General features: G+C 67.8%; 56 protein-coding genes, 1 tRNA gene and 1 pseudogene (2 of these 58 running past the window's edge). 22 read left to right on the plus strand and 36 right to left on the minus strand.

The features are described 5' to 3' along the window. On the plus strand, window positions 1-958 hold the 3' portion of the coding sequence (locus AB0N59_RS13200) for a polyprenyl synthetase family protein (protein ID WP_363483953.1). Its footprint begins 116 nt before the window's first position; 958 of the gene's 1,074 nt are visible here — the last part of the coding sequence; its start codon lies beyond the left edge, outside the window; the stop codon is at window positions 956-958. Window positions 959-978: 20 nt separating this feature from the next. Here AB0N59_RS13200 and AB0N59_RS13205 read toward each other — a convergent pair whose 3' ends face one another. Next, window positions 979-1,323, minus strand: coding sequence for an Rv2175c family DNA-binding protein (locus AB0N59_RS13205; protein WP_363483956.1), 345 nt, complete (start codon window positions 1,321-1,323; stop codon window positions 979-981). A gap of 136 nt (window positions 1,324-1,459) precedes the next feature. On the opposite strand from AB0N59_RS13205, the gene AB0N59_RS13210 reads away from it, so the two are divergent. Beyond that, window positions 1,460-2,638, plus strand: coding sequence for a LysM peptidoglycan-binding domain-containing protein (locus tag AB0N59_RS13210; protein ID WP_363483959.1), 1,179 nt, complete (start codon window positions 1,460-1,462; stop codon window positions 2,636-2,638). 82 nt (window positions 2,639-2,720) lie between these two features. Further along, the gene (pknB, locus tag AB0N59_RS13215) at window positions 2,721-4,670 is read left to right on the plus strand and encodes a Stk1 family PASTA domain-containing Ser/Thr kinase (RefSeq protein WP_363483962.1); all 1,950 of its coding nucleotides are present in this window, start codon (window positions 2,721-2,723) and stop codon (window positions 4,668-4,670) included. A gap of 111 nt (window positions 4,671-4,781) precedes the next feature. Here the strand turns inward: pknB and AB0N59_RS13220 are convergent, their stop codons facing one another. Next, entirely contained in the window at window positions 4,782-6,119 is a 1,338-nt protein-coding gene (locus tag AB0N59_RS13220; RefSeq protein WP_363483965.1) for a class II 3-deoxy-7-phosphoheptulonate synthase, read from the minus strand. A 75-nt stretch (window positions 6,120-6,194) separates the two neighbouring features. Then, entirely contained in the window at window positions 6,195-6,893 is a 699-nt protein-coding gene (locus AB0N59_RS13225) for a lysophospholipid acyltransferase family protein (protein WP_363483968.1), read from the minus strand. A gap of 116 nt (window positions 6,894-7,009) precedes the next feature. Between AB0N59_RS13225 and AB0N59_RS13230 the strand changes: the two genes are divergently transcribed. Beyond that, window positions 7,010-8,836, plus strand: a complete 1,827-nt coding sequence (locus tag AB0N59_RS13230) for a long-chain fatty acid--CoA ligase (RefSeq protein WP_363483971.1) — start codon at window positions 7,010-7,012, stop codon at window positions 8,834-8,836. 70 nt (window positions 8,837-8,906) lie between these two features. Here the strand turns inward: AB0N59_RS13230 and def are convergent, their stop codons facing one another. Beyond that, a complete protein-coding gene (gene def / locus AB0N59_RS13235; protein ID WP_363483974.1) occupies window positions 8,907-9,398 on the minus strand; it encodes a peptide deformylase in 492 nt (163 codons plus the stop codon). Then, window positions 9,398-11,605 carry a MinD/ParA family protein gene (locus tag AB0N59_RS13240; protein ID WP_363483977.1) on the minus strand — a complete coding sequence of 736 codons (2,208 nt, stop codon included), beginning with the start codon at window positions 11,603-11,605 and terminating at the stop codon, window positions 9,398-9,400. The genes def and AB0N59_RS13240 overlap by 1 nt, the downstream gene beginning before the upstream one ends. 143 nt (window positions 11,606-11,748) lie before the next feature. Between AB0N59_RS13240 and AB0N59_RS13245 the strand changes: the two genes are divergently transcribed. Next, window positions 11,749-12,561: a ParA family protein gene (locus AB0N59_RS13245; protein WP_363483980.1), complete on the plus strand. Its 813-nt coding sequence runs from the start codon at window positions 11,749-11,751 to the stop codon at window positions 12,559-12,561. 76 nt (window positions 12,562-12,637) lie between these two features. Here the strand turns inward: AB0N59_RS13245 and AB0N59_RS13250 are convergent, their stop codons facing one another. The 3 genes from AB0N59_RS13250 to AB0N59_RS13260 form a co-directional block, all read right to left on the minus strand. Then, entirely contained in the window at window positions 12,638-13,183 is a 546-nt protein-coding gene (locus tag AB0N59_RS13250) for a MerR family transcriptional regulator (protein ID WP_363483983.1), read from the minus strand. 101 nt (window positions 13,184-13,284) lie between these two features. Further along, window positions 13,285-13,974, minus strand: a complete 690-nt coding sequence (locus AB0N59_RS13255) for a MerR family transcriptional regulator (RefSeq protein WP_363483986.1) — start codon at window positions 13,972-13,974, stop codon at window positions 13,285-13,287. Beyond that, window positions 13,974-14,456, minus strand: coding sequence for an FHA domain-containing protein (locus AB0N59_RS13260; protein WP_363483989.1), 483 nt, complete (start codon window positions 14,454-14,456; stop codon window positions 13,974-13,976). Before AB0N59_RS13260 ends, AB0N59_RS13255 begins: the two co-directional genes overlap by 1 nt. 131 nt (window positions 14,457-14,587) lie before the next feature. Between AB0N59_RS13260 and lpdA the strand changes: the two genes are divergently transcribed. Beyond that, the gene (gene lpdA / locus AB0N59_RS13265; protein WP_363483992.1) at window positions 14,588-15,985 is read left to right on the plus strand and encodes a dihydrolipoyl dehydrogenase; all 1,398 of its coding nucleotides are present in this window, start codon (window positions 14,588-14,590) and stop codon (window positions 15,983-15,985) included. Window positions 15,986-16,045: 60 nt separating this feature from the next. On the opposite strand, the gene AB0N59_RS13270 is transcribed toward lpdA, so the two are convergent. From AB0N59_RS13270 to AB0N59_RS13295, 6 genes are all read right to left on the minus strand, one after another. Continuing rightward, window positions 16,046-16,783, minus strand: a complete 738-nt coding sequence (locus AB0N59_RS13270; RefSeq protein WP_363483995.1) for a methyltransferase domain-containing protein — start codon at window positions 16,781-16,783, stop codon at window positions 16,046-16,048. After that, on the minus strand, window positions 16,773-17,936 hold the full coding sequence (locus AB0N59_RS13275; protein WP_363483998.1) for a type III polyketide synthase: 1,164 nt from the start codon (window positions 17,934-17,936) through the stop codon (window positions 16,773-16,775). Before AB0N59_RS13275 ends, AB0N59_RS13270 begins: the two co-directional genes overlap by 11 nt. Window positions 17,937-18,012: 76 nt before the next feature. Beyond that, window positions 18,013-18,621: a CYTH domain-containing protein gene (locus AB0N59_RS13280; protein ID WP_363484001.1), complete on the minus strand. Its 609-nt coding sequence runs from the start codon at window positions 18,619-18,621 to the stop codon at window positions 18,013-18,015. A gap of 13 nt (window positions 18,622-18,634) precedes the next feature. Then, a complete protein-coding gene (locus tag AB0N59_RS13285) occupies window positions 18,635-18,850 on the minus strand; it encodes a response regulator (RefSeq protein WP_204974001.1) in 216 nt (71 codons plus the stop codon). 17 nt (window positions 18,851-18,867) lie between these two features. After that, complete coding sequence (locus AB0N59_RS13290) at window positions 18,868-19,353, minus strand: A24 family peptidase (RefSeq protein WP_363484260.1); 486 nt, start codon at window positions 19,351-19,353, stop codon at window positions 18,868-18,870. A 55-nt stretch (window positions 19,354-19,408) separates the two neighbouring features. Next, window positions 19,409-19,699, minus strand: coding sequence for a DUF1905 domain-containing protein (locus AB0N59_RS13295; RefSeq protein ID WP_363484005.1), 291 nt, complete (start codon window positions 19,697-19,699; stop codon window positions 19,409-19,411). 101 nt (window positions 19,700-19,800) lie between these two features. Here AB0N59_RS13295 and AB0N59_RS13300 point away from each other — a divergent pair, with 101 nt between their 5' ends. The 3 genes from AB0N59_RS13300 to AB0N59_RS13310 are packed head-to-tail and all read left to right on the plus strand — an operon-like array spanning window position 19,801 to window position 25,597. Beyond that, window positions 19,801-20,529, plus strand: coding sequence for a hypothetical protein (locus tag AB0N59_RS13300; RefSeq protein ID WP_363484008.1), 729 nt, complete (start codon window positions 19,801-19,803; stop codon window positions 20,527-20,529). Beyond that, window positions 20,526-22,097 carry a DNA polymerase Y family protein gene (locus tag AB0N59_RS13305; RefSeq protein WP_363484011.1) on the plus strand — a complete coding sequence of 524 codons (1,572 nt, stop codon included), beginning with the start codon at window positions 20,526-20,528 and terminating at the stop codon, window positions 22,095-22,097. Before AB0N59_RS13300 ends, AB0N59_RS13305 begins: the two co-directional genes overlap by 4 nt. Beyond that, the gene (locus AB0N59_RS13310) at window positions 22,097-25,597 is read left to right on the plus strand and encodes an error-prone DNA polymerase (RefSeq protein WP_363484263.1); all 3,501 of its coding nucleotides are present in this window, start codon (window positions 22,097-22,099) and stop codon (window positions 25,595-25,597) included. The genes AB0N59_RS13305 and AB0N59_RS13310 overlap by 1 nt, the downstream gene beginning before the upstream one ends. A gap of 15 nt (window positions 25,598-25,612) precedes the next feature. Here AB0N59_RS13310 and AB0N59_RS13315 read toward each other — a convergent pair whose 3' ends face one another. After that, window positions 25,613-25,969, minus strand: coding sequence for an ankyrin repeat domain-containing protein (locus AB0N59_RS13315; RefSeq protein WP_363484266.1), 357 nt, complete (start codon window positions 25,967-25,969; stop codon window positions 25,613-25,615). After that, window positions 25,956-26,321, minus strand: coding sequence for a hypothetical protein (locus tag AB0N59_RS13320; protein ID WP_363484014.1), 366 nt, complete (start codon window positions 26,319-26,321; stop codon window positions 25,956-25,958). Before AB0N59_RS13320 ends, AB0N59_RS13315 begins: the two co-directional genes overlap by 14 nt. Before the next feature lie 80 nt (window positions 26,322-26,401). Here AB0N59_RS13320 and AB0N59_RS13325 point away from each other — a divergent pair, with 80 nt between their 5' ends. The 5 genes from AB0N59_RS13325 to AB0N59_RS13345 all read left to right on the plus strand — a co-directional run bounded on the left by AB0N59_RS13325 (window position 26,402) and on the right by AB0N59_RS13345 (window position 30,662). Further along, entirely contained in the window at window positions 26,402-28,633 is a 2,232-nt protein-coding gene (locus AB0N59_RS13325) for an efflux RND transporter permease subunit (RefSeq protein ID WP_363484017.1), read from the plus strand. Continuing rightward, window positions 28,630-29,064 (plus strand): pyrimidine dimer DNA glycosylase/endonuclease V, encoded by a 435-nt coding sequence (locus AB0N59_RS13330; protein ID WP_363484020.1) that lies wholly within the window; start codon window positions 28,630-28,632, stop codon window positions 29,062-29,064. Before AB0N59_RS13325 ends, AB0N59_RS13330 begins: the two co-directional genes overlap by 4 nt. Window positions 29,065-29,119: 55 nt before the next feature. Next, window positions 29,120-29,545, plus strand: a complete 426-nt coding sequence (locus AB0N59_RS13335; RefSeq protein WP_363484023.1) for a pyridoxamine 5'-phosphate oxidase family protein — start codon at window positions 29,120-29,122, stop codon at window positions 29,543-29,545. Between the two features lie 113 nt (window positions 29,546-29,658). Then, window positions 29,659-29,919: a Rho termination factor N-terminal domain-containing protein gene (locus AB0N59_RS13340; protein ID WP_363484026.1), complete on the plus strand. Its 261-nt coding sequence runs from the start codon at window positions 29,659-29,661 to the stop codon at window positions 29,917-29,919. A gap of 44 nt (window positions 29,920-29,963) precedes the next feature. Next, complete coding sequence (locus AB0N59_RS13345) at window positions 29,964-30,662, plus strand: NAD(P)-binding domain-containing protein (RefSeq protein ID WP_363484029.1); 699 nt, start codon at window positions 29,964-29,966, stop codon at window positions 30,660-30,662. A 65-nt stretch (window positions 30,663-30,727) separates the two neighbouring features. On the opposite strand, the pseudogene AB0N59_RS13350 reads toward AB0N59_RS13345, so the two are convergent. Then, window positions 30,728-31,369, minus strand: a pseudogene (locus AB0N59_RS13350) (DUF998 domain-containing protein); the annotation flags it as partial. A 161-nt stretch (window positions 31,370-31,530) separates the two neighbouring features. Continuing rightward, window positions 31,531-32,067: a metallophosphoesterase gene (locus AB0N59_RS13355; RefSeq protein ID WP_363484032.1), complete on the minus strand. Its 537-nt coding sequence runs from the start codon at window positions 32,065-32,067 to the stop codon at window positions 31,531-31,533. Window positions 32,068-32,141: 74 nt separating this feature from the next. Here AB0N59_RS13355 and AB0N59_RS13360 point away from each other — a divergent pair, with 74 nt between their 5' ends. Further along, entirely contained in the window at window positions 32,142-32,543 is a 402-nt protein-coding gene (locus AB0N59_RS13360) for a VOC family protein (protein ID WP_363484035.1), read from the plus strand. Between the two features lie 33 nt (window positions 32,544-32,576). Here the strand turns inward: AB0N59_RS13360 and AB0N59_RS13365 are convergent, their stop codons facing one another. After that, on the minus strand, window positions 32,577-33,158 hold the full coding sequence (locus AB0N59_RS13365) for a hypothetical protein (protein ID WP_363484038.1): 582 nt from the start codon (window positions 33,156-33,158) through the stop codon (window positions 32,577-32,579). A gap of 392 nt (window positions 33,159-33,550) precedes the next feature. After that, window positions 33,551-34,084: a hypothetical protein gene (locus tag AB0N59_RS13370; RefSeq protein ID WP_363484041.1), complete on the minus strand. Its 534-nt coding sequence runs from the start codon at window positions 34,082-34,084 to the stop codon at window positions 33,551-33,553. A 457-nt stretch (window positions 34,085-34,541) separates the two neighbouring features. Here AB0N59_RS13370 and AB0N59_RS13375 point away from each other — a divergent pair, with 457 nt between their 5' ends. Beyond that, window positions 34,542-35,627 carry a hypothetical protein gene (locus AB0N59_RS13375; protein WP_363484044.1) on the plus strand — a complete coding sequence of 362 codons (1,086 nt, stop codon included), beginning with the start codon at window positions 34,542-34,544 and terminating at the stop codon, window positions 35,625-35,627. Between the two features lie 32 nt (window positions 35,628-35,659). Further along, window positions 35,660-35,863 (plus strand): hypothetical protein, encoded by a 204-nt coding sequence (locus AB0N59_RS13380; RefSeq protein ID WP_363484047.1) that lies wholly within the window; start codon window positions 35,660-35,662, stop codon window positions 35,861-35,863. Between the two features lie 17 nt (window positions 35,864-35,880). On the opposite strand, the gene AB0N59_RS13385 is transcribed toward AB0N59_RS13380, so the two are convergent. Together AB0N59_RS13385 and AB0N59_RS13390 are read right to left on the minus strand one after the other, a co-directional pair. After that, the gene (locus AB0N59_RS13385) at window positions 35,881-38,862 is read right to left on the minus strand and encodes a type III restriction-modification system endonuclease (RefSeq protein ID WP_363484050.1); all 2,982 of its coding nucleotides are present in this window, start codon (window positions 38,860-38,862) and stop codon (window positions 35,881-35,883) included. Window position 38,863: 1 nt separating this feature from the next. After that, the gene (locus tag AB0N59_RS13390) at window positions 38,864-40,753 is read right to left on the minus strand and encodes a DNA methyltransferase (protein WP_363484053.1); all 1,890 of its coding nucleotides are present in this window, start codon (window positions 40,751-40,753) and stop codon (window positions 38,864-38,866) included. Between the two features lie 277 nt (window positions 40,754-41,030). Here AB0N59_RS13390 and AB0N59_RS13395 point away from each other — a divergent pair, with 277 nt between their 5' ends. Further along, on the plus strand, window positions 41,031-41,603 hold the full coding sequence (locus tag AB0N59_RS13395) for a hypothetical protein (RefSeq protein WP_363484056.1): 573 nt from the start codon (window positions 41,031-41,033) through the stop codon (window positions 41,601-41,603). Window positions 41,604-41,651: 48 nt separating this feature from the next. Here the strand turns inward: AB0N59_RS13395 and AB0N59_RS13400 are convergent, their stop codons facing one another. From AB0N59_RS13400 to AB0N59_RS13415, 4 genes are all read right to left on the minus strand, one after another. Continuing rightward, entirely contained in the window at window positions 41,652-41,852 is a 201-nt protein-coding gene (locus AB0N59_RS13400; protein ID WP_363484059.1) for a hypothetical protein, read from the minus strand. Further along, a complete protein-coding gene (locus tag AB0N59_RS13405) occupies window positions 41,849-43,183 on the minus strand; it encodes a hypothetical protein (RefSeq protein ID WP_363484062.1) in 1,335 nt (444 codons plus the stop codon). Before AB0N59_RS13405 ends, AB0N59_RS13400 begins: the two co-directional genes overlap by 4 nt. 20 nt (window positions 43,184-43,203) lie before the next feature. Continuing rightward, window positions 43,204-43,422, minus strand: coding sequence for a hypothetical protein (locus AB0N59_RS13410; RefSeq protein WP_363484065.1), 219 nt, complete (start codon window positions 43,420-43,422; stop codon window positions 43,204-43,206). 242 nt (window positions 43,423-43,664) lie between these two features. Continuing rightward, window positions 43,665-43,741 (minus strand) — tRNA-Pro (locus tag AB0N59_RS13415). 144 nt (window positions 43,742-43,885) lie between these two features. Here AB0N59_RS13415 and AB0N59_RS13420 point away from each other — a divergent pair. The 4 genes from AB0N59_RS13420 to AB0N59_RS13435 are packed head-to-tail and all read left to right on the plus strand — an operon-like array spanning window position 43,886 to window position 46,020. After that, window positions 43,886-44,470, plus strand: a complete 585-nt coding sequence (locus AB0N59_RS13420; RefSeq protein ID WP_363484068.1) for a GNAT family N-acetyltransferase — start codon at window positions 43,886-43,888, stop codon at window positions 44,468-44,470. A 31-nt stretch (window positions 44,471-44,501) separates the two neighbouring features. Beyond that, window positions 44,502-44,954, plus strand: coding sequence for a hypothetical protein (locus AB0N59_RS13425; RefSeq protein WP_363484071.1), 453 nt, complete (start codon window positions 44,502-44,504; stop codon window positions 44,952-44,954). Window positions 44,955-44,974: 20 nt separating this feature from the next. Next, window positions 44,975-45,643 carry a lysoplasmalogenase gene (locus tag AB0N59_RS13430; RefSeq protein WP_363484074.1) on the plus strand — a complete coding sequence of 223 codons (669 nt, stop codon included), beginning with the start codon at window positions 44,975-44,977 and terminating at the stop codon, window positions 45,641-45,643. Continuing rightward, a complete protein-coding gene (locus tag AB0N59_RS13435) occupies window positions 45,640-46,020 on the plus strand; it encodes an RNA-binding S4 domain-containing protein (RefSeq protein WP_363484077.1) in 381 nt (126 codons plus the stop codon). Before AB0N59_RS13430 ends, AB0N59_RS13435 begins: the two co-directional genes overlap by 4 nt. A 46-nt stretch (window positions 46,021-46,066) precedes the next feature. Here the strand turns inward: AB0N59_RS13435 and AB0N59_RS13440 are convergent, their stop codons facing one another. The 10 genes from AB0N59_RS13440 to xerD all read right to left on the minus strand — a co-directional run. Continuing rightward, window positions 46,067-46,993, minus strand: a complete 927-nt coding sequence (locus AB0N59_RS13440) for an NUDIX domain-containing protein (RefSeq protein ID WP_363484080.1) — start codon at window positions 46,991-46,993, stop codon at window positions 46,067-46,069. 75 nt (window positions 46,994-47,068) lie between these two features. Continuing rightward, window positions 47,069-48,139 (minus strand): Glu/Leu/Phe/Val dehydrogenase dimerization domain-containing protein, encoded by a 1,071-nt coding sequence (locus tag AB0N59_RS13445; protein ID WP_363484083.1) that lies wholly within the window; start codon window positions 48,137-48,139, stop codon window positions 47,069-47,071. An 88-nt stretch (window positions 48,140-48,227) separates the two neighbouring features. Then, window positions 48,228-49,748: a ribosome biogenesis GTPase Der gene (gene der, locus AB0N59_RS13450; protein ID WP_363484086.1), complete on the minus strand. Its 1,521-nt coding sequence runs from the start codon at window positions 49,746-49,748 to the stop codon at window positions 48,228-48,230. Window positions 49,749-49,750: 2 nt separating this feature from the next. Beyond that, the gene (cmk, locus tag AB0N59_RS13455) at window positions 49,751-50,437 is read right to left on the minus strand and encodes a (d)CMP kinase (RefSeq protein ID WP_363484089.1); all 687 of its coding nucleotides are present in this window, start codon (window positions 50,435-50,437) and stop codon (window positions 49,751-49,753) included. After that, window positions 50,430-51,554 (minus strand): prephenate dehydrogenase, encoded by a 1,125-nt coding sequence (locus AB0N59_RS13460; RefSeq protein ID WP_363484092.1) that lies wholly within the window; start codon window positions 51,552-51,554, stop codon window positions 50,430-50,432. Before AB0N59_RS13460 ends, cmk begins: the two co-directional genes overlap by 8 nt. Then, window positions 51,551-52,369, minus strand: a complete 819-nt coding sequence (locus AB0N59_RS13465; RefSeq protein ID WP_363484095.1) for a pseudouridine synthase — start codon at window positions 52,367-52,369, stop codon at window positions 51,551-51,553. The genes AB0N59_RS13460 and AB0N59_RS13465 overlap by 4 nt, the downstream gene beginning before the upstream one ends. Continuing rightward, a complete protein-coding gene (scpB, locus tag AB0N59_RS13470) occupies window positions 52,366-52,995 on the minus strand; it encodes an SMC-Scp complex subunit ScpB (protein ID WP_363484269.1) in 630 nt (209 codons plus the stop codon). The genes AB0N59_RS13465 and scpB overlap by 4 nt, the downstream gene beginning before the upstream one ends. A gap of 28 nt (window positions 52,996-53,023) precedes the next feature. After that, on the minus strand, window positions 53,024-53,854 hold the full coding sequence (locus tag AB0N59_RS13475) for a ScpA family protein (RefSeq protein WP_363484098.1): 831 nt from the start codon (window positions 53,852-53,854) through the stop codon (window positions 53,024-53,026). Next, window positions 53,838-54,728 carry a ParA family protein gene (locus AB0N59_RS13480; protein WP_363484101.1) on the minus strand — a complete coding sequence of 297 codons (891 nt, stop codon included), beginning with the start codon at window positions 54,726-54,728 and terminating at the stop codon, window positions 53,838-53,840. The genes AB0N59_RS13475 and AB0N59_RS13480 overlap by 17 nt, the downstream gene beginning before the upstream one ends. 71 nt (window positions 54,729-54,799) lie before the next feature. Further along, window positions 54,800-55,339: the 3' portion of a site-specific tyrosine recombinase XerD gene (gene xerD, locus AB0N59_RS13485; protein WP_363484104.1), read on the minus strand. 363 nt of this gene lie beyond the right edge of the window; the window shows 540 of its 903 coding nt (coding positions 364-903); its start codon lies beyond the right edge, outside the window; the stop codon is at window positions 54,800-54,802.

Raw genomic sequence — 55,339 nt, forward strand, 5'->3', positions numbered from 1 at the left:
TGCATCGACCTTGAGAGGCGGGAAGCGCCTCCGGGCGCGCTTCGCCCATGCCGGCTGGCTCGCGGCATCCGGCGGCCGTGAGCCGGATACCGCACTATGGGGCCTCGGGGCAGCGCTCGAGATCTTCCAGTCGGCAGCCCTGGTGCACGACGACCTCATCGACAACTCCGACACCCGGCGTGGTCGGCCGGCCTCGCACCGTGCGCTCGAGGCCGCGCATCGAGAGGCCGGCTGGCACGGCGATGCGGAGGCCTTCGGCCGGTCTGCCGCCGTGCTGCTCGGCGACCTGCTGGTCGCGTGGAGCGACGATCTTCTGGAGGAGACGCTCGACGGGCACCCGCACGCTGCCGCGACCAGAGCCGAGTATGCGCGCATGCGTCGAGACGTGACCGTAGGGCAGATGCTCGACATCACCGAGGAGTCAGCGTGGAGCGTGAATCCGCCTGATTCTCTCCTCCCCCGAGCTCTTCGAGTCGCTGCCCTCAAGTCCGCGCGGTACAGCGTCGAGCAGCCGATCCTGCTCGGTGCGACTCTCGCCGGTGCGGGCGACCGCCTGCTGGAGCACCTGCGCGCCTTCGGGCATCCGGTCGGGATGGCCTTCCAGCTGCGCGACGATGTGCTCGGGGTGTTCGGCGATCCGCTCGTCACCGGCAAGCCTGCCGGCGACGATCTTCGCGAAGGCAAGCGCACGGCGCTCATCGCGATCGCCCGCGAGGCGCTGCCGGCGGACCCGCGTGCGCACCTCGACTCCCGCATCGGCGACCCGGATCTGACCGCGACCGACGTGGCTGAGCTGCAGCAGCTGATTCGCTCCACGGGAGCCGCCGAGAAGGTCGAGCAGATGATCGCCGACTACTCGGATGCTGCTGTTGCGGCTCTCGATGACGCCGACCTGAACGACGAGGCGAGGCAGGCGCTGGGCGCTCTCGCCGAGGCTGCTGTCGCCCGATCCGCCTGACCGGATCGAGCCGCGGGTCGTCAGGCCAGGGTTCGCGCGACGCGTCGGACGGCGCTCTTGTGCCCGGCCAGCAGAGCCGCGATCGGCGTGCGTCCGAGCGTCTCCTCCTCAGCGAGCAGCCAGTCGATGACCTCGTCGTCCGAGAAAGAGGCATCCTGCAGCGCCATGATGGTTCCGCGAAGCGACGGCAGCGGCCGGCCGTCGACGATGAACGCGGCCGGCACCGCGAGGGCGCCGTGGCGACGGGAGCCGATCAGATAGTGCTCGTCGAGAAGACGGCGGATGCGCCCGGGGGTCTCGTCGAGCGCCTCGGCGAGTTCGGGGATCGTCAGCCAGGCAGAGGGGTCAGCAGCGTTCTCGGACACCTCTCCACTATCTCATCCGACGCCGCATGCGACGTCATTTCCCGGCGTAAACACACCAGTCACACCAGTCACACCAGTTGACAACGGTTTACATGCGTGTCAGCGTTTCTTCTGCATCCACGGGGAGAGAGACGATATGAGCAACACGACCCAGCGCACCCTGCCGGTGCGCCTCACCGCACCCGCCGTTGTCGTCGGGACGCTGGCAGCGGCGCTCACCGTCGCCCCTACCGAGGCCGCCGAGGCCGGATCGCGTTCGGCGAGCCGAGCACCCCACCTGCAGGCGCTCCCGTCCGCGCACCTCGACACCCGCGGCGTCGTCCACGCCGCCACCGCGCGCCCGAGCACCTACACGATCAAGCCCGGTGACACCGTCTCGTCTATCGCCCGCGCACATGGCGTCGCGACGGCGGATCTCCTCGCCTGGAACAAGCTGGGCTGGCGCTCGGTGATCTATCCCGGCCAGAAGCTCCGCCTCTCCCCCGCATCCGCCGCTCCCGCTTCGGCGAAGCCGGCTCCGGCCGCCCCCGCGAGTGCCGTCACCCACACGGTCGCCCGCGGCGACACGGTCTACGCGATCGCGAAGAAGTACCGCACGACCGTGTCGGCCATCATGTCGCTCAACGGCATCGGCGGTTCGGCCGTCATCATGCCAGGACAGAAGCTGCGCGTATCCGGAACCATGGCTCTCGCCGCCGCCTCGAAGCCCGCCGCGGTCGCGCCGGCGTCCACAACGAAGCCGACCTCGCACACCGTCACCACCGGAGACACTCTCTACGGCATCGCGAGGAAGTACGGCACGAGCGTCGCCGTGCTGCTGCAGGCGAACGACCTCGGCCAGGGCAGCATCATCTACCCCGGCCAGAAGCTGCGCCTGCAGGCCCCCGCGTCCGCACAGCGGTCGGCCGCCCTGGACGCCACGCAGAAGGCGCACGCCGTGCGGATCATCCGCATCGGGCGCGAACTCGGAGTGCCCGAACGCGGCATCGCGATCGCACTCGCCACCGCGATGGTGGAGTCCTCCATGCGCAACCTCGACTACGGCGACCGCGACTCGCTCGGACTGTTCCAGCAGCGCCCGAGCCAAGGGTGGGGAACCGCAGACCAGATCACGAACGTCGATCGCAGCATCCGGGTCTTCTACGGGGGTCCGCAGGACCCCAACGGCAGCGCCACCCGCGGGCTGCTCGACATCGCCGGATGGCAGCGCATGTCGTTCACGGGCGCCGCGCAGGCGGTGCAGGTCTCGGCCTATCCGCACCGCTACGGCCAGTGGGAGCAGCAGGCGAACCGCTGGCTCGACACGCTGCGATGACGCGCGCATCGTCACCGGATCGAAATTCAGCCGAGGTGCGCCGTTGCCTGTTCACCCAGGCTGTTCTTCATAGACTCGACCTGTGAACACTCCGCAGGCCGACCCCCTCATCGGGCGGCTTGTCGACGGCCGGTACCGCGTGCGTGCGCGCATCGCACGCGGCGGCATGGCGACGGTGTACGTCGCGACCGACATGCGTCTCGAGCGGCGCATAGCGCTCAAGGTCATGCACGCGCACCTCAGCGACGACTCGGCATTCCAGAGCCGGTTCATCCAAGAGGCCAGGGCGGCGGCCCGCCTCGCCGACCCTCATGTCGTGAACGTCTTCGACCAGGGACAGGACGGCGAGCTCGCCTACCTGGTGATGGAGTACCTGCCGGGCATCACCCTGCGTGAGCTGATGCGCGAGCAGAAGCGCCTGACCGTGGCGCAGACGATCACCATCATGGATGCGATCCTCTCCGGCCTCGCCGCCGCGCACAGCGCCGGGATCGTGCACCGAGACGTCAAGCCCGAGAACGTGCTGCTCGCCGAGGACGGCCGGATCAAGATCGGCGACTTCGGTCTCGCCAGGGCGACCACCGCCAACACTGCCACCGGAGCGCAGCTGCTCGGGACCATCGCGTACCTCGCCCCCGAGCTCGTGACCCGGGGCACGGCCGACGCGCGCAGCGACATCTACGCTCTCGGCATCGTGCTCTACGAGATGCTCGTGGGCGAGCAGCCCTACAAGGGCGAGCAGCCCATGCAGATCGCCTTCCAGCACGCCACGGAACAGGTTCCACGGCCGAGCGTGCGCAATCCCGGCGTCCCCGAGCAGCTCGACGAGCTGGTGCTCTGGGCCACCGAGAAATCGCCTGACGACCGGCCGCTCGACGCGAAGGAGATGCTGTCGCGGCTGCGCGAGATCGAGCGCGAGATCGGCGTCACCCCTGTTCCCACCGCGACCGACATCGCCTCCAGGGAGTACGACTCCGGATCCGTCACCAAGATCCTCCCCGGCACCGCTGTGCTGCCCGCCCCCGCAGAAGAGGCCGACGACGGCACCGACAACGCCACGCGTCTGCGTCGCCGCACGGCGCGACGGCGCTCCACCGGCGCAGCTCTGCTCACACTCGTGCTGCTGCTCGCTGTGCTCGCCGGCACCGTCGGATGGTGGTTCGGCTCGGGACCCGGATCGCTGATCCCCGTGCCGCCCGTGGCTGGCATGACCTACGAGCAGGCCGCAGCCGCCGTGAAGGCGGAGGGCCTGACACCCGAGAGGGCTGAGCAGTCGTCTGTCGACGTCGACGCGGGCGCCGTGATCGAATCTGCGCCAGGCGAAGGCGAGCGCGTCGAGAAGGACAGCGCGGTGACCCTCGTCGTCTCAACCGGACCTGCTCAGCACGAGCTGCCCGCGCTGCGCGGAAAGAGTGCCGACGAGGTGCGCTCGATCCTCGCCGACAACCGTGTGAACGTGTCGGACGACGTCGAGGAATACTTCGACGGCCTCGACAAGGGACTCGTGCTCAACGTGCGCATCAGCCCGCGGGACGAGGGCGAGGCGTACGGCTGCGCCGACGGATGCCAGGTGTTCGAAGACGACTCGGCTGTCATCCAGCTCTCACTCGGCGCCGTGCCCGACGTCATCGGCAAGCCGCTCGACGAGGCTGTGCGAACGCTCGAGGGCGTGCAGCTGAAGGTCGCCGACGACCGCCCCGAGGACTGGAGCGAATCCGTCGCCAAGGGATCGGTGATCGCGCAGACCAGGGAGCGGCCCGACGGCGGCGCCTGGCGTCCCGGCGACACCCTGACTCTCACCGTGTCGAGGGGCCCGCAGCCGCTTCCGATCCCCGATGTGAAGGGCAAGACCGTGCGCGATGCGGTCTCGACCCTCAAGGACGCCGGATTCAAGGTGAACCCCTCGATCGAGGACATGGAGCTCCCCCTGGGCGGGAAGTACTGGGACGTCTACAAGGTCTGCGGGTACGACCCGGAGGGCACCGCAGCACGCGGATCGACCGTCACCCTGACCCCCGGCTTCTTCTGCTGAAGCCCTGCTCCCCGGCATGGCCTCGCGCGTCTGACGCGCTTCTCATCCCTGACACGACAACAGAGCGGCTGCCCGATTCCCGGGCAGCCGCTCACATCTGGCTCGGCGGTGTCAGCGCTTCTCGAGCTCTTCGGCCACGAGGAAGGCCAGCTCGAGACTCTGCATGTGATTCAGACGCGGGTCGCAGAGGCTCTCGTAGCGGGTGGCGAGGCCGGCCTCGTCGATCTGCTCGGATCCGCCGAGACATTCGGTGACGTCGTCACCGGTGAGCTCGACGTGGATGCCGCCAGGGAACGTCCCCACCGAACGGTGCGCCTCGAAGAAGCCGCGCACCTCGTCGACGACGTCGTCGAAGCGACGGGTCTTGTAGCCGCTGGGGGTGGTGATGCCGTTGCCGTGCATCGGATCGGTGACCCACAGCGGCACGGCACCCGAGTCCTTGACAGCTTCGAGCAGCGGCGGAAGGGCATCCCTAATCTTCCCCGCCCCCATCCTGGTGATGAAGGTGAGGCGGCCCGGCTCGCGGTTGGGGTCGAGCTTGTCGATCAGCGCGAGCGCCGTCTCGGGAGTCGTCGTGGGTCCGAGCTTGACGCCGATGGGGTTGCGGATCTTCGAGAAGTAGTCGACGTGCGCGCCATCGAGGTCGCGCGTGCGCTCACCGATCCAGAGGAAGTGCGCCGATGTGTTGTACGGATTGCTGGTGCGCGAGTCGATGCGGGTCATCGGGCTCTCGTAATCCATCAGCAGGCCCTCATGGCCCGTGAAGAACTCGACGCGCTTGAGCTCTTCGAAGTCGGCTCCGGCGGCCTCCATGAACTTGATGGCGCGATCGATCTCGGCAGCCATCCGCTCGTAGCGCTGGTTGGCCGGGTTCTGCGCGAAGCCCTTGTTCCACGAGTGCACTTCCCGCAGGTCGGCGAAGCCACCCTGCGTGAAGGCGCGGATGAGGTTCAGGGTCGATGCGGCCATGTGGTAGCCCTGCAGCAGCCGACCCGGGTCTGCGGTGCGCGACGCAGAGGTGAAGTCGTAGCCGTTGACGATGTCGCCGCGGTACGCCGGCAGCGTGACCTCGCCGCGGGTCTCGGTGTCGCTCGAGCGCGGTTTGGCGAACTGCCCGGCCATGCGCCCCATCTTCACGACCGGCATCGAGGCGCCGTACGTGAGCACGACAGCCATCTGCAGCACGGTCTTGATCCGGTTGCGGATCTGGTCGGCGGTCGCGCCGGCGAAAGTCTCGGCGCAGTCGCCGCCCTGCAGCAGGAAGGCCTTGCCGGATGCCGCGCGCGCGAGGCGCGCGCGGAGGTTGTCGACCTCGCCCGCGAAGACGAGCGGCGGCAGGGCTGCCAGCTGCGTCGACACCTCGGCCGTGCGTTCGGCGTCAGGCCACTGCGGCTGCTGCTTGATGGGAAGGGATCGCCACGCGTCGAGTTCGGGGTGCGAGGGAAGCATGTGCACCAGCTTAGTGTCCGCCTGGGACGCCGATTCGCCGCATGACGGCGGCCGAGACGGCAGTCGCGAACCGGGTCACGGCCGACCGGGAGCGCCTGGCGGCAGCCGGTCTTTCACGGTCGATGCGTATACGTCGTCGTAGCGCTGTGCGCCCAGCCGCTGCAACGCGATCATGATCTCGTCGGTGACGGAGCGCAGGATGTAGCGGTCGTTCTCCATGCCCTCGTAGCGAGAGAAGTCGAGCGGCTCTCCGATCAGGATGCCGACGCGCATGATGTTCGGGATGCGCTGACCGATCGGCATCGCCGTGTCGGTGTCGACCATGATCACGGGGATCACGGGGACCTTCGCTTCGAGGGCCATCCGGGCGATGCCCGTGCGGCCCCGGTAGAGACGACCGTCGGGACTGCGCGTGCCCTCGGGGTAGATGCCGAGCAGGTCGCCCCGCCCCAGGATCTGCAGTCCCGTGTTGAGCGACGCCTCGGACGCCTTGCCGCCCGATCGATCGATCGATATCTGGCCGGTCCCCTTCATGAAGACCCGGGTGGCCCAGCCCTTGAGACCGCGACCGGTGAAGTAGTCGCTCTTCGCCAGGAACGACATCGGCCGATCCAGCAGCAGGGGCAGGAAGATCGAGTCCGCGAATGAGAGATGGTTGCTCGCCAGAATGGCCGCGCCACTGGACGGGACGTTGTCGCGCCCCACGATCCAGGGTCGGAAGATCGCCTTGACCAGCGGACCGATCGCGACGTACTTCATCAGCCAGTAGAACATCGTGAGGAAGTCTAGCGCCGCGCGACCCCGGGCGACCGAGTTTCATTTCCCGTGCGACTGGGTCTCATGCCATAGACTCGGAGATTCCACGTCCGATCGGTGCCGAAGGAGCTGCCGTGGCCCAGTTCGAAGTCCCCGCAATCGTCCCTGCTGACCCGGAGGGGAACGTCAGCGATCTGCTGGCTCAGCGGGTGCAGAAGACCCCGGATCTTGCTCTCTTCAGCGTGCCGGACGGCAGCGGCTGGCGAGACATCTCGGCGAAGGACTTCGAGACCGCCGTCATCGCCCTGGCGAAGGGCTTCGTCGCCGCCGGCATCCAGCCCGGTGAGAAGGTCGGGTTCATCGCCAAGACCACCTACGACTGGACTCTCGTCGACTTCGCCCTGTTCTACGCCGGCGCGGTCATGGTGCCGATCTACGAGACCAGCTCTCCGGCGCAGATCCAGTGGATCATGGAGGACTCCGGCGCGACCGCCCTGATCGTCGAATCGGCCGAGCACTTCACTCGCGCCGACGAGGTGCGCGGTGATCTGCCCCTCGTTCGCGAGATCTGGCAACTGCACCTGGGCGCGATCGACACCCTCACCGCCCGGGGCGCCGAGATCGACGACGCCGAGATCGAGCGCCGTCGGGGCATCGCCGTCGGCTCCGACATCGCGACTCTCATCTACACGTCCGGATCGACCGGTCGGCCGAAGGGCTGTGTGCTCACGCACAGCAACTTCGTCGAGCTCTCTCGCAACTCCGCCAAAGCTCTCGACGCCGTCGTGTCGGCTCCCGGCGCGTCGACGCTGCTGTTCATCACGACCGCGCACGTGTTCGCTCGCTTCATCTCCATCCTCGCCATCCACTCCGGAGTGCGCACCGGACACCAGCCCGACACGAAGCAGCTGCTTCCGGCACTCGGCTCGTTCAAGCCGACCTTCCTGCTCGCCGTCCCGCGCGTCTTCGAGAAGGTGTACAACTCGGCTGAGCAGAAGGCCGAAGCGGGCGGCAAGGGCAAGATCTTCCGCGCCGCCGCCGCGGTCGCCATCGAGCACTCGACGCTTCTCGAAGAGGGCAAGCCGATCCCGTTCGGCATGCGACTCAAGTTCGCGCTCTTCAACAAGCTCGTCTACAGCAAGCTGCGCGAGGCCATGGGCGGCAACGTCGCCTATGCCGTCTCGGGATCGGCGCCCCTGGGCGCGCGCCTCGGCCACTTCTTCCACAGCCTCGGCGTCGTGATCCTCGAAGGCTACGGTCTGACCGAGACCACCGCGCCCGCGACCGTCAACCTGGCCGACAAGTCGAAGATCGGCACCGTCGGCCCCGCGTTGCCCGGTGTCGGGGTGCGGCTCGCCGAAGACGGTGAGATCGAGGTCAAGGGCATCAATGTGTTCAAGGAGTACTGGAACAATCCCGAGGCGACCGCAGCCGCGTTCAACGACGGATGGTTCCGCACCGGCGACCTCGGCAGCTTCGACTCCGAGGGCTTCCTGACGATCACCGGCCGGAAGAAGGAGATCATCGTCACCGCGGGCGGCAAGAACGTCGCACCCGCCATGCTCGAGGACCCGATCCGCTCGAACCCCATCGTGGGACAGGTCGTCGTGGTCGGCGATCAGAAGCCGTTCATCTCGGCGCTGGTGACGCTCGACTCCGAGATGCTGCCCACCTGGCTCGCCAACAACGGCCTGCCTGCTGAGATGTCGCTGAGCGAGGCGAGCCGCAACCAGGCGGTGCGCGACGAGGTGCAGCGCGCGATCGATCGCGCCAACAAGACGGTGTCGCGTGCCGAGTCGATCCGCAAATTCACGATCCTGCCGGTCGAGTGGACCGAGGCCAGCGGGCACCTCACCCCGAAGATGTCGATCAAGCGCAATGTGATCCTCGACGACTTCGCCGACGCGGTGGCCGAGATCTACGACGCCCCGGTGCACACGACCAACACTCCGCTCGGCTGAATCGACCGGATGCATGAAGAGGGGCCCGCGCATCAGCGCGGGCCCCTCTTCATGAGTCAGTCGAGATCGCCTAGAACCAGTCGCTCTCGCGCACCTGGCGCATCGCGAGCTTCCGGGTCTCGCCCTCGAGCCGGCTCAGGTACACGCGTCCGTCGAGATGGTCGGTCTCGTGCTGCAGCGCCTGCGCGAGCAGCCCTTCGCCCTCGAGCACGACCGGCTGCCCGTCGAGGTCGATCCCCTCGACTCGCGCCCAGGGGTGACGGGGCGTCTCATGCCACAGGCCGGGCACCGACAGGCATCCCTCCCCCGTCGGCGCGGCCTCGCCGCGCACCTCGGTCAGCACGGGGTTGATGATGTACCCGACAACGCCGTCGACGTTGTAGCTGAAGGCACGGAGCGCGAACCCGATCTGGTTCGCCGCCACGCCCGCTCGTCCCGGCAGCTCGACGGTGTCGATCAGGTCTGAGATGAGCGCGCGCACGCCCTCATCGATCTCGTCGATGGGGGCGCACACCGTGCGCAGCACAGGGTCGCCGTAGAGGCGGATCTCGCGGACGGTCATCAGACGGCCTTCGCCCGCAGGCCTTCGATGAGTGCCGCGGCGACCTCACGCGCGGCCTGCCGGGTGGCCGGCTGCAGGCTGGCGAAGTCGATCGCGCCTCCGCCTGCGATCTGCGCGTCATACGGGATGCGCAGCACGTGCTTGGCGCGCGTCGAGAAGTGCGATTCGAGTTCGCTCAGGCGCACCAGCGGGGCGCCTGGCGTCGACTGGTTCAGCACGACGATCGCCTCACGTGCGAGAGCGGCGTGGCCGTTCGTCTCGAGCCAGGTGATGGTCTCGGATGCCAGACGGGCTTCGTCGACGCTCAGCCCCGAGACGATGATCAGCTGATCGGCGAGATCGAGCGTCGCGCCCATCACCGAGTGGACGATCCCGGTTCCCGAGTCGGTGAGCACAAGGGAGTAGTACTGCGCCGCGACGGTGGCGACGTCGCGGTAGTCGGCGTCCCCGAAAGCCTCGGACACGCGGGGATCGGCGTCGGATGCGAGGACGTCGAGTCGGGTCTCATCGCGGGCGACGAGGGCCGAGACGTCGTGGAAGCCGCGGATCTCGTGCTGAGCGCGTACGAGGTCACGCACCGACTTGGCATGCGAGCCGACGACGCGCTCGGCGAGTGTGCCTCGGTCGGGGTTGGCGTCGACGGCGATCACGCGGTCGTCGCGCGCATCGGCCAGCGCCATTCCGAGCAGAGCCGTCACCGTCGTCTTGCCGACGCCGCCCTTGCGTGACAGCACCGGCACGAAGCGCGCGGTTCCGGCGAGCGGCGCCGCGATGCGAGCGCTGAGCTGCTTGCGCTCGCGGGCCTTGCGGCTGTCACCGACGTTGATGCGACCGCCGGACATCGAGTACAGCAGGTGGCTCCAGGTGCCCTCGGGCTCCGGCTTCGCCACGCGTGCCGGGTCGAGCAGACGGTCGGCGGTGAGCAGGTCGGCGGTCTCGCTCGTCGCGGCTGAGCCGAGATCGTCGAGCCGCTTCGAGGTCAGGGCGATCTCAGCGGAACGCACGGTCGCGGGGCGCGCCTCGGGCGCGGAGTCGTCGATGGCCACGGGGTGGATCTCCTCTGCAGGGGCGGCGGGCCGCGGTGACACGGGTGCACTGGCGGAGTGCTCGGCGATGGGCGGTTCCTCGGAGTCGGCGACGGGTTCGTCGGTCGCATCGGAACCGGATGCCGGGGCTGCAGGCAGCCTGACCGGGTCCAGGTGCTCGTCTGCGGATGCGCTCTCGCCGACCTCCTCAGCGCCGGCGAGATATGCCGCGTCCTCATCTGCGACGGCTCCTTCGAGGGCGCCGTCGTCGAGTCCGTCGTCGTCGTCCTCGTCTTCGACCTCGTGGACGTGCTCCGCCTCGTCGTCCTCTAGATCGTCGTCGTCATCGTCGTCGTCATCATCGTCGTCATCATCGTCATCGTCATCGTCATCGTCATCGTCATCGTCATCACCGTCAACGTCGTCGTCATCGTCGTCGTCGTCGTCGTCATCGTCGTCATCATCGACGTCGTCATCGACATGCGGAACATCGACACCGGCCTCGTCCCCCGCGTCATCGACGTCATCGGAGAGGTCGTCGTCGATATCGGGGTCGGCATCGCCGGGATCGTTCGCCTCGGTCTCCGCCGGCTCAGCCTCGACAGGCTCATCCCCGATCAGCTCGGCCTGCGTCGAATCGATCTCGACGGGCTCGTCGACGAGGTCATCCTCGTCATGTTCTTCTCCGAGGATGACATCGAGCTCGACGGCATCCGCGTTCGGGGAGTCGACCATGTCAGCATCCGCCGCCGCGTCCTCGACCGCGTCCGCCTCGACCTGGTCGGCTTCAGTCCCGTCGTCGATGATCTCGGCGACCAGTTCGGCCTCCTCCTCCGCCGGAACGGGATGTGCCTCGACGCCCGGAGCCGCAGGCAGCTCCTCCGCGGGCAGTTCGATCACCACATCGGGCGCCTCCTGCTGGATGCGCGCGAGAGTCTCGGCGTCGGCGACCCCCGATGTGTCGATGATGAGATCCGTGACCAGTGACGCCGGCACATCGTCGATGACCTCATCGTCGACGGCCTCGTCGTACATGTCGTCGTCACCGCCCGTGGGCAGGACCACGGAGACATGGGCAGTGCCGCCGGTCAGGCCGATTCCCATCGTGTCCGACGACGGGGTGTCATCGAGCACACCCAGCGAGTCGTCCCCTTCGGGATCGACATTATTCTTCGGATTCACGGTTCAACTCCCAGCTCGCGCGCGTGTCAGCGCCCGGACAAGGTTAGTGCTCCGGGCTGATCACGACCAAAAGATCGGTGTTCCCTCTAACCCACCGCCTCGGCTGAGTGCCCCGCAAAGGAGCGCACGGTAACGTGTAGGGCGTGCACGTACTCAGCGTCAGCTCCCTCAAGGGAGGCGTCGGAAAGACGACCGTGACCCTCGGTCTCGCTTCCGCCGCCTTCGCCCGCGGCATCCGGACCCTCGTCGTCGACCTCGACCCGCAGTCCGATGTGTCCACCGGCATGGACCTCCAGATCGCCGGTCGGCTGAACATCGCCGACGTCCTGGGCAACCCCAAGGAGAAGGTGGTGCGCCAGGCGATCACCACCAGCGGCTGGGCGAAAGTGCACCCCGGCACGATCGACGTGCTGATCGGCAGCCCCTCTGCCATCAACTTCGACGGCCCGCACCCGAGCGTTCGCGACGTGTGGAAGCTCGAAGAGGCGCTCGCGACGGTCGAGAGCGAGTACGACCTCGTGCTCATCGACTGCGCTCCCTCGCTGAACGCACTCACCCGCACGGCATGGGCCGCCAGCGACCGGGTCATGGTCGTGACCGAGCCGGGACTCTTCTCCGTCGCCGCCGCCGACCGCGCGCTGCGCGCGATCGAGGAGATCCGCCGGGGGCTCTCCCCCCGCTTGCAGCCGCTGGGCATCGTCGTCAACCGAGTGCGCCCCCAGTCGATCGAGCACCAGTTCCGCATCAAGGAGCTGCGAGACATGTTCGGCCCGCTCGTGCTCTCCCCTCAGCTGCCCGAGCGCACATCGCTTCAGCAGGCGCAGGGTGCGGCGAAGCCGCTGCACATCTGGCCGGGCGACTCGGCTCAGGAGCTCGCATCCGACTTCGACCAGCTGCTCGACCGCATCATCCGCACCGGCCGCGTGCCCGTGCCCGAGGGCGGCGCAACCGCCTGACGGCCTCACAGCGTGAAAGAAAGCCGCCCCTCGGGGCGGCTTCTCTTCTTTCCGGCCGGTTCGCTCCGGCCGCAGATCAGGCGGTGCGCTTCGAGCGTCGCGCCGCGAGCTCGTCGACAGGGTCGGGCGCCGTCGGGTCGAACTCCACGAGAGTGGACTCCACCTCGCGCAGCACCTTGCCCACGGCGATGCCGAAGACGCCCTGGCCGCGGCTGACAAGGTCGATGACCTCGTCGTTCGACGTGCAGAGATAGACAGAGGCTCCGTCGCTCATCAGCGTGGTTCCGGCGAGATCCCGGATGCCCGCTGCCCGCAGCTGCTCGACGGCGGTGCGGATCTGCTGCAGTGAGATGCCGGTGTCGAGCAGTCGCTTGACGAGCTTGAGCACGAGGATGTCGCGGAAGCCGTACAGCCGCTGCGAGCCCGACCCGGAAGCACCGCGGACGGTCGGAACGACCAGCTCGGTGCGCGCCCAGTAGTCGAGCTGCCGGTAGGTGATGCCCGCCGCACGGGCGGCTACCGCACCGCGGTAGCCGACCTCGTCATCCATGGCCGGAAGACCGTCGGTGAACAGGAGTTCGGTCACGAACCGCGGGTCGCCTGCACGCTCATCCGCATTCATATTCTGTCCCTCCTGAACGGCGTATTCCCCCACGGTAGAGCAGGACCCCTGCCCCGGCAATGACATCCGACCCGCGGGGAAGGTGTGTCGCAATCCGTTCGTTACGAAAGCACTCGTGCGAGCGACTGGCTGACCAGCTGACGCCGCACCTCGTCGATGTGCGCGGCGAGTTCAGGGGCCAGTTCCGCGGCTCGCCCGCGCGATGCCGAGTCGGTACGGCGAAGCAGTGTGGACAGCGCCGACTCGATCAGAGCGGCCTCGCGCTCAGCGTTCTGCCGCATGCTGCGCAGGTGACGCGGTTCGATGCCGTGCCTGGCGAGAGTGACGAGGCCGGAGAGCAGCGTCGCCGCCTGGTCGGTGTAGTGCTCGGCGCCGATGATCAGCCCGGCGCTGATGGCGTCGTTCAGCAGCTGCGGAGTCGCCCCTGTGTGCCGCAGCAGCTCGTCCCGTCGGTGGTGACGGGCGGGCGGCGAGATCGAGGGCGGCGCGATGCTGCCCCAGCCCTCGCCTTTGGCCTCTGCCTCGTCGAGCTGCTCGCGGATGACGCTGAGCGGAAGGTAGTGATCGCGTTGCAGCGTGAGCGCCGCCCGCAGCCGCTCGACGTCCGAGCCGGAGAACTTGCGGTAGCCGGACTCGGTGCGCGACGGGGTGACGATCCCCTGCACCTCGAGGAAGCGGAGCTTGCTCGACGTGAGCTGCGGGAACTCGGGGGTGAGCCGAGCCAGGACCTGACCGATGCTGAGGAGTCCCGCGGAGGCGGAGCGGTCCCTGGCGGCGCCAGCCGCCGCCATCAGCCGTTCGCCGTCGCGAGATCAGTCGGCGAGGCGAAGAAGTTCATGCGGAACTTGCCGATGCGCAGCTCGTAGCCGTTCGCCAGCTCGCTGCGGTCGACGCGCTCCCCATTCACGTAGGTGCCGTTCAGGGAGCGCTGGTCGACGATCTCGAACGCGGTGCCCGAGCGGGTGATCTCGGCGTGACGGCGCGACACCGTCACGTCGTCGAAGAAGATGTCGGCCTCAGGGTGGCGACCGACGGTCGTGACGTCGGAGTCGAGCAGGTAGCGAGCACCGGCGAGGGCGCCGGCCCGCACCAGCAGCAGCGCCGATCCGGAGGGCAGGGCGGCGATCGCCGCGGCCTCGGCCTCGGTGAGGTCCGCGCCGAACGGCACGAAGGAGAGATCGGAATCGTGTCCGAACGTCTGGGTCACATCGTGTCGCTGCTCGCCGCTGCGATGAATCGCGCCTCCGGCGCCGATCGTGCTGTCGTCTGTCACGGTTCTCCCTCCTCCGGCACTCCAGACTATCTGATGCTCTCGCTCCCGCGGAGGCCGATACAGTCCTGGATGCCACTTTCTGTCGGGTCGCGCGCCCGCCTGCGCGTTCGGCCAGGGATTAGGCTGTGGGCATGCCACATTACGATGTCGTCATCCTCGGCGCGGGCCCTGGCGGATACGTCGCCGCCGTCCGCAGCTCCCAGCTCGGTCTGTCCACCGCGATCATCGAGGAGAAGTACTGGGGCGGTGTGTGTCTGAACGTCGGATGCATCCCCTCGAAGTCGCTCCTGAAGAACGCTGAGATCGCGCACACGTTCACCCACAAGGCCGAGTTCTTCGGCATCTCGGGTGACGTGAGCTTCGACTTCGGGGCCGCGTTCGATCGCAGCCGCAAGGTCGCGGACACGCACGTCAAGGGCATCCACTTCCTGATGAAGAAGAACAAGGTGACCGAGTACGAGGGCCGCGGCACCTTCACCGGCCCGAAGGCCATCTCGGTCGCCAAGAGCGACGGCTCCACCGAGGAGATCACGTTCGACAACGCGATCATCGCCACCGGCTCGACGGTCCGCCTGCTGCCCGGCGTGCAGCTCAGCGACAACGTCGTGACCTACGAAGAGCAGATCCTCTCGCGCGAGCTGCCCGAGTCGATCGTCATCGTCGGCGCCGGCGCCATCGGCATGGAGTTCGGCTACGTCCTCACGAACTATGGCGTCAAGGTCACCATCATCGAGTTCCTCGACCGCGCCCTCCCCAACGAGGACGTCGAGGTCTCGAAGGAGATCCAGCGTCAGTACAAGAAGCTCGGCATCGACATCCTCACCTCCACCGCGGTGAAGACGGTCACCGACAACGGCTCCTCGGTGCATGTCACCTATGAGACCCGCGACGGCAAGCCCGGCGAGATCACCGCGGGCAAGGTGCTCATGTCCGTCGGCTTCGCGCCCCGCGTCGAGGGCTTCGGGCTCGACAAGACCGGTGTGAAGCTCACCGAGCGCGGCGCGATCGAGATCGACGACCACATGCGCACCAACGTCGAGGGCATCTACGCGATCGGCGACGTCACCGCCAAGCTGCAGCTCGCCCACGTGGCCGAGGCACAGGCCGTCGTCGCCGCCGAGACCATCGGCAAGGCCGAGACCCAGACGCTGGGCGACTACCGCATGATGCCGCGCGCGACGTTCTGCCAGCCGCAGGTCGCGAGCTTCGGCCTCACCGAGGAGCAGGCCAAGGCCGAGGGTCGCGAGATCAAGGTCGCCAAGTTCCCGTTCAGCGCGAACGGCAAGGCCAACGGCCTGGGCGAGCCGGTCGGCTTCGTCAAGCTGATCGCCGACGCCGAGCACCTCGAGCTCATCGGCGGTCACCTGATCGGCCCCGACGTGTCGGAGCTGCTGCCCGAGCTGACGCTCGCCCAGAAGTGGGATCTCACCGCTCTCGAGGCCGCCCGCAACGTGCACACCCACCCGACGCTGTCCGAGGCGCTGCAGGAGGCCTTCCACGGTCTCGCCGGTCACATGATCAACATGTGACATCCGCTTCTGAAGAAGGGGCCCGGTCCGCATGGACCGGGCCCCTTCTTCATACGGTGCTCAGACCAGATGCCCCGCACGCACCAGCATGAGCCGGGACGGCAGCCGACGCTGGACCCGCCAGCCGGGCGGAACTGCTGCTGTGAGCTCGGCCGCGGTGTACGAGCGGCGGATGCTGAGCATGCCGTCCTCACGGATGAACGAGCCCTTCAGAAGAGTGCCGGCGAGAGGCAGCGTGAGCCCGCCGAACAGCGCGTAGGCGGTGACGCTGCGCGCGATGTCGCTGTGCACCGCGATGCCGCCGGGAGCGGTGAGGCGCTCGCTGTCGTCGAGAAGTCCGCCGAGCTGAGACGCGGTGAGGTGATGCAGCACATGGTTCGACAGCACGACGTCGAACCGCTCCCCCTCGGCGACGAGATCGGAGCTCGACAGGCACCGCCACTGCACGAGGCCCTCGTGATCGGCATCCGCCGCCCAGCGGACCGCGCGCGGGTCGATGTCGGCGCCGACCACCTCGGCGCGGCGACCGTCGCGCTGCAGCCTGCGGGCGACGTATCGGGCGATGTCGCCGCCTCCGCAGCCGATGTCGAGCACGCGGATCGCTCCTCTTCGCGCGCGGGGTGCGATCTCCCGTCTGTACACGCCGCCCCGGCCGGAGAGGATCGCGTTCACGTATCGGAAGCGCTCATACGTGCGCTCGAGCATCTCGAGGTCGGCATCGTCGGCATCCATCCGCTCGGGCAGATCGAGCGCGCGCCTGCGCAGGTCGACCGGGGGGCGATCCGGATCAGCGTCCATCGTCGCCTCCGGCGATGGTGAGCATCGCGGTCTCGGCGGTGAGCCCGGGGCCGAAGGCCATCGCCGCCACTCTTTCACCCGGCGCGGGCCGCTCGCTCTCGAGGATGCGCTGCAGCACGAACAGCACGGTGGCGCTCGACATGTTGCCGTTCGTGCGCAGCACCTCGCGGGCGGGCTGCAGCTGTCGGTCGTCGAGTCCGAGCCGCTCCTGCACGCGGTCGAGGATGCTGCGTCCACCAGGGTGGATCGCCCAGTGCCGCACGACCTCGCCCATCCGCTGACGGTCGAGCGAACCGGCGATGCGCGCGTCGGCCTGCCACAGAGGGCGCAGCGCATCGTCGATGTGCGTGCCGATCAGCTGCGGCACCCTGGTCGACAGCACCATCTCGAAGCCGGTGTCGCCGACCGTCCAGGCCATATCGCCCTCGCCGTCCGGGATGAGCCCGGTGTGGAAGCCGTCGAGGGTGAATCCGCGCGCAGCGGTCGGCAGCTCGCGCGCGGTCACCAGCGCGGCCGCCGCGCCGTCGGCGAACAGCGACGAGGCGATGATCGCGTCAGGATCGCTCGACGAGCGCAGGTGCAGCGTGCACAGCTCGACGCTCACCACGAGCACGACCGCCTCGGGGTCGGCGCGGCAGAACTGCGTGGCGGCGCGCAGCGCCGGCAGGGCCGCATAGCAGCCCATGAAGCCGAGGTGGTAGCGCTGCACGGCGGGCGACAGTCCCAGCGCGCGGACGATGGCGTAGTCGGGCCCGGGGGCGTGGAAGCCGGTGCACGAGACGGTGACGACATGCGTGACGTCGGATGTCGTGAGGTCGGGATCGGCATCGAGGCTGCGTCCCGCGGCCTCGATGAAGAGCCGGTCTGCCTCGCGGGCGTAGATGTCGTTGCGCGCAGCGGTGCCCGGCTCGAGCAGCAGGCCCGACTCATGATCCAGGAACTGGGGCGCCTGCGTCTCCGCAGCCGCAGCGAGCTCACCGAGAACCGTGTGCCTCGTCTCCACGCCGGCACCGTCGAATGACGTGGCGATCAGGCGCTTCGCCAGCCGTGAGATGCCCGGCTGTCCGGCGAACATGTCGCGCACCGCGTGCTGTTCGACGGTCACCTCGGGCACGAGCGTCTGAATGGAGCGCAGCTGCACAGCGGAGGTCATGATGCGACTCAAGCATCCCCCGCCCGGGGAGTGAAAGGGGTTGCCTGCCCGGGCTCAGCTGTGTGAGGGCCGGCCCTCAGAATCCGAGTGCCCGGGCGAGCTTCGATCCGGACGACGGCTTGCGGCCTCCTGCGGCGAAGACGGCGGCATCCACGGCTGCGAAGAACCCGGCCCGGTCGACGGGGACCGCGGGTCCGAGCTCCATCTCCCATTCGCGCCATTCTCGGCGGATGCCGGTGCGCAGATCCGTGGCGCGGACGTGGTCGTCGACGAACTCGGCGATGATGCCGTCGGCGCCGAGCAGATGGAAGGCGGTGCGGGAGTTCTCGATGCGAGCGATCGGATGCAGGTCAGCTTCCGTCCACTGTGCGATCGTCTCGGCGACGGCATCCGGCAGACGATCCGCGTCGCCGAGCGGCCAGCCGAGTTCGAGCCGACCGTCGCCCTGACGTGGGCCTTTGATGTGCCAGCCGGCATCGGGCCCGCCCGTGCGACGGCGAAGGGCGATGCCGTTCCTGGCGAGGGCGGCGTCGTCGGTGTCGAGATAGCGCGCGTCGAGCTCGCGGAGCTCGCCGTCGGTGACCGAGAGGACTCCGGGGATGCCCGTCCAGTCGGGAAGCGCCGTGTCTGCGTCGGCGTCGTACTTGCGCTCGATCTCGAAGGTGCGCTGAGGCTCTTCTGTCACGTGCTCGGTGCGGTCAGTCGTCGCCGGGGCTGATGTCGTCGCCCGCCTCGACGAACCAGAAGGCGGTCTCGGTGGGACCGTCGTGCGCACCGGTCCTGGTCGCCTCACCCTCTCGACGATAGGTGAGCTGGGTCTCGCTGTACGGCAGGATCAGCGAGTCCTGATCCGCGTCGTCGAGCGGGATGATCTGCCCGTCGAGCGGGCCGCCGTGAAGTCGTGCGAGTGCCATGTGCTCACCCTATCCCCCTACGCCGACAGCACGGCGGATGCGCCGCCGATCGCCAGAACCGCCCCGATGATCATCCACGGCCCGAACGCGATGCGCGTGTGCCTGGTGGCCCGGCGAAGGGCCATGAGCACGAGTGCATACAGCGCCCCGAGCAGGAAGGCCGCTGCAGCCCCGATCAGCAGCGTCGACCAGCCGTGCCAGGCCAGGACGAGACCGATGACGGCGGCGAGCTTCACGTCTCCTCCGCCCATGCCCTGCCTCGATGCGAGGCGCAGCACGGCGTAGAAGGCACCCAGCGCGAGTCCGCCGAGCAGCGTCCGTGTCATCCGCCCTCCCTCGCCCGTCGCGAGCGCCTCGATGACCACGAGCAGGATCAGAGCGGCGAGCGTGGGCAGGACGATGCGGTTCGGCAGCCGGTGCGTGCGCGCGTCGATCATGATGAGGCACAGGCCCACGACGGCGAGCGCGAGGTGCACGATGAGCACGGCTGCGGAATGGAGCATCACGCTCGCAGGCTAGGCGATCCGTCGCGTACGTCTGAGAGGGCTGTGGAGAACCTCAGACGTCGAGGATGTCGAGATCGACCGTGACGACATCTCCCTCGCCGATCCCCTGCTGCTGGCGCACCTGCTTCTTCAACGGGAGCACGAAGGCGGAGCCGTCGAAGAAGATCGACGTCGTCCAGACCGTGAGACCTATCCGCGCCTGCACGCGCAGCGACCCGAAGCCGCGTGGCGGAGTAGGCAGCTCGCGGATCTCGAGCGAGAGCTGCTCGGGCAGCGTGGCGAAGTACCAGGCATCCGTCCTGGCCTGCCATCGGGTGACCTCGCTGTCGAACTCGATCCGCATGATCCCAGGGTACCCACGGCCCGATTCGGGCGATGTCGGATGTGCGAATTAGTCTCGCAGATGAACTTGAAGTGTTCGAATCTTTATTCGAGGATGGATGCATGGGGATCAGAACGACCGCGGCCCTCTCCCCCGCCGATGAACGCGCGGGAGACATTCTGCGCCTGCGCCGCGAGATCGGACGGATGCAGCGCCGTCGCAGCGACGACGCGCACCTGCCGATGCCCTCCGCACTGCGCGATCTGCTCCCGCAGGGCGGGCTGCAGACGGGAACGGTGTACTCGGTCTCTCCCTCGCCGAGTCTGATCTTCGCCCTGATGAGCACCGTCTCGCAGCGAGGCGGCTGGTGCGCCGCCGTCGGCATGCCCGCTCTCGGGCTGGAGGCCGCCACCGCCTTCGGAATCGACCTGTCCCGGCTCATCCTCGTGCCCGAGCCGGGTGAGCGCTGGCTCGCCGTCGTCTCGGCGCTGGCCGAGGTGGTGCCGCTGATCGCGATGAATCCCGGCTCTCAGGTGCGGGATGCCGATGCCGCCCGCCTCGCGGCACGCCTGCGAGATCGCGGCTGCACTCTGCTCACCACCTCGCCCTGGCCGCAGGGCGAGGGCCTGATCACGCTGCACGACCCCCACTGGGAGGGTCTCGGCGAAGGGTGGGGCCTGCTGTCGGACCGCACCGTGACGGTGACCGCGCAGACCCGTTCCGCCCCGGTGCCGAAGAGCCTGCGAGTGCGGCTGCCCGACGACCTCGGGCGCATCGACACGGCCGTCGAGCCCGTCGTCGAGCCGCGAGAGGCGCTGCCGACGCATCCGAGCTGGGCGGTGGCATCATGAGCGCCCCGGGCGCGCTGGTCGCCGAGGCGATGCGCGTGCATGTGCTGTGGTTTCCCGACTGGCCGCTGCGTGCCGCGCTGGGCGCTGCTCCCCCGCATCCGCCCACCGCTCTCGTGCGCGCGGGGATCGTCTCAGCCTGCACGGATTCCGCCCGCGCGCACGGGGTCCGGATCGGGCAGCGCAAGAGGCAGGCGCAGAGCCGGCTGCCGTCGCTGCGGATGCTGCCGCACGACGAGACTGCAGACGAGCGAGCCTTCCTTCCCGTGCTGCGGCTGATCGAGGCTCACGCCCCCGGTGTGCACCTGCTGCGTCCCGGCCTCGCCGCGCTGCGCTCACGGGGCATCTCCCGCTATCACGACGGGGAAGCGGGGGCGGCGGCCGCGCTGATGCACGTGCTCTCCGACGCCGGGTACGGCGAGGCGCGCATCGGCGTGGCAGACGGCATGTTCACCGCCGAGCTCGCCGCACGAGCAGCACCGCCACGGACCGACGGAGTCGATCCGTGGGTCGTGATCCCCTCTGGCGCCTCCCGTGCGTTCCTGGCCCCGCTGCCCCTGCAGGTGCTCGGCGAACCCGAGCTCGCCGACCTGCTGCGAAGACTGGGCGTCGGCACCCTCGGCGAGTTCGCCGCCCTCGACGCGCTCTCGGTGCGGGCGCGATTCGGCGAGCACGGCTCGCGGCTGCACGACCTGGCATCCGGCGCCGACTCACGGCCCCTCACACCGCGACCGCCCGATCCGCAGCTGGCGAGAGAGGTGCAGTTCGAGACTCCGCTCGGGCAGTCCGATCAGATCGCCTTCGCGGTGCGTCAGACCGCGGATGCCGTGCTGCTCGCTCTCGCCGACGTGTCGGCCGTGTGCACCGAGGTGCGCATCGATCTCACCGACGACGACGGAGCGGTCTTCTCGCGCACCTGGCTGCATCCGACCTGCTTCGACGCCGGCGATCTGGTCGACCGGGTTCGCTGGCAGCTCGAGACGATCGTCGACGACGCTCCGGACGATGCCGCCCATGCCTTCCGCGGCATCGTCGGGGTTCGTCTCGCGCCGGTCGCGGTCGACGACGCCGCGCACCATCAGCCCGGGCTCTTCGGATCGGGCACCGACGAGCGGCTGCACCATGCGGTCTCGCGCGTGCAGACCCTGCTCGGCCACCGAGGGGTCAGCACGGCGGCGATGGCGGGCGGGCGCATGCTGGCCGACCGCCAGGTGCTCACGCCGTGGGGCGAGCGGCCTCTCGTGCAGCGGGATCCGTCGCAGCCGTGGCCGGGCAGCCTGCCCGATCCTCTTCCGACCGAGGTGTACTCGCCCATGCGGCCGGTGCGGGTGCGCGGCGCCGGTGGCGCCGAGATCGAGATCGATGAGCGCGGAGCGCTGTCCGCCCCGCCGGCGCTGATCGAAGACAGCGAGGTGGTCGGCTGGGCGGGCCCGTGGCCGGTGCACGAGCACCGGTGGGATGCCGAGCGCGCCCGCTCAGGGCACCGCTTCCAGCTCCTCGATGCGGGGCATCGCGCATGGCTGGTGTTCCACTCGTCCGGCGACTGGTGGGCCGAGGGGCGGTACCGCTGATGGGCTGGCACAACAACCCGGGGCAGACGTGGGGCCAGATCGAGCGCACCCTCGATCTCGAGGGACCGGCTCCTGTGCAGAGCGAACCGGTTCGCCCTCGCGCCGATCCGGGGCCGGTGAGCCGTCGTCGCAGACCGGCCGCTCACCTCGAGGTGACGCGTCCGGCTGATGCGGTGCCCTACGCCGAGTTGCACGCGCACTCCTGGTACTCGTTCCTCGACGGCGCCTCCTCCCCCGAGGATCTGCTGGCCGAGGCCGAGCGTCTGGGACTCAGTGCGCTCGCGATCACCGATCATGACGGCTTCTACGGGGCATCCCGCTTCGCCGAGGTGGCCGAGATGATGCAGGCCGGAGTGCAGACGGTCTACGGGGCCGAGCTCTCGCTCGGCATCGCCGAGAACCCTCCCCGCGCCCGTTCGCGCGTGAGGGCGGGCGCTCCCGATCCCGAAGGCGATCACCTGCTCGTGCTGGCCCGCGGCACCGAGGGCTATCACCGTCTCTCCGGCGCGATCTCGGCCGCCCAGCTGCGCGGCGGCGAGAAAGGCCGCCCGGTGTACGACCTCGACGACCTGGCCGAACGCGCGGGCGGGCACTGGACGGTTCTGACCGGATGCCGCAAAGGGGCCGTCCGTCGAGGCCTGGAGGCAGGCGATGCAGAGGCCCCGCTGCAGCGGCTGGTCGATCTGTTCGGGCACGACCGGGTGGCGGTCGAGCTCTTCGATCACGGTGATCCGCTCGACACCCGCCGCAACGATGCCCTCGCCGAGCTCGCCACGCGCATGCGCCTGCCGGTCGTTGCGACGAGCAACGCGCATTACGCCTCGCCCGAGACCGCACGGCTGGCCGAAGCTGTGGCCGCCGTGCGGGCGGTGCGCAGCATGGACGACCTCGACGGCTGGCTGCCTGCGCACGGCGGCGCGCATCTGCGCAGCGGTGCCGAGATGGCCGCCAGGTTCCGGCGCTATCCGGGGGCGATCGAGCACGGGCTCCGGCTGGCAGCCGAGTGCGCGTTCCCGCTGCGCCTGGCCAGGCCCGCGCTGCCGAAGCAGGAGGTGCCGCACGGGCACACGCCGATGACGTGGCTGCGCCACCTCGTCTGGCAGGCGGTGCCCGAGCGGTACCCGCGTCTCGATGCAGCCGGCCGGGCGCGTATCGAGCGTGAGCTCGACGTCATCGACGAGAAGGACTTCCCCGGGTACTTCCTCATCGTGCACGGCATCGTGCAGGAGGCCAGGCGCCGGGGCATCCTGTGCCAGGGGCGCGGCTCGGCCGCGGCGAGCGCGGTCTGCTATCTGCTGGGCATCACCGCGGTCGACCCGATCCTGTACGGGCTGCCGTTCGAGCGCTTCCTCGCCACGACTCGCACCGAAGAGCCCGACATCGACGTGGACTTCGACTCCGACCGCCGCGAGGAGATCATCCAGTGGGTGTACGAGACCTATGGCCGTGAGCGCGCGGCCCAGGTGGCGAACGTGATCCAGTACCGGCCGAAGAACGCCGTGCGCGACATGGCCAGGGCGCTGGGGTACTCACCCGGCCAGCAGGATGCCTGGTCGAAGCAGGTCGACGGATGGAGCTCGGGCCTGCAGCCGGTCGAGGGTCATGACATCCCCGACGACGTGCTCGGCTATGCCGACGATCTGCTGCGGGCACCTCGGCATCTCGGCATCCACTCCGGCGGAATGGTGCTCACCGACCGGCCCGTGGGCGAGGTGGTGCCGGTCGAGCACGCCCGCATGGAGAAGCGCACGGTGATCCAGTGGGACAAAGACGACGCGGCGTCGATGGGACTGGTGAAGTTCGATCTGCTCGGTCTCGGCATGCTGGCCGCGCTCCAGCACTGCTTCGACCTCATCCTGGCGTCCACCGGCGAGCGCTGGACGCTCGAGAGCATCCCGAAAGAAGAGCCCGGTGTCTACGACATGCTCTGCCGGGCCGATTCGATCGGCGTGTTCCAGGTCGAGTCACGAGCGCAGATGGGCCTGCTGCCGCGCCTGCAGCCGCGCTGCTTCTACGATCTCGCGATCCAGATCGCGCTCATCCGCCCCGGCCCCATCCAGGGCGGTGCGGTGCATCCGTTCGTGCGTCGCAAGCTCGAGAAAGACAGGGTGGATGCCGAGAATCGCGAGCGTGCTCGCCGGGGAGAGCCGCCGCTGCCATTCGACATCCCCTATCCGCACCGAGACCTCGAGCCGATCCTGAAGCGCACGCTGGGTGTGCCGATCTTCCAGGAGCAGCTGATCCAGATGGCCACGGCGATCGGCGACTGCACCGCCGACGAGGCGGATCTGCTGCGCCGGGCGATGGGCTCGAAGCGCGGGCTGGAGAAGATCGAGAAGGTCAGGGCCAAGCTGTACGCGGGAATGAGCCGCCGTGGGCTGAGCACGGAGATCTCGGACCGCATCTACGCGCAGATCCAGGCCTTCTCGAACTTCGGCTTCGCGGAGTCGCACTCCCTGTCGTTCGCACTGCTCGTCTACGCGAGCTCGTGGGTGAAGCTGCACTATCCCGCGGCCTTTCTCGCGGGTCTGCTGCGTGCGCAGCCGATGGGCTTCTACTCGGCGGCATCGCTGACCTCGGATGCCCGTCATCACGGCGTGCAGGTGCTGCGCCCCGACCTGCATGCCTCCGGGGTCATGGACGGCATGGAGCCGATCAAGGGCACCGATGCCGGGACCGGGCCCGCCTCAGGGCCCACCGGACGGGAGTCATGCTGCTCCTTCGACCAGCCCGCTCCCCTGCGCTTCGATGCCTCGGCGCCTGACGAGTCGGCCGCGCATCGTCGTGACGGGCGGTACGCCGTGCGGCTGGGTCTGTCGGGGGTGCGCGGCATCGGCATGAAGCTGGCGGAGCGGATCGTGGCGGCGCGCGACGAGCACGGGCCGTTCCGAGACCTGCACGACCTGGTGCGACGCACCGACGCCACGACGGCGCAGATCGAGGCGCTCGCGACGGCCGGAGCCTTCGAATGCCTGGGGCTGAGCAGGCGCGAGGCGATCTGGCTTGCGGGTGCGGCGGCTGAGGATCGGGCGCGCTTCCTGCCGGGCACCGCCCTCTCGGTGCAGCCTCCGCTGTTCTCCGACCAGTCGGGGTACGAGCGCCTGGCGGCGGATCTCTGGGCGACGGGCGTCTCGATCGACGACCACCCGATATCGCACCTTCGTCCTGCGCTCGATGAGCGGGGCGTGCTGACCTCCGCCCGGCTGCGCACGCACGAGTCCGGCCGGCGCATCGAGGTCGCGGGAGTCGTGACGCACCGTCAGCGTCCGGCGACCGCCAGCGGCATCACCTTCCTGAACCTGGAAGACGAGCACGGCCTGATGAACATCATCTGCACGACGGGCGTCTGGGCGCGCTATCGGCGGGTGGCCCGCGACTCGCCGGCGCTCATCGTGCGGGGCATCCTCGAGCGCTCCCCCGAGGGCGTCACCAACGTGCTGGCCGACGCGTTCGAAGACCTGCGCACCGGGCTCGCGCACCGCTCGCGGGACTTCCGCTGAGCGTTGCTGTCGTGTTCAGCGGTCGAGGATCGCGGCGACCTCGTCGTAGCCCAGCCGGCGCGCGTTCTCGAGAGCCGTGCGTCCCTTCGCATCGCGGATGCCAGGATCGGCGCCCGCGTCGAGCAGTGCGCGGACGATGCGCTGGGCATCCGCGCCGCCCCCGCCGAACACCACGGCCTCCTGCAAAGCGGTCCAGCGGTTGAGGTTCTGGTGGTCGAGATCGATGTCGAGCTGCACGATGCGCTCGATGTACTCGACGTGCCCGCGCTCGGAGGCCGGGTTCGCGGGGGTTCCGCCGCGGCGATTGCGGATGCCGCACGGCTCGCGTCGTGCTCGGTGACGCGCGTCCAGGTGCCCATCACCAGAAGCGATCGGAGACCTGAGCGGGCCGCTTGGCGGCTCCGCCCCATCGGTCCGATTCGGCCTTCGCCGCGGCGGCGGCCGCGTCGGCCTCGCTGAGCGCCTCTTCGGCCGCTGATGCCGCATCGGTGAATGAGACGACGAGCGAGGTGCTCGCCCCGCGAGCCGACTCGGTCACTCGGCAGTCGCGAACGATCGCACGCCACACATCGATGCGCTCGCGCGTCACGTCCCGCACCTGGTACTGGATGCCCCGATCGATGTCGCGCACGGCGATGACGGTGCCGTCGGCGGTCTGCGCCACCTCGACGCGATTGCCCTTCGGCACCGGCGCGGATGCCGAGATGAGGAGTGTTCTCTGCATGCCCTCATGCTAGGCCTGTCAAGGCTTCCGGAGACCTTGCTTCGCCCCGGTAGCGTGGAGGTGTCTACGAGGAGATGCACATGACGACACGGGCCGAGCTTCGCACCGAGCAGCACAAGCCGAGGACGCTCTGGCGTGCTCTGCTGTCGGCGGCACTCATCCTGCTGTGGCTGACCGGTGCCGGCCTCGGCGGCCCCCTGTTCGGCAAGATCGACGAGGTCTCGTCGAACGACCGCACCGCGTACCTGCCCGACTCCGCGGATGCGACCGAGGTGCAGCGCGCACTCGACGACTTCCTCGGTTCGGACTCGATCCCCGCCGTGGTGGTCTTCGCATCGGAGGAGAAGATCGACGATGCCGTCGCTGACGACCTGACCGCGGCGCTGGACGAGGCGACGACCGCCGAGGGCGTGAAGGACGGCTCCTCGCCCGTGATCGTCTCCGACGACGGGCTCGCCGCCCAGGCGTTCGTGCCGATCGACACCGACGCCGATGTCGGAGACGTGTCGACCGCTCTCTCGAGCGACCTCCGCGACGCTGTCCCCTCGGGTGTGGATGTGTACGTCACCGGCCCCGCCGGTTTCACCGCCGACCTCGTCGCCGGGTTCTCTGGCATCGACGGGATCCTGCTGCTCGTCGCACTCGCCGCGGTGCTGGTCATCCTGGTGATCGTGTACCGCTCCCTGCTGCTGCCCGTCGTGGTGCTCAGCACCAGCTTGTTCGCCCTGTGCGTGGCGCTGCTGGTCGTGTGGTGGGCCGCCAAGTTCGGCATCCTGCTGCTGAGCGGACAGACCCAGGGAATCCTGTTCATCCTCGTCATCGGCGCCGCGACCGACTACTCGCTTCTGATGGTCGCGCGCTTCCGCGAAGAGCTCCACGCCACAGATAACCGCTGGACCGCCGTCGGAAGAGCATGGCGCGGTTCGTTCGAGCCAATCCTCGCCTCCGGAGGCACGGTCATCGCGGGTCTGCTCTGCCTGCTGCTCAGCGACCTGAAGTCGAACAGCACGCTCGGCCCCGTTGCGGCGATCGGCATCGTGTTCGCGATGCTCGCCGCTCTCACTCTGCTTCCGGCCCTCCTCGGTCTGTTCGGGCGCTCCGCGTTCTGGCCCAGGCGCCCGAAGTACGAGCCCGAGCGCGTCGCCGAGGTCAGCCCGCTCGAGGGTCGCGGTCTCTGGCAGCGTCTCGCCCGCGGCATCCGACGCCGCCCGCGTCTCATCTGGATCTCGACGGCGATCGTGCTGGCGATCGCCGCGGTCGGCGTCGTGCAGCTCGACGCCGATGGCGTGCCGCAGTCCGACCTCGTTCTGGGCGCCTCCGAGGCGCGCGACGGGCAGAGGGTTCTCGGCGAGCACTTCCCCGGCGGCTCCGGCAGCCCGGCCTACGTGCTGGTCGATGAGGACAGGCTGCAGGATGCCGCTGACGTGCTGCTCGCCGACGACGGCATCGACGGCGTGAGCGTGACCGCCGAGGACTCGCCGTCCGGCAGCGCCCCGGTCACGGAAGACGGCATCACCGCCTTCGGCCCTCCCGGCACCCCTGCCCCCGAGCCGACGGTCATCGACGGCCGTGTGCTTCTGCAGGGCACGCTGGCCGACGCCGCCGATTCGGCAGACGCTGAGGCGACGGTCGATCGCCTGCGCGCTGATCTCGACGAGACGGGTGCCCTGGTCGGTGGTGTCACCGCCACTGCGGTCGACACGAACACGGCGTCGATCCACGACCGCAACCTGATCATCCCCGTGATCCTCGGCGTGATCCTGCTGATCCTCATGCTGCTGCTGCGTGCGATCCTCGCACCGGTGCTGCTGATCCTCACCACGGTGCTGTCGTTCGGCTCGGCCATGGGTGTGGCCGCTCTGCTGTTCAACGGGGTCTTCCAGTTCCCCGGTGCGGATCCGGCGGTGCCGCTGTTCGGCTTCGTGTTCCTCGTCGCGCTGGGCATCGACTACAACATCTTCCTGATGACGCGCGTGCGCGAGGAGTCGAAGCGCCACGGCACCCGCGAGGGCATCCTGCGCGGACTGTCGGTGACGGGAGGCGTGATCACCTCGGCTGGTCTGGTGCTGGCAGCGACCTTCGCGGCGCTGTCGGTGATCCCGATCCTGTTCCTGGTGCAGCTGGCATTCATCGTCGCGTTCGGTGTGCTGCTCGACACGTTCGTCGTCCGGTCACTGCTCGTGCCTGCGCTGGGCTACGACATCGGACGGGCGATCTGGTGGCCGTCGAAGCTCAGTCGACGCGACGCGGAGCCTGAGGTCGAGCGCCTGGCGGCAGATGACGCGACCGCGGAGGAGACGATCCGGCGGTGAGGATCTGGTCTCTGCACCCCTCGCACCTCGATCGGGCCGCGCTCGTCGCGGACTGGCGGGAGACGCTGCTCGCGCAGGCGGTGCTCGCGGGCCGGACGAAGGGGTACACCCGGCATCCGCAGCTCGAGCGCTTCCGCGCTCAAGCCGATCCGCTCGCATCGGTCGGCTTCTACCTCGCGTGCGTCGCGGACGAGGCGGATGCCCGGGGCTACCGCTTCGATCGCACGCGGATCCTCTCGCCCGGCTCGCCGGTCTCCCCCATCTCGGTGACGGACGGCCAGCTGGCGCTGGAGTGGACGCACCTCGGCGCGAAGCTCGCGGAGCGGAGCCCGTCGGATGCCGTGCGCTGGCGTGCCGCGTCGCCGACCCCGCATCCGCTGTTCGCCGTCGTGCCCGGACCAGTGGAGTCGTGGGAGCGAGCGGTTCTCTGAGCGGGGGCCGCAAGTGCCTCTCGCTCTCGTGTCGCGAGGCGCGTACCGTTCTTACATGACCATCGATGCGTCTGATCGCGCCGCCGTCGCGCACTTCATCCGCGTGTGCGGATCGGGGGTCGTGGCGAGCATCGGCGCCGACGGAGGGCCGCAGGCTTCGTACGTCGGGCTCACCGCTACCGACGACGGTGTGCTCGTCTTCGACGCGACCAGCGACTCGCGGAAAGTGGTCAACATCCGCGAGCGTGCGCAGGTGGCGATCGCCGTGACAGGGGCCGACACGTCGGTGCAGCTCGAGGGTCGAGCGCGGGTGACTCACGATGAGGAGCGATGGCGACTCGGCGAGGTGTACAGCGAGCGCTTCCCCGGCTCGAGGGCGCTCGACGCCGGATTCGAGGTCGTCGCCGTCGAGGTGCGCTGGGTCCGCGTGTACGACGCGGGCGAGCATCCGCCGAAGGTGATCGAGGCGACCTGGGCGTGATGCGCCGCTAGGCGGGGCGCCTGCGGGTGTCAAGGCCGTTCGAGGCGTCGCAGTCGGTGCGTATCGTCGGACCCGTCGCTGACCGCGACGTCCGACGATCCGAGGAGGCGGCCATGCCGAACCAGCCAGCGCTCAAGGACGAAGAGCTGTACGAGAAGCTGCGCGATGAGGGCGCATCGAAAGAGAAGGCGGCGCGCATCTCGAACGCCGCCGCACGAGACGGGCGATCGGCCGTGGGGCGCCGCGGGGGCGAATCGGGCGACTACGAGGACTGGACGGTCGACGAGCTGAAGAAGCGCGCGAAGGAGCTCGGCATCGAGGGGTACTCCGGCAAGCGCAAGGCCGAGATCATCAGGATGCTGCGCGACCACTGAGCACGCCGCACCGGCACCGATCCACCGGCCCGTACGATGACGGGGTGACCCCCACCTCCGGCCTCCGCACGCTCGGCATCATCGGTGCCGGCCGGCTGGGGCGGGTACTCGCGACGCTGGCGGTGGATGCCGGATACCGCGTGCTCATCGCCCGATCGGGTGACCCTGCGCCGATAGCGAGGGCGATGGCGGCGATCGGCGCCGAGGCGGTCACCGTGTCGGAGCTCGTCGCGCGGGCGGATGCCGTCGTGCTGGCCCTCCCGCTCGGCAGCTACCGGACGCTGCCCGCGGAGCAGATGCGCGGGATGCTCGTGATCGACGCCATGAACTACTGGTGGGGCGCCGACGGCGACCGGCCCGACCTCGACGACCCTCGCACCTCGACGAGCGAGCTGGTTCAGCGGCACCTCGCCGGCGCGCGCGTCGTGAAGGGGCTGGGGCACATGGGGTACCACGACATGGAAGACGAGGCACGCCCCGCGGGGGCATCCGGTCGCAAGGCGATCGCGATCGCCGGCGAATCCGCCGCCGATCTCGAGGCGGTGTCGCGTGTTGTCGATGACCTCGGTTTCGACCCTGTGATCGCGGGATCCCTGGCATCCGGGATCATGCTCGAGCCGGGGGGCGACGCGTTCGGCGCCGATACCGGGGCCGCCGAGCTGCGCGAGATGCTCACGGGATTCCCGCGCTCTCGGCGCGGCATCGTCGTCGCCAGGGCGAGGGGCGGCGTGCTGCCCACCTGAACGGCGTCGGGACGCGCGATCGCAGCGGCCCGCACCATGTGCTCGAGCTGGTGCACCCAGCAGAGGATGATCGCGAACACGATCGCCTCGAAGAGAGTCAGCGAGATGACTCCCGTCTTCACGGCGACGAGCGACGAGATGAGGGTGACGGCGCTGATGACGGTGGACCGCTGGAGACCTGTCGAGAGCTGCCACAGCAGAAGACGGTGCGCGAGCAGCAGCACGGCGAAGGCCAGCACGGCGCCGTTGGTCGCCCACTCATGAGCAACGGGGTCGACCGAGAGCGGGAACGCACCGATCGACAGAAGGCTCACGCCGAGTCCTGTGATCGCCTGCGGCATGAGTCGCGCCGCAGCGCGGACGCGTCGCGACTGCGGGGTCAGCTCGCGCAACCGCATCCGGAGCACCCATGACGAGCCGGCGATGATCGTCCCGCTGAGGATGAGTCCGCCGTTGAACGCGAGGCTCGAGAAGTCGCCCATCATGCCGAGTCGACTGAAGTACAGGTGCCACCAGTCGGAGTCGGTCGTGGTCGCCGCCGACACGAGGATCGACCCGCACAGCAGCAGGCCGGCGCAGAGCACCCATGTCAGACGGGGAACGCGTTCGGGCGGTGCGAGCAGCTCAGCCTGTTCTGATCGCTCCGCAATGACCGGTGTGCCGTCGACGACGACCACCGGTTCTGTCAGCAGAGCATCGGCTCTCATCACACCGCCTGATCACCGCGTGCGGGCGACGGCGGGGAGAACCGTGTCCGAGTGCGGAGCGAGTGCGGAGCCCCTCTGAACGCTCCGCTCCTTGGAGCCTATTCGGGGCAGGCAGAATTGTGACACTCATTCCTGACCTTGACGCGCGTATGCCCGGATTTTCATTCCTCACACGAACAAGAGTTGCGTTTTCTGTCAACTATCCCGGTCGACGGGAAGCACCGATACTTCGACTGTGCCGCTGCCGATTCGACCCTCATCATCGTGCAGGTGGGCTGGCGGCGTCGATCCGTCGGGGATCCGGGGTTGAGCAGCCGCATCCCTGCAGGCGTGACAGTGTCCCACGTAATGTGCGAGTGCCCGAAGATGAGCATGTCGGTGTCGGGGAACAAGTCATCCATGCGCTCCTCGCGCTTGCGGGCCGCACCCGTCTCATGGATCACCGCGAACCGCAGACCGTCGACGTCGAAACGCGCGACCTCGGGCAGCCTCGCTCGCAGGTCGGCCCCGTCATTGTTGCCGTAGACACCGTAGAAGCGCTTCGCGCGCGATTCGATCACATCGAGCGTCGCGACATCGATCCAGTCCCCCGCGTGGACGACGACGTCTGCGTCGTCGATCGCTTCGAGGACCGCACGGGGAAGGCGCTTCGCCCGTGCCGGGATGTGCGTGTCGGCGAGCAGCAGCATCGTCGTCATGCAGTCCATCATGGGCCATCCGGCCCTCTCCAGAACCACTGGAAAAGAGCTCGATGCGGGCGCACCATGGGCTTATGAGCGCATTCACCCCCGAGCGGGCCTTCAGTGGCTTCAGCGTCGACGACCTCGACGCAGCCCGCACGTTCTACAGCGAGACGCTCGGCATGCAGGTCTCGAGCAACCCGATGGGCTTTCTCGAGATCGGCCTGCCGCAGGGCGGCTCGCTTCTCGTGTACGACAAGCCGGACCACCAGCCGGCGACGTACACCGTTCTGAACTTCGCGGTGCCTGATGTCGAGGCAGCCGTCGACGATCTGAACGCCCGCGGTGTCGTCACCAAGATCTACACCGACCCGGACTTCGGCACGGACGAGAAGGGCATCGCCCGTATGGGGCCCGATGGTTCGACGGGACCGGAGATCGCCTGGTTCAAGGACCCGGCGGGGAATGTGATCTCGGTGCTTGCTACGCCGTGAGGGGGTCGCTTGCGAGTTCCGCCGCGGAAGCCGTCACCACACGGGAAGCCCGCCATGCCACTCGTGGTCTGGCGGTAGGCCAACACGCTCTGAGCGCGCGAGGTCTCGGAAGTTCGGGGGCAGCAGAACCGGGGCCGCACTCTGGTCAACGTCGAGCAGGTCCCAGCGATCTTCATAGTCGGCGAAGGTCCGAAGGAGCACGCGCGAGCGCTCAACCGGCGCATTGCGCTTTCCGGGGAGTGCGTCGGGGTGGGTGAGCCAGTTCATGTGCTCGATCCACGCCGCCGCTGCAACGTGCATACGCGGCACGACGAAGCTGCGGGGATGCTCCTTCAGATCGTGAGGGATTGCGACCATGACGAAGTACTCCCGCTCATGCAGACTGGGCGCCTGCGACTTCGAGCCGAGCGGCCAGCTGATCGAGTCCATCCGGGCGCCGCGCGCCGCTTTGACCTGAACCTCTACGAGGCGCCGCTCACCGCCTTCCGCGCGCACCGCGAGCATGTCGGTGCGTTCCAGTCCATCGCGAGTGATGGCCGGCGCCCAGCCGCGTCGAGCCAGCTCAGTAGCCACATGGTGCTCGCCGATGGTCTTCGTCTGTTTCGTATCCACCACGTCTCGAGGTTATCGACGCGACCAGGCAGCGGCCTTCGGATGAGTGCAAATGGATGAAAAGCGCGCCTCCGCGTTCGAGCGGAATCTGCTTGTCGGTCTCGGTCGGCGTAAGACCGCCGCCACGGCAGCATCTATCGGCGCCGATCGGCTGCATCCTCGCGGCGCGCGGAGCCTCTCAACGCCGCGTGGCCGCACTTTACGAATGCGAGCAGGCGAACTGACAGGATTTGAACCTGCGACCCCTTGACTCTGCGCGTTTTAGACGGGAACAGGCGGGATCATGCGGGAAGTTCACTCTCTGACTGGGATCGCGGCAGGTACCGAGTTCCCGGAACTACCCGCAAGATCCGGTGACATCCCGCCCTTAGCGGTGACATTTAGGTGACATCTCGTCATCCTTGAAGCACCTTCGCTGCCTCGACGACGGCCTCGGTGTTTGTCACCGCCGTGTAGTGGTGCCGGTTCACCGCAGCCGTGTGACCAAAGAGGCGCGTTCGCGTCGCCTCGGGCAGCGCGTCGTACAAGAGCGTGTTGTTGGTCGTGCGCCACGAGTGCCCGCGCTCGTGTTCGAACATCGGGATGTCGAGCTTCTCCGCGAGCTCCATGTAGAGCAACGCGAGCTTGAGGTCCCGGTTTCGCGGATCCCAGACTTTCGCAGGGTCGCTCGGCGACGAGAACAGCCACGGCGAGCCGACCTTGCGTTGAGCCTTGAGGCGAGCGGCGAGGCGCGTGCTCACGTCGGGAGCGAGGACCGGCACGGGGCGGCCCGTGCGGGTCTTCGTCACCTCCGGGGACAGCTCGACGATCGCCGTGCCATCCTTCTCCACGCGCCAATCAGCGAGAGGGCGCATGCACAGCTCGGTCGTGCGGAGGCCGGTCGTCGCCTGCACGAGGACGATGTCGATACAGGCGGCACGCTCGATCACGCGCTGCTCCCGAGTCCAGCGCCCCGCTTGGGCCCCCAAGACGCTTGCCAACTGGCGGAGCCTTGGCGAGGGACCCCGATTCGTTCGCTACGGCGGCCGCCGCGTCGCGTACCTGGTCAGCGACCTCGTCGAGTACCGCGAGGGTTCGAGGGCTGCGGCCTGATCATGGCCGACGAGCCGATCTACGTCGACGGCGTCAGGGTTTTCAGCTAGCCCGACCGCGCGGCGCTGCTCGATTTTCTAAGTGGCGTCTGCGCGGTCTGGTCTTCGTAGTAGACACGGTCGTCGCGCTCGGGTGCCTCCTCTCATCGACATGCTCTCGTATGCAAAGACCAATGCAGGATCAGGCCGGCCCCCTGCCACACGGGATGTGGGAGGTCGTCGCTAGGGTCATGACCATGGACGACAAGCTCACCACTTCGAACGCGGCCCTGGGTGCGGGCACAGGTGCGGGATCGTGATGTTCACCGCAACCCCGACACCTGTGCCGGTGGGCGCTGTGTCAGGCGGCCCCGAGTTCCTCGGAGTCCCGTTGGCGGTCTGGGCGTTCGCCGTGTCGCTGTTGAGCTTCCTGATCGCTCTGAGCGCCCTGGGCTGGCAGGTGACGAAACACTTCCTCGACGGCGGCCGGGTGAGGGTCTACCTCAACACAGCCATCTTGTACCCCGAGTTCATGATCGCGACGAACCACTCGGGGAAGCATCAACTACAGAACAAGCACCCCGCGATGGAGGTCACTCGAAACGGCAAGGCGCTGGAACTTGCGCAATTGGTCGTGGAGAATCCCGGACGTACGGCCCTCACCATCTACTCCCCCGGACTCCAGTTCAGCGGGCACGGCAAGAAGAACCACACAGTCGTCCCGCGGATGTTCGAGACTGAGGGAACGTTCGGCCCGGACGGAGCTGTCACCGACACGGTTGTGAGGCTCGAGCCCTACGCCCGCGTCACATTCCTGCTCGACTACTGGAGCTCGGTGCCTGGGCTCCTGAAGGATGCTCCGAAGGGTTACGTGGATATCCGAGGGCACGTCAGCGTCGCCGGACGAACCAACCGCCCGCAGAGGTCGAGCTACCGGAAGCGGTGGCGCATCAAGCGTGGCATGTACACAGCGATTGAGGGCTCTCCCGATTTCACGCCTCTTGCGGTGCTGTGGCGGGAGATGTACCTCCGCCTGCCGAAGGACGGCGATGAGCAGGACGTTCATCCGTCGCACAAGAGCCGTCCGACCCGGCGCTACGCTGCCGGTTACCTGCTCGACCGTGCCATGTCGCGCTTCGAGGAGCGTCCTGACCGCGACGAGTTGATCGAGGTCCTCCACGACCTGGCGAAAGCGGATGGCGACAAGTTCCCCTACTTTGGCTTGCATCTCTGGGAAGGGTACGAAGCGCTCGATCGCATGGAAGGACATCTCACGCCGTGGACGGAGGGCCTGTTCACTGCGACGCAGTCAAAGAAGACGGCTCCGCAGGACAGTTCAGCTGACGGTGACGAATCTGTCGGCGAGGGTGAGTCCGTAGCGGTGCCTTCGGAGGAAGCCTAGATAGGCGCAGGGCTCGTCGGTATCGTCGGTACATGGAGTACGAGCACATCGACGGGCCGGATGGCCTCGACATCCGTGTGCCGACGGATGAGAGCTATCGGACGTGCTCGATATGCGGCGGGGACTGTGAGCCGGACACCTCACTAAGCGCTGACGGCACGGGCGTGCGCGTTGCGTTCATGTGTGCGGAGCACGGCGTGCAGTCGGTGGTGGATCCGTTCTCGAACAGTCGCTAAGCAGCTGACGCTGAGAACTACTCGCCGGGTATCGCGAGCAGCTGCTTGATCATCGCCGCGATATCGTCCCGCTTGACCTGGGGTTGGAACGTGACGTCGAACGACTCAGAGCTCATGGATTCGAAGAACCGCTTTGCGGCCTTCATCTTGAGCTGCTCGCTCTTGCGCATGTCCGAGCGTTTCTCAACGTCCTTCGTCTCGATGACAAAGTTCAACGAGAGTCTGCCGTCCTCGCGCTTCAGCACATACATGAAGTCCGGGCTCGTCGTGCCGCCGAAATACAGCGGGATCCTCACCGACCTGCGAGGGATCTTGCCGAACACGATGACCTCATCGAGCTTGGAATCGCGGATCGTGTCGTGTTCCTTCGGCGAGTCATAGACGAACGCGTCGTAGAGGAACATCTCCGGGACCGTTGCGTTGTTGTCGCGATGGATCCCGATGTTGCCCTGGACGATGCTCTCAAGCGGAGCGCCATCGGCGTCGGTGAGCGGGGTACTCCCGGCGACGCCGTCAATGCGCGAGTAGGAGAACCGCTCGAGAAAGGTGTTCTCCATCCACTCCGTGAACTGGGCGACGAACTCACCAAGTGTCTCTTTGTTGAAGAAGTCGCTCGGAAGAGCCTTCTTCGCATTCGAGCGCACCAGGCCGGCGTGCACCCGATCGATCGGGAGTGCAGTCTGCGAGTGGAGGAGCTTAAGCCACTCGCCGTACGGCACCGTCTCGGTCGCGTTGAAGGTGTCCTTCGTCTCCGTGCGAACCTCGAGCCCTGCCTCCTCGCTCTGGACGACCACCTCCTGTGCGAAACGCCCGAATGATTGCCGGTAAACATCGGCGTCGAGCACGGCGTCAATACAGGAGTCGATCTCCTCCTGCGAGAGCTCGTCCAGCCGGAGGTAGTACTTCGCGTTGATCGTCTCCCAAAGGTCCTTGAGATCGGCGTACCGCTCCGGTCGGATTCCGACCTTGACCTTTTGATCGCCCTTCACAACCTTGTCCGGCTTGAGACCGGTTGCGTTGAACGCTGGATAAGCCGCGTACAGATCGTCCTCGCGTCCGGGCACGACGTTCTTGTCCGGGTCCACGAATCCCAGCTGCAACAGCTCGATGAAGAGCTCGGTCTCTGTCTTGCCGAGGTCGGCGGCGACTTTGGGCAACAGGTCTTTGACCGGAGCCGGCCCTGTGGCCGCGTCGGAGTTAATCTCGTCAACGAGCGAGTCCGCGAACGCGCGCTCGGTGTAGTCGATGAGGTAGGTCAGGTAGAACTGCTCACCAGAAAGCCGCGATCCCTTCGCGTCGACCGGAAGGCGCAATCCTCGGCCAACCTCCTGAAGCTTCGAGATCTCCGAGCCCGACGAGCGAAGCTTCACGATCTGGAAGACGTTGGGGTTATCCCACCCCTCGCGCAGCGTCCACTTGGAGAAGAGGAAGCGTCGCGTGTTCGGAGCGCCATCGGGGCCGGTGAACGAGAGCAGCGTCTCCTTGTTGCGGAGGATGTCATCGACCTCACGTCTGATGTCTTCGTCGGCGGTTGAGTTGTCCGCCGCGAAGTAACCTCCGTTGGTCGCCGACACATCGGCAAGTGAGGCCTGGAGATAGGCGACGTATTCCTGCGCAACCGAGGAATCGTCGCCCTTGCGCTTGTCAATCTCGACAGCGAGCCGCGCGGCAAGCAGTTCCTCGAAGCGAACGCGCAGGTGTCCACTCGTGTTGTCACCGCCGCGGTATGACTCGATCGAGTCGATGAAGAACAGCGTGAGCGTCTTTACCTTGGTCGTGCGCCGGAAGTTCTCCCACTCCGCCTCGAAGTGGTTCTTGAGCGCCTGCTCCATCATCAGGCTCTGGTACGTGTCTGAGTAGACCTTGGCCGAGAGGATGTCGCCGGTCGCCAGCACCTGACCGTTCGAGAGCGTGACGCCAGATTTGATCGCCGGATGGTCGGGCTTGCCGATCGATGTGACCGTGATGCCAGCGAAAGCCCCATCGGCGATCGAGAGCGAGTCGTCAAGATCGAGGGTGAGAGACTTGCCCGTATCCAGGTTTTGGAAGGTCGCTTGCTTGGGCTTGCGCGCTGACAGGCCGGTCAACTTCAGACGCGTTGTCTCGCCGGTCGCATCGACCGGGTATTGGATTTGGACGCCCTTCACCAACTGCTCGTTGAATGCCTCGACCGCACCGAGGTTGAAGACGAGGTTGTTGTAGTCCGTTTTGCCGCTCTTATCGAGCTTGGGGAACGTTGCACCGAAGCGGAAGATCGCCAGCGGCTGGATCTCATTGACGAGCGTCTGGTACGCCTTGTTCTCTCGACGGAAGCGGTGAGGCTCGTCCATGATCACGATGGGGCGGGTCGCTCGAAGCGCCTCGTACGGCACACTCGCTGTGCCGAGCACCGTTTGGTCGTAGTCCGTGGACATGGTCGCCTTCGAAAGAAGCATCCCGTCGGTCATCAGCAGTGCGGAGATCCTGCCGCGAGAGAGGCGAGAGCCGTGCACGAAGCTCGCGATGGCACTCGGGAACATCTTCCGCCCCTTGGAGCGCTTTTGTGGATCGAGGACGTCCAGCTGAAGGCTCAGCCGGCCACCGTAGGCATCGGCGAAGTACTTTCGGGCGTAGTCCGACTGAATGAACGCCTTGGTGCCTTCCTTGATCGGAGTCGAGGGCACGAGAACGATGAACTTCGTGAAGCCATAGAGCCGGTTGAGCTCGTACATGAGTTGCGTGTACACCAGCGTCTTGCCGGTGCCCGTCTCCATCTTCGCGTCGATGCCGAGCACGCCGTCATCGACGCGACTGCGCCACGTACGCGGGATCGCATCGATGCCGTCGACGATGCCGGACTGGATCGCTTCGATGTTCTGCGCGAGTTGAGGGTCCACCAGGTCGAAGGTGACGTTCGCCTCGGGCGATGTACTGCGATCCAACTCGACGTCGTGGAACACCCGGGTAAGGGATGTGAGCGCCCGCTGCTGATGCTCAAGTGTTTGGAGGCGAATCTGCATGTCAGAACCGCTCGATCACGGAGACGGTGCGGCCGGACTTGAGGGACTTCAAGTTCTGCTTCAGTTCGTGCATCACCGAGAACGTCACCGAATATCCGAAGACGACCAGCCTGTTCAGGTCGAGCTCGCCCTTTTCCAGCTTGGTCACAAGAGCGAGGAGATCCGCGCTGGTCAGACCGGGCTGGATAACGTAGCCAGAGTCGCCGCAGACGCGGAGCTCGTACTGATCGAGTTGGACAGTCTGCACGTCCGCCGTCAGGCCGAAGCCGTCCTGCAGCAGCCAGGTCGAGAGCGCCACCTGGTCGCCTGGAGTTCCATTGAGATCGAACTTCGACACGAAATCGCCACTGAACAGCACGTCGTTCGCATCGGGATCGAAGGACTGCAACTCATCCAACGTCGTCTCGCTGGGTTCCTCCAGCCGGAAGAGTCGGAAGCCGTAGTCGATATCGGCGTCAGTGTCTGCCTTGATCTTGGCCGCGGCCTTCGCGATTCGGGCGCGACCGATCTCATCGATCGTCGAGTAACCTGCCTTTTCAGCGGCACCGCCAGGCTTCACCTTCTCAGCCAGCTGCACCATGACGAACTTGCGCCGACCGGCTTCCCCGTCTTCGGCATTGAGCTGCATCACCGCGTCCGCGGTGGTCGCCGAACCGGAGAAGAAGTCGACGATGATCGCGTCTTTCGCTCGGAGCGTGCTGTACTCGACGAGCTTCTTGACCAATCGAACCGGCTTGGGATGGGAGAAGATGTCAGGCCCGAGCAACGCTTCCACCTCGGAGGTACCGTCGGCGGTCGTTCCGGCGTCGAGCAACATTGAGCTGGGTGTCTTCGTGTCGCCCTTTGCAACCCGCTCTTCGTAGAACAGTTTGCGCTGCGGGCGACTCGTCCCTCGCTTACCGAATGCGATCCGGCCGTCCGCCATCAACGCTGCCATCGACTGAGAGTTGATGGCCCAGGAACGTCCCTCAGACGGCCAGTATTCTTCGCCGGTGAGTGGGTTCGTCACCTGGTACATCGTGTCGCCGCCCGGTTTGTTGGCGTCGAGAGGAACGAGCTTCCACGGACCTCGTGGATCACCGTCTGGGTTGGCATACTCGGTCTCATCGAGGACGTCTCCCCAGATGGTGAGTTTCAAGCGGTCCTTGGCGTACACGAGTGTATGCGTGTGGTTCTGCGAGAACTCGCGGTCATCAGAGATGGACCGCCTTGATTGCCAGATGAGATCGGACACAAAGTTCTGCTCACCGAATACCTCATCGCACAGCAGTTTCAGGTTGGCAGCTTCATCGTCTCCAATCGAGATGATGATCATGCCTTCTTCCGACAAGAGCTGCTGCGCGAGTTCGAGCCGCGGGTACATGAAAGTCATCCAGGCAGAGTGCGACGATTTGCCTCGCAGATCGATGATGCGCTGGGCTTCTTCGTCACTGAGCCCGATCTTGTTGACCAGATCCTTTGCAGTGAAGCCGAAGTCGTCGTTGTAGACAAACCCGTCGGAGCCGGTGTTGTACGGCGGATCGATGTAGATGCACTTCACTTCGCCGGAGTATGAACCAAGAAGTTGCTTGAGAGCATCAATGTTGTCGCCGACAATGTAAAGGTTCTCGGACGAGGCGTTCGCTTCCTCAGCGTTGTGCTCGAGATCCGGCACCACGACGGTCTCGGTCCTCGTCGAGGTCAAGTACTTCGCGTAAGACTTCCCGAGGAACTTGAGCTCGTAGCCTTCACGGGTTAGGTTCACCTCGCCAGCGCGGAGAGCGGACTCGAGGCGATCGAGCATGAAGCCGCCGTCCTTATCGAAATACTCTGGCAGGGCGGCGTAGAGCCGCTCGATCTCGAAGTCGTTAGGGGCGGTCGTCTCGTTCGCCTCGTGAGCGTCTCTGATCATTGACCGTTCTCCTTATCGGTGCCTACTGTTCTCGACCGGGCCCACGGCTGCTCGGAGCGTGGCAACGGCGTCACTCATCCTATTGGGAAGCCTCGAAACGCCTGATCTCTGAGGCAGAAGTGGATGCGAGCACCCGTCGGAGCAGGGCAGTTCGTCCGGCAGCGCCGCAGCAGGCGAAGCCACGTATTCCTTCGTCGATCTCGCCGTCCGGAGCGTTGGACGGCCGAGCCTCGTCGCGTCGGAAGACGCCCCATTCACGATCCAGTTCCCCGAGGCTGTGCGCGAGCTTCTCCCGGAGGACGACCGCCCCGTCATCGACACGTACACGCTGACGCCGAGCAGCTTCGCGCCGGGGCTGTGTGCGCTGCACGTCGTCGCGACGCCGCACCCAGACGGACCCAGCCTGGAGGGTCTCTACGGCGGCACGATCGACTCCGAGGGCACGGTCGTCAAGCGCGGTGCCGTCTACGGTGCAGATCTCTACGGCCCCGCCGTCGAGCTGGTCGACTCCCTACCGAGCGACGAGAAATTGAAGGACGCGGTGCGCGGCACCACCGAGGACGTCTCGCTCACCTACGCGCTCGACGACCTGTCCGAAGCCGTGATCGTGAAGAACTGCTCGACGTCGACGGACGACGAGTACATGCGTCTGGGCTTCGGGAACGGGGAGCTCGACTACGTCTCCGACGTCGAGCCGGCAGACGACCTGTTCGACGACGTGGTGCTCGCGCACTACGCAGGCGACGTCGCGGTCAGCGTCTTCAGCGACGGTCTCACGACGGTCGTCGACTCGACCATCGTCGACGCGGAGCCCGACGTGCTCGGTGAGTGGGTGCTCATCGAGGAGTGAACGGAGGCAGACAGAAGCCCCTGGCCATCGGCCAGGGGCTTCGTCGTATCAGCGTGAGCGGATGAAGCGGGTGACGTCATCGGCGTAGTCGACGATGCCGTGAGCGACGGCGCACGGGGCCTTGCCCTCGCAGACGCCCTGCGTCTTACCGACAGCCCAGGTGCGGTACGCGTCGACACGGTCGCCCAGAATCTCTCCGAGCTGTGTCGCGGTGTAGCCGAGGGTGCACGCGGGCTCGGGGAGGGTCACGGCGACACCTCAGGATCGTTCTCGGTGGTAATGGGTCCACCGCTTGGCGCGACGAAACGGGCACCAGCGCTCATCAGGGCCGCTCGCGCCGCCTCCTTCGACATCTGGTCGGTAGCCACGAGCTGGCGAAGCGCGAAGAGGTCACGCGTATCGATCAGCGACCCAGAGCTGTACTCGGCGAACGTCGCGAGGTCATCCTCGCGAGACCCCAGGGCCGTTTCGCGCTGTGCAGGATCCGTTTCGCGGTACGCGTTCACGACGTACCAGAGAGCATCAGCCTGTGACCCGGTGGACGCGGCGTAGGCGACGGCAGCGCCGTTGAGCTGCTGGAGGTCGTTCGATTTCGTTGCCCCGGCGTACCCCTTGACTTCAACCAGCGCTGTCCAGCCCTCGTGCTTCACGCGAAGGTCCTCTCGCTTCTTGCCCTTGTTCTGCGGGAGGGCGTCAGAGTCGATCACGTCGAAGCCGATGAGCTCCAACGCGTCGCGGACGGCCTTGACGAGGTCATCGCCCGATTCCGACAACAGAGCACGCCACTCTTCACCAGCGCCTTCGGCAGCATCGACCTTCGAGGTGAGCGCACGTCGCTTCTCGTCTGCCTCCTGACGACGACGGGCTTCCTCCGCGTCGAACGAGGCGAGAGTGCCGCGGGCGGCGATCTCGTCCGGCGACGACCACTGGTCGGCACGTCGCCATTCTGCTGTCACGGGGAATGTATCCGGGTCCGCTGCACGCCACCGATCAAAGGCCGCGCGCACCCAGTCGACGAGCGCGCTGCGCGCGATGTCCGGGAGCCAGAAAACTGAGTCCTTCACGACACCGTCTTCTTCTTCCTCGAGAATCCCCGCCAGCACGCGGGGGTTCGAGAGCCGCTCACGCAACAGTGGATAGACGGTTCGCTTCGGGTGGACCATGCCCGTGAAGCCCGTGTACGTGGCTTTCTCGGCTGGCCAGCAGCTTCGACGGACGAGCGAGACAAGACCGGATTGATTCGCGAACTCGGTCAGCTCAAATGAGTGCGAAGGCTTGAACTGCGTGCGCGCCCTCGTCGGCGGCGTGTGGCTCGACGACCCCGAGCCTGACGCAACCGGAAATCGCGGTTGCTTCGTGTCCACCGGAGCAGCGAACGCAATTCGACGGGAGAGAAGTCCGGCAGCGTCAGAGAAATCGGCGTTCACGTGGATCAGCACGTCGTGTTCTTCGAAGTGCACGTCATACATGCGTTCTGTCGTCGTGATGCTCCCCACGACAGGACGAAGCGACTCGACTTCGGCGTCGGTCAGTCCGATCGCGAGAACCCGAGGCCGTGGAGCGTCAATCTCGATCTGCATGCTTCCGATCTTGTCAGCACTCACAGATGGGCTTCACCGGTCGCGTACTCCAGGCACGACATGCAGCAGTCGCCGCCGATGTCGTGGTGCGCACGCAGCATCATCGGATCGTGGCCGGTGTGCCAGAGGTGGGCCTCCCCCAGGCCGGGATCCCCCGGACCAGGAACGACGCCGCACAGCGGCAGCAGATCGCCCCGGTCGGCGTACACGTGGTGGACGATGGTGGCGCGTGCGATCATGACGAGTCCTCGCGAGGTGGGAACCCCCTGCCGGAGCCGGGGTCAGACGGGATCCACTCACGATACGAGACGGGTCCGACAGCAGATCGGTCCGCGCTAGACTCGCGTCATCAGAACCCTGCGGCCGACACCGGCACGCAGGTTTGCCTGTTTCTAGCGGTGACTCTAGCGGCGACATTGGCCGTTTCGTCACCCTGCAGAAACGACGAAACCCCGGAAAATCGTTGATTTTCCGGGGTTTTTGGTCGGGCTGACAGGATTTGAACCTGCGACCCCTTGACCCCCAGTCAAGTGCGCTACCAAGCTGCGCCACAGCCCGTGGCAGTCCGCGCTTTCGCGCGGGCAACTCCACAATCCTAGCCGACGGAATCGCCCACCGCGAACCGGCGCCGCCGGGCGTGGCGGGGAATCGTCTGAACCCGTTTTCGTTGCCGGTGTCCGCGGCCTGGCGTACGGTGCCTGCATGGCGACGATCACCACAGAACCGGCCACCATCACCCGGTGGGACGACGTTCAGCACTCGCTGTCGGGCGGCGGTGACGGGCGCAGCTGCCAGTGCATCTGGCCCATCGTGCGCAACAAGGTCTGGAACTCCACGACCCTCGATGAGCGTCGCGACATGCTGCACGACGAGATCGAGGCGGGCCCTCCCCCGGGTCTCATCGCCTATGTCGATGGCGAGGCAGCCGGGTGGATACGCGTCGGTCCGCGCACCGTGCAGCAGCGCATCCTGCACACCCGTGCCATCACCGCGGCCACCTTACAACCGCTCGACGATGATTCGGTCTGGGCGGTCACGTGCTTCGTCGTGCGCAAAGAGCACCGCGGGAAGGGCCTGAACGCCGCGCTCCTGGCATCCGCCCTCGACTACGCCCGCGACTCCGGCGCCCGCGTGATCGAGGCCTACCCGGTCGACACCTCGACCGGATCGCATCGATCCAACGACCTCTTCCACGGCACTCTCTCGACCTTCCTCGCCGCCGGATTCGAGCACGGCCCCGCCCTGACCGGAGGACGAGTACTCGTGACGCGCGGCCTGGCCGACTGATCCCGGCGCATCGAGGTACTACGGTGGCGCCATGAGCACCACGTACCCGACCATCGAAGATCCGGAACTCGGCACCCTCTCGCGCGCCGAGACCACGCTCGACGATGGCGACGTCGTCACCCATGACTGGTACTCGGGCGCGCTGACGATCGACGGGCGCGAGCTAGAGCTGATGATCGACGGAGCCGACGCCGATACGGTCGGCGCGCTGCTCCCCCGTGCCCACGCCATCGTCGCCGACCTCGACGGTGTCCGCCGCCGGGCATCCGACGCCGTCATCACCCACTTCAGCGACAGTGAGCCGACTGCTGCTCAGCTCGACGAGGGAGCCGACGATCTCGTGCTCGACACCCTCGAGATCACCAGCGACGCGACCGTCCTGCACTTCACCGACTCGTGCGGGCAGCACTTCCCCGAGGGATACTGGCCGGCAGTGCACCTCGACCTCGACGGCGAGGTCGCCGAGGTCACGGTCGAGGGCTGACCGCTCAATACGATGGGAGGATGCGCCGCAGCATCCGCCCGCTCGACATCGCCGTCTGGGCGCCGTATATCCTCCTCACGATCATCCACGTGATCGCGCTTGCCGCGCAGAGTCCGCTCGCCCCGCCGACGAAGCTGACGCTGATGCCGCTGCTCGCGCTGCCGGTGCTGGCTGCGGCACCCCGGATCCGACCGCGCGTCGCCGTATCGCTGCTGCTCGGCGCACTGCTGTTCTCCTGGCTCGGCGACGCAGCGGGCACCTTCTTCCCCGACGGACCCGAGCTGCCGCTGATGCTGCTGTTCTTCGGCATCGCGCACATCGTCTATATCGTCGTCTTCCTGAGGCTCACCGCCCGCCGTCGGCTGCCCTGGAGGACTCTGATCTACGCCGTCTGGTGGATCGGGATGCTGGTCATCCTCGGTCCGCACATCGGCGGCCTCTTCTTCGCCGTCGCGGCCTACGGCCTCGTGCTGGCCGGCACCGCGGCGACCTCTGCCCGGGGCAACGCCACCATCGCCACCGGCGGGGCGTTCTTCCTCGCCAGCGATTCGATCCTCGCGTTCCGCCTCTTCCTGCCCGATATGATGCCCGCCTGGACGAGCCCGGCCGTGATGCTCACCTACACCCTCGGTCAGGGGCTCATCATCGCCGGCGTGATCCGTGCGCTGCGAAAGGAGGAGGTCGGATGATGGATGCCATCAAGCCCGTGCGCGTCGACAGCTGGCTCTGGGCGATCCGCATCTACAAGACCCGCTCGGCGGCCACCACCGCCTGCCGCGCCGGGCATGTGCGGGTGGGCGGGGAGCGCACCAAAGCTGCGCAGACGGTCAAGCCGGGCGACGAGGTGAGAGTGCGGATGTCGGGGTTCGATCGCATTCTCATCGTGAAGCAGACCCTGTCGAAGCGTGTCGGCGCCCCGGTCGCGGTCACCGCCTACGAGGATCGCACTCCCCCGCGCGAGCCGTCGGCGATGCTCGCGGTGCGCGACCGCGGTGCGGGGCGGCCCACCAAGCGCGAGCGGCGGGAGATCGACCGGCTGCGCGGGCGGGATCCGTACGACGACTGAGTCCTAGCCGCGCCAGCTCTAGGCGCGGCCTACGCCCGGGCTGCGCTCAGCCGCGGGCACCCAGCTGGCGCAGCAGCCAGCCGGACGGCTCGACCTTCGCGCCCGCCTCTTCGAGGCGCAGCACGAGTTCGCGGTCGCTCGTCACGGCGGTGACGTCGGCACCGTCGCCGACCAGCCGCCGCGCCTCCTCGACGATTGCGTCGTCACCGGCTCCGTCGGCCCGCACGATGGCGACCCGGGCGCCGTGAGTCTGCTGCCCGGCATCCGGAATCGCGCGGGCAGCGCCCTCCACGACCATCGACACCGGCGGGAACCAGCGGTCGGCTCCGAGACCGAGGCCGGCGGCCTGCACCCCGCCTGCGGCCCATTCCGAGAGCCGGGCGTGCAGACGCGACGCAGCACCCGCGCGGTCTTTCCACCAGCCGTCTGGGACCGAGCCGACGACGTTCGCGGCATCCACCACGATCGCGGGATGCTCGGTCAGCAGTGACCGCAGCAGCGGCCACGAGTCGGCGAAGCCGGGGTGCAGCGGCCGCTCGTCGACCTCATCGACCGGCACCCACTCGAGGGCGAGGCTCTCGGGGTCGCTGATCACCGGGTCGAAAGGGGCGAGCACATCGGCGACGACGGTCGTGTACGACCAGATCTCAAGATCCAGCACGCGAGCGAACCGCGCGTGCAGGGCGCCGTCCGGAATGCCGGCCTCCTCCTGCGCCTCACGCAGAGCGCCGTCGAGCGGCGACTCGTCCTGATGCAGCGCTCCGCCAGGGATGCCCCAGGTGCCGCCGAAGTGGCTCCAGCCGACGCGATGCTGCAACAGCACCCCGCGCTGCGGGTCGACGGCAAGTACCCCCGCGGCGCCGAAGCGACCCCAGTACTTCTCGCCGGTCGGCGCGAGAACCCAGGCGTCTCCCGGATCCTGCGGCCCGAGTGGGCGTCGCGGCTCGTCAGGGGCCGGGGGAACGATCGTCACTCCCCCAGCCTTTCATGCCTCGACGCCCACCGGCGCAGCAGACGGCGAAGCGGATCGCCGAACCTGCGGCACAGGTCAGCGTGCGCCGACCGTGGCTCCGGACCGCAGACGCGATGCAGCGAGCTCCTCCGCGGCGAGCAGCGGCGTCACACCACGGCTCTCGGCGTCATCGAGGATCCCCCGCACGGTGTCGCCGATGCCGGCCACACGCCGCATGATCTCTTCGCTCGAGCCGATGCGCTTCGCCTCGAGGTCGAGGTAGATCACACCACCGGCGTTGACCACGAAGTCGGGCGCGTACAGCACGCCGCGCTGAGCGAGCCGATCGGCACCGGAGCGGTCGGCGAGCGGGTTGTTCGCGGGGCCGCACACGGCCTTCACGTCGAGCGCATCGATGACCTCGTCGGTCAGCACACCGCCGATGCCTGCCGGCACGAAGACATCTCCTGCGACGAGGTGCTCGGTGCCGGGCTCCACCCAGGTCGCGCCGATCTCGTCGGCGAACGCGCGTCGGGCCGGGTTGATGTCGGAGACGGTCAGCTGTGCGCCCTGCTCGGCGAGCCGGGATGCCAGGCGTCCGCCCACCTGACCGAGGCCGGAGATGGTGATGCGGCGCCCGGCAGCTTCTGCCGATCCGGTCAGGCGCTCGAGAACCGCCTGCAACGAGGCGTAGACACCCAGACTGGTCGGGCCAGCCGGTTCACCCGAACCGCCGACGGTCGACGGCAGGCCGACCACGTGCTGGGTGCGCTCGCTGACCGTCAGCATGTCATCGGTCGTCGATCCCACGTCTTCCGCGGTGCGGTACAGGCCGCCCATCAGCTCCACGGCATCGCCGAGGTCGAGGAACGCATCGCGACGGCGATCGGCGTCGAGAGTCTCGCCGGGCGCGAGCCCGATCACCGACTTGCCGCCGCCGGCATCCAGCCCGGCCGCCGCGTTCTTCAGCGTCATCGCCGCCGAGAGCCGCAGCGCGTCGCCGAGCGCGTCGCTCCAGTGCGGATACGTCCACAGACGAGCGCCGCCGAGGGCGGAGCCGAGCACCGAGGAGTGCAGCGCGACGGCGATGAACAGTCCGCTCCGCCGTCCCGTCGTCACCTCCACGCGCTCGTGGGCGAAGTCGGGCAGGGGCAGGGTGTGCGTCATCGCAGTCTCCTCGGGCGGGCCTCGTGGGCCGGGCTGGGGGCGGATGCCGGGATCATGGCATCCGCTCCCCATTCTGCCTCAGAGTGATCTAGCGCTGGCGACGCTCACGAACGCGCATGTTGATGACGATCGGGGTTCCCTCGAACGAGTACAGCTCGCGCAGACGGCGCTGCACGAAGCGGCGGTAGCCGGGGTCGAGGAATCCGGTCGTGAACAGCACGAACGTCGGCGGACGCGTCGACGCCTGCGTGCCGAACAGGATGCGAGGCTGCTTGCCACCGCGCAGCGGGTGCGGGTGCGCGGCGACGAGCTCGGCGATGAACGCGTTGAACTTGCCGGTGGGGATGCGACGGTCCCAGTTCTCGAGCGCCTGCTCGAGCGCGGGCACGAGCTTGTCGAGGTGACGACCCGTCTTCGCCGAGATGTTCACTCGCGGAGCCCAGGCGACGTGCGCGAGGTCCTGCTCGATCTCGCGCTCGAGGTAACGGCGACGGTCGGCGTTCTCCATGTCGTCGTCCGACAGGCGGTCCCACTTGTTGAAGGCGAGCACCAGCGCGCGGCCCGACTCGAGCACCATGTCGATGATGTTGAGGTCCTGCACGCTGATGGACTGCGAGACGTCGAGCACGACGACCGCGACCTCCGCCTTCTCGAGAGCGGCCGAGGTGCGCAGCGACGCGTAGAAGTCGGCTCCCTGCTGCAGGTGCACGCGGCGGCGGATGCCTGCGGTGTCGACCAGACGCCACATCTTGCCGCCCAGCTCGACGATCTCGTCGACCGGGTCGCGCGTGGTGCCGGCGAGGTCGTTCACGACCACGCGCTCCTCGCCCGCGGCCTTGTTCAGCAGCGACGACTTGCCCACGTTCGGACGGCCGATGATCGCCACGCGACGCGGGCCGCCGATCTCGGCCTTCGCGACAGCCGAGACCTCGGGCAGCTTCGCGATCACCAGGTCGAGCAGGTCGGCCACGCCGCGGCCGTGGATGGCCGAGACGGGGTGCGGCTCACCGAGCCCCAGGTTCCACAGCGGAGCCGCCTCGGGCTCCTGGCGGGCGTCGTCGATCTTGTTCGCGACGAGGAACACCGGCTTGCCGCTCTTGCGCAGCAGCTTGACGACGTACTCGTCGGTCGACGTCGCGCCGACCTTCGCATCGACGACGAACAGCACCATGTCGGCCAGATCGATCGCGACCTCGGCCTGGGCGGCCACCGAGCGGTCGATGCCCTTGGCATCCGGTTCCCACCCGCCGGTGTCGACGAGCGAGAAGCGCCGGTCGTTCCACTCGGCCTTGTAGGTCACGCGGTCGCGGGTGACACCGGGGGTGTCTTCGACGACGGCCTCACGGCGACCGAGGATGCGGTTCACGAGCGCCGACTTGCCGACGTTCGGGCGACCGACGATCGCGACCACCGGCAGGGCCGGCGAGTACTCGATGCCGTCCTCGCCCTCGGTGAGACCCTCGAGAAGCGCCGCGTCGTCTTCTTCCAGCTCGTAGTCGCTGAGCGACGCCCGCATCGCGGTGGCGCGCTGCTCGGCGAACTCCTCGTCGAGCGAGGCCATCTTCTCGACGAGATCGTCGGGGGCGCCGGTGTACTCTTCATCGGCCATGTTCAAGCTCCTCTGTCAGCGTCGCGCCGCTGGGCGATCACCGTGAGCACGGCGTCGATGGTCTGCGCGAAATCAAGTTCGGTGGAGTCGACGACGTCAACGCCCTCTGCGGCGTTGAGGAAGTCGACGACGGCGCTGTCAGACGCGTCGCGCTTGTGCAGCGCTTCGGCGACAGCGGCGGCGTTCTCGCCCGCCAGCTCGCCGGCGCGCCGGGCGGCGCGCACCTCCGGCGCGGCGGTGAGCAGGATCCGTACGGGCGCATCGGGCGCCACGACGGTGGTGATGTCTCGTCCTTCGACGATGACGGCCGGGTAGTCGGACTCCGCCACGATGCGGCGGAACATCTCGTTCACCTGGACGCGGATCTCGGGCACGCGTGCGACGCCGCTCACAGCGCCCGACACCCGCGGCTCGCGGATGGCCGCCGTGACGTCGACGTCTCCGACGCGCACGATGCGGTCATCGGGGTCGAGTCCCTGCGTGAACGGGAAGTCGGATGCTGCCGCGCGAACGGCCTCGGCGTCTGCCGTGTCGTCGCCGCGGTCGAGCACGTGCCAGGCGAGCGCACGGTAGGCGGCACCGGTGTCGAGGTAGCCGTAGCCCTCACGCCGCGCGATCTCCTTCGAGACGCTCGACTTGCCGGAGCCCGCAGGTCCGTCGATCGCGATGAACTTGTCGGCATCAGTCATTGGTGTTCCCCGCAATCCGCCAGCCGCGTGCTTCCAGTCCCTCGATCGCACCGCGCAGAGCGGCCGGCGCGACGCTGATCTCGGCGAGACCGAACTGGGCGCCGGGAGAATGCTCCAGACGCAGATCCTCGACGTTCACGTTCAGCTCGCCGAGCTCGCCGAAGAGGCGGCCGAGCTGGCCGGCGGTGTCGTCGACCATGACGACCAGCGTCTCGAAGCGGCGGTTCTGACCGTGCTTGCCCGGCAGGCGCTCCACGCCCTCGTTGCCCTGGCGGATGGCATCCGCCACCGTGCGACGCGCCCCGGGCGCGTTCGGCTCGCGCAGAGCATCGGCCACCTCGGCGAGATCCACCGCCAGCGCGTCGAGCAGCTCGACGACGGGCGCGGCGTTGGCTCCGAGGATCTGCACCCACAGCTCGGGCGCAGACGCGGCGATGCGGGTCGTGTCGCGCACGCCCTGACCCGCGAGGCGCAGCGAGCCCTCCTCCGCCTCGGCCAGCCGCCCAGCGAGCAGACTCGCGATCACCTGGGGCACGTGCGAGGTCAGGGCGACAGAGCGGTCGTGCTCTTCGGGAGTCATCTCGAGCGGCATCGCGCCGACGTCGAGCGCGAGCGCTTCGACGAGGGCGAGGTCGGCTGCGCGGGTCTCCTCGTCGCGGCAGACGACCCACGGGCGACCGATGAACAGATCGGCTCGCGCGGAGATCGCGCCTCCCCGCTCCCGTCCGGCCAGCGGGTGCGAGCCGATGTAGCGCGAGAGGTCGAGCCCGCGGCGCCGCAGCTCTTCGAACGGCTCGAGCTTCACACTCGCGACGTCGGTGACGACGGCATCCGGATAGGCGGTCAGCTCTGCTTCGATGACGTCGGCGGTGACGTCGGGCGGCACGGCCACGACGATCAGCCGCGGCGCGTCGCCTTCGCGGGCGGCACGGCCCGCGCCGTAATCGATCGCGAGTCGCAGCTGCGACGGCGATGCGTCGGCGAGCACGACGTCGACGCCCTTGGTGCTGAGGGCGTGCCCGAGGCTCGAGCCGAGGAGCCCCGCTCCGACGATGCGCACCGTCCCCGAGAGCCGCGCGGCGTTCTGCGTCGCGCGCGCGTTGTGGGAATCGCTCACTCGTTCTCCTGAGGGCTGTCGTGCGCTCGGCGCTGCTCGGTGGCAGCGGGCGCCGGGGAATCCTGGCGCGACAGAGTCAGAAGTGCGCCTCGTTCGATTTTAGTCAGCTCGCGCGCCTTGCCGACCGGGAGAGTTCCCAGGTGCAGCGGACCGAACTGACGACGCACGAGTTCGTCGACCGGATGACCGACCGCTGCCATCATGCGGCGGACGATGCGGTTGCGGCCGGAGTGCAGGGTCAGCTCCACCAGGCTCGAGCCGCGAGACACGTCGAGAAGCCTGGCCTTGTCGGCTTTGATCGGACCGTCTTCGAGCTCGATCCCCCGTGTCAACCGCGCGATCGTCTGAGCGGTGACCTCGCCGGAGACCTTCGCGATGTACACCTTGGTCACGCCGAACGACGGATGCGCCAGCACGTGCGCGAGGTCGCCGTCGTTGGTGAGGATGAGCAGACCGCTGGTTTCGGCGTCCAGCCGGCCGACGTTGTACAGCCGCTCCGGCCAGTCCTTCGTGTAGCGGCGGAGGTCGGGCCGGCCGTTCTCGTCCTTCATGGTGCTGACCACGCCGGTGGGCTTGTTCAGCATCACGTAGCGCTTCGAGACGTCGAGCTGCACGGCCGTGCCGTCGACATCGATGAGGTCGGTCTCGGGATCGATGCGCGTGCCGAGCTCGGTGACGGTCGTGCCGTTGACGCGGATGCGCCCCTCGACGATGTACTGCTCGATCACGCGGCGGGAGGCCACCCCGGCGTTCGCGAGCGCCTTCTGCAGCCGGATGCCGTCGGGCTGGGCGTTCGCGTTGCTGTCAGAGGTCATCGCATGACTCCTTCTTCGAATCCCTCGGCGCCGTCGTCGAGCAGCGGCGAGATGGGCGGCAGCTCGTCGATCGAGTTGATGCCGAGATGCTGCAGCAGCTGGTCGGTGGTGCCGTAGTTGATCGCGCCGGTCTCTGAGTCGGCGAAGAGCTCGGTGATCAGCCCTCTGGCGAGCAGCGTGCGCACGACCGAGTCGACGTTCACGGCGCGGATGGACGCCACCTGCCCCCGGGTGACGGGCTGCTTGTAGGCGATGACCGCGAGCGTCTCGAGGGCCGCCTGCGAGAGCCGCGCGGGCGCCTGACCGCCGATGAAGTCCGCGACGAGGTCGTCATGGTCCTCGCGCACATAAAGCCGCCAGCCCCCGCCGACCTCGCGAAGCTCGAATCCACGCCGCGGGCCGTGGCCGCTGCCGTCGTAGTCGTCGACCAGGGCCTCGAGCACCTGGCGCACCGCGGGCACGGGCGCATGCACGGCCGCGGCCAGCGCGACCAGCGCGATCGGCTCGTCGACGATCAGCAGCACCGCCTCCACCCGCTCCGCCAGGGGCGTCTCGATGGGCGCCTCTGCGGCTGTGCCGTCTGGCGTCTGCGAGGTCGTCTCATCCACCGCATCGGTCCCGGTCATGGCATCCGTCTCATCTGTCATGGTCATCTCACCTGTCGTAGTCCGCACCGAGGGTGGCCAGCTGCTCGTCCGACCAGCTCTCCGCCGACCATCGCAGGGTCAGCTCGCCGAGCGGCTCGAGCTGCTCGAACGAGAGCGCGGCATGGCGGTACAGCTCGAGCACCGAGATGAAACGGGCGACGACGATGCCGGGCTCCCCCACCCCCGCGACGAGCTCGCGGAACGTCAGCGATTCGCTGCTGCGCAGCAAGGTCACGACGATCGCCGCCTGCTCGCGGATGCTCACCAGCGGCGCATGCAGGTGGTCGAGCCCGACGGTCGGCAGCTCCTTCGGCGTGAACGCCATCAGCGCGATGGCGGCGAAGTCGGCGGGCGTCAGAGTCCAGACCAGTTCGGGCGTCCTGCTGCGATGCTTCTCGTCGAGTGGCACGGCGCGCGCGTGCCGGCGATCCTCGCGCTGAAGGCAGCGGGCGAACCACGACGACACCTCTTTGAAGGCCCGGTACTGCAGGAGACGAGCGAACAGCAGGTCCCGCGCCTCGAGCAGCGCCACGGATTCGGCGTCGACCAGCTCGCCCTGCGGCAGAAGACCGGCGATCTTCATGTCGAGCAGGGTGGCCGCGACCACGAGGAACTCCGATGCCTGGTCGAGCTCCGCGTCTCCGTCGAGATCCTTCAGATACGAGATGAACTCGTCGGTGACCCGGCTCAGCGACACCTCGGTGATGTCGAGCTCGTGCTTCGAGATGAGGTTCAGCAGCAGATCGAAGGGGCCGTCGAAGTTCGACAGCGAGACCCGGAAGCCGGTGTCGGCAGCAGCTTCCTGAGCGTCGTCGAACGGCTCAGGCGACAGCGCCACGGGCGACCAGCTCCCGCGCCAGTCGCAGGTACGCCTGTGCTGCGGCGTGCTCGGGCGCGAACTCGGTGATGGGAACACCCGACACCGACGCGTCGGGGAACTTCACGGTGCGACCGATCACGGTCTCGAGGACGTCGTCTCCGAAGGCCTCGACGACGCGCTCCAGCACCTCACGGGAGTGCAGCGTGCGCGGGTCGTACATGGTGGCCAGCAGGCCATCGAGCTCGATCGCCGGGTTGAGACGGTCGCGCACCTTGTCGATCGTCTCGATGAGCAGCGCCACACCGCGCAGCGCGAAGAACTCGCACTCGAGCGGGATCAGCACACCGTGCGCGGCCGTCAGCGCGTTCACCGTGAGCAGACCGAGCGACGGCTGGCAGTCGATGAGGATGACGTCGTACTCGCCCGACACGTGCCGCAGCACCCGCGAGAGGATCGTCTCGCGGGCGACCTCGTTCACGAGGTGCACCTCGGCAGCTGACAGGTCGATGTTGGCCGGCAGCACGTCGAGGTTCTCGACCGAGGAGTGCACGATGGCCTCGCGCGGGTCGCGCTTGGTGTCGAGCAGCAGGTCGTACACCGTCGGCACGTCGTGCGTCGGGATGCCGAGGCCGGCCGACAGGGCGCCCTGCGGGTCGAAGTCGACGGCGAGAACCCTGCGGCCGTATTCGGCGAGCGAGGCGGCCAGGTTGATCGAGGTGGTCGTCTTGCCGACGCCGCCCTTCTGGTTGCACAGCGCGATGATGCGGGCCGGGCCATGCCCGTCGAGCGGCGCGGGGATCGGGAACCCCTGATAGGGACGACCGGTCGGGCCGATGGGGGTGTCGCCACCCTTCGTCGCCTTCGACCTGCTCTTCGTCACCTTGTCCGCCATCCTGCTCCTTCGTGCTCGCTCGATTGTAGCCGCAGGGCGCCCGCGCGCCGGGGTCGGCACGCGGCGTTGCCTCAGCGCGCCCGCGGGTGGGATGTCGCGTAGACGTCGCGCAGAGCATCCACCGACACGTGCGTGTAGATCTGCGTCGTCGCGACCGAGGCGTGACCGAGCAGCTCCTGCACCACTCGCACATCGGCACCGCCCTGCAGCAGGTGCGTGGCGAAGCTGTGGCGCAGGGTGTGCGGCGACACCTCCGAGGTGATCTGCGCCTGCTCGGCCGCGGCGCGGATCACCAGCCACGCGCTCTGCCGCGACAGCGGTGCGCCGCGCGCGCCGAGGAACAGCCGCGCCGTCGCGCGGCCCTTGGCGGCCAGCTCGGGGCGGACGCGGGTCAGGTATGCGTCGACCGCGGCACGCGCGTACGAGCCGACGGGCACGATCCGCTCCTTGTCGCCCTTGCCGCGCAGCCGCAGCACGTCGCCGTACGCGAGATCGTCGACGTCGAGCGAGACGGCCTCCGAGACGCGCGCGCCGGTCGCGTACAGCAGCTCCAGCAGCGCCCGATCGCGCAACCCGATCGGCTCATCGGGTGACGGAGCGGCGAGCAGCCG

Source organism: Microbacterium sp. NPDC089321 (assembly GCF_040684935.1).
Classification (GTDB): domain Bacteria; phylum Actinomycetota; class Actinomycetes; order Actinomycetales; family Microbacteriaceae; genus Microbacterium.

What these genes read in the sequence shown, in the direction of transcription:
- AB0N59_RS13210 (WP_363483959.1), top strand. Translation starts at nt 1,460, where the DNA reads ATGAGCAACACGACCCAGCGCACCCTGCCGGTGCGCCTCACCGCACCC.
- AB0N59_RS13220 (WP_363483965.1), bottom strand. Translation starts at nt 6,119, where the DNA reads ATGCTTCCCTCGCACCCCGAACTCGACGCGTGGCGATCCCTTCCCATC.
- AB0N59_RS13225 (WP_363483968.1), bottom strand. Translation starts at nt 6,893, where the DNA reads ATGTTCTACTGGCTGATGAAGTACGTCGCGATCGGTCCGCTGGTCAAG.
- def (WP_363483974.1), bottom strand. Translation starts at nt 9,398, where the DNA reads ATGACCGTCCGCGAGATCCGCCTCTACGGCGACCCTGTGCTGCGCACG.
- AB0N59_RS13250 (WP_363483983.1), bottom strand. Translation starts at nt 13,183, where the DNA reads ATGAATGCGGATGAGCGTGCAGGCGACCCGCGGTTCGTGACCGAACTC.
- AB0N59_RS13255 (WP_363483986.1), bottom strand. Translation starts at nt 13,974, where the DNA reads ATGGCGGCGGCTGGCGCCGCCAGGGACCGCTCCGCCTCCGCGGGACTC.
- lpdA (WP_363483992.1), top strand. Translation starts at nt 14,588, where the DNA reads ATGCCACATTACGATGTCGTCATCCTCGGCGCGGGCCCTGGCGGATAC.
- AB0N59_RS13270 (WP_363483995.1), bottom strand. Translation starts at nt 16,783, where the DNA reads ATGGACGCTGATCCGGATCGCCCCCCGGTCGACCTGCGCAGGCGCGCG.
- AB0N59_RS13275 (WP_363483998.1), bottom strand. Translation starts at nt 17,936, where the DNA reads ATGACCTCCGCTGTGCAGCTGCGCTCCATTCAGACGCTCGTGCCCGAG.
- AB0N59_RS13285 (WP_204974001.1), bottom strand. Translation starts at nt 18,850, where the DNA reads ATGGCACTCGCACGACTTCACGGCGGCCCGCTCGACGGGCAGATCATC.
- AB0N59_RS13290 (WP_363484260.1), bottom strand. Translation starts at nt 19,353, where the DNA reads ATGCTCCATTCCGCAGCCGTGCTCATCGTGCACCTCGCGCTCGCCGTC.
- AB0N59_RS13295 (WP_363484005.1), bottom strand. Translation starts at nt 19,699, where the DNA reads ATGCGGATCGAGTTCGACAGCGAGGTCACCCGATGGCAGGCCAGGACG.
- AB0N59_RS13300 (WP_363484008.1), top strand. Translation starts at nt 19,801, where the DNA reads ATGGGGATCAGAACGACCGCGGCCCTCTCCCCCGCCGATGAACGCGCG.
- AB0N59_RS13305 (WP_363484011.1), top strand. Translation starts at nt 20,526, where the DNA reads ATGAGCGCCCCGGGCGCGCTGGTCGCCGAGGCGATGCGCGTGCATGTG.
- AB0N59_RS13310 (WP_363484263.1), top strand. Translation starts at nt 22,097, where the DNA reads ATGGGCTGGCACAACAACCCGGGGCAGACGTGGGGCCAGATCGAGCGC.
- AB0N59_RS13320 (WP_363484014.1), bottom strand. Translation starts at nt 26,321, where the DNA reads ATGCAGAGAACACTCCTCATCTCGGCATCCGCGCCGGTGCCGAAGGGC.
- AB0N59_RS13325 (WP_363484017.1), top strand. Translation starts at nt 26,402, where the DNA reads ATGACGACACGGGCCGAGCTTCGCACCGAGCAGCACAAGCCGAGGACG.
- AB0N59_RS13335 (WP_363484023.1), top strand. Translation starts at nt 29,120, where the DNA reads ATGACCATCGATGCGTCTGATCGCGCCGCCGTCGCGCACTTCATCCGC.
- AB0N59_RS13340 (WP_363484026.1), top strand. Translation starts at nt 29,659, where the DNA reads ATGCCGAACCAGCCAGCGCTCAAGGACGAAGAGCTGTACGAGAAGCTG.
- AB0N59_RS13355 (WP_363484032.1), bottom strand. Translation starts at nt 32,067, where the DNA reads ATGACGACGATGCTGCTGCTCGCCGACACGCACATCCCGGCACGGGCG.
- AB0N59_RS13360 (WP_363484035.1), top strand. Translation starts at nt 32,142, where the DNA reads ATGAGCGCATTCACCCCCGAGCGGGCCTTCAGTGGCTTCAGCGTCGAC.
- AB0N59_RS13380 (WP_363484047.1), top strand. Translation starts at nt 35,660, where the DNA reads ATGGAGTACGAGCACATCGACGGGCCGGATGGCCTCGACATCCGTGTG.
- AB0N59_RS13385 (WP_363484050.1), bottom strand. Translation starts at nt 38,862, where the DNA reads ATGCAGATTCGCCTCCAAACACTTGAGCATCAGCAGCGGGCGCTCACA.
- AB0N59_RS13390 (WP_363484053.1), bottom strand. Translation starts at nt 40,753, where the DNA reads ATGATCAGAGACGCTCACGAGGCGAACGAGACGACCGCCCCTAACGAC.
- AB0N59_RS13405 (WP_363484062.1), bottom strand. Translation starts at nt 43,183, where the DNA reads ATGCAGATCGAGATTGACGCTCCACGGCCTCGGGTTCTCGCGATCGGA.
- AB0N59_RS13410 (WP_363484065.1), bottom strand. Translation starts at nt 43,422, where the DNA reads ATGATCGCACGCGCCACCATCGTCCACCACGTGTACGCCGACCGGGGC.
- AB0N59_RS13420 (WP_363484068.1), top strand. Translation starts at nt 43,886, where the DNA reads ATGGCGACGATCACCACAGAACCGGCCACCATCACCCGGTGGGACGAC.
- AB0N59_RS13425 (WP_363484071.1), top strand. Translation starts at nt 44,502, where the DNA reads ATGAGCACCACGTACCCGACCATCGAAGATCCGGAACTCGGCACCCTC.
- AB0N59_RS13430 (WP_363484074.1), top strand. Translation starts at nt 44,975, where the DNA reads ATGCGCCGCAGCATCCGCCCGCTCGACATCGCCGTCTGGGCGCCGTAT.
- AB0N59_RS13435 (WP_363484077.1), top strand. Translation starts at nt 45,640, where the DNA reads ATGATGGATGCCATCAAGCCCGTGCGCGTCGACAGCTGGCTCTGGGCG.
- AB0N59_RS13445 (WP_363484083.1), bottom strand. Translation starts at nt 48,139, where the DNA reads ATGACGCACACCCTGCCCCTGCCCGACTTCGCCCACGAGCGCGTGGAG.
- der (WP_363484086.1), bottom strand. Translation starts at nt 49,748, where the DNA reads ATGGCCGATGAAGAGTACACCGGCGCCCCCGACGATCTCGTCGAGAAG.
- cmk (WP_363484089.1), bottom strand. Translation starts at nt 50,437, where the DNA reads ATGACTGATGCCGACAAGTTCATCGCGATCGACGGACCTGCGGGCTCC.
- AB0N59_RS13465 (WP_363484095.1), bottom strand. Translation starts at nt 52,369, where the DNA reads ATGACCTCTGACAGCAACGCGAACGCCCAGCCCGACGGCATCCGGCTG.
- scpB (WP_363484269.1), bottom strand. Translation starts at nt 52,995, where the DNA reads ATGACCGGGACCGATGCGGTGGATGAGACGACCTCGCAGACGCCAGAC.
- AB0N59_RS13480 (WP_363484101.1), bottom strand. Translation starts at nt 54,728, where the DNA reads ATGGCGGACAAGGTGACGAAGAGCAGGTCGAAGGCGACGAAGGGTGGC.